The organism is Desulfobotulus sp. (assembly GCF_034006065.1).
GTDB lineage: Bacteria > Desulfobacterota > Desulfobacteria > Desulfobacterales > ASO4-4 > Desulfobotulus.
Genome location: NZ_JAVETM010000025.1, coordinates 1 through 54,217 on the forward strand (window position 1 = coordinate 1; position 54,217 = coordinate 54,217).

At 53.7% G+C, this 54,217-nt stretch carries 60 protein-coding genes and 6 tRNA genes; 58 read left to right on the forward strand and 8 right to left on the reverse strand.

The window, feature by feature from the left end; all coding sequences use genetic code 11:
* Window positions 1–110: 110 nt before the first annotated feature.
* The 7 genes from RBR60_RS10185 to RBR60_RS10215 form a co-directional block, all read right to left on the reverse strand.
* The gene (locus RBR60_RS10185; RefSeq protein ID WP_320356374.1) at window positions 111–947 is read right to left on the reverse strand and encodes a protein-glutamate O-methyltransferase CheR; all 837 of its coding nucleotides are present in this window, start codon (window positions 945–947) and stop codon (window positions 111–113) included.
* Window positions 948–961: 14 nt separating this feature from the next.
* Window positions 962–2,077: a chemotaxis response regulator protein-glutamate methylesterase gene (locus RBR60_RS10190; RefSeq protein ID WP_320356376.1), complete on the reverse strand. Its 1,116-nt coding sequence runs from the start codon at window positions 2,075–2,077 to the stop codon at window positions 962–964.
* Between the two features lie 148 nt (window positions 2,078–2,225).
* Window positions 2,226–2,681, reverse strand: coding sequence for a chemotaxis protein CheW (locus RBR60_RS10195; protein ID WP_320356378.1), 456 nt, complete (start codon window positions 2,679–2,681; stop codon window positions 2,226–2,228).
* A gap of 80 nt (window positions 2,682–2,761) precedes the next feature.
* A complete protein-coding gene (locus tag RBR60_RS10200) occupies window positions 2,762–6,022 on the reverse strand; it encodes a chemotaxis protein CheW (protein WP_320356380.1) in 3,261 nt (1,086 codons plus the stop codon).
* A gap of 130 nt (window positions 6,023–6,152) precedes the next feature.
* Window positions 6,153–7,433, reverse strand: a complete 1,281-nt coding sequence (locus RBR60_RS10205) for a U32 family peptidase (protein ID WP_320356383.1) — start codon at window positions 7,431–7,433, stop codon at window positions 6,153–6,155.
* A gap of 136 nt (window positions 7,434–7,569) precedes the next feature.
* A tRNA-Arg gene (locus RBR60_RS10210) sits at window positions 7,570–7,644 on the reverse strand.
* A gap of 249 nt (window positions 7,645–7,893) precedes the next feature.
* Window positions 7,894–9,654, reverse strand: a complete 1,761-nt coding sequence (locus RBR60_RS10215; RefSeq protein ID WP_320356386.1) for a LysM peptidoglycan-binding domain-containing protein — start codon at window positions 9,652–9,654, stop codon at window positions 7,894–7,896.
* 555 nt (window positions 9,655–10,209) lie between these two features.
* On the opposite strand from RBR60_RS10215, the gene RBR60_RS10220 reads away from it, so the two are divergent.
* The 56 genes from RBR60_RS10220 (at window position 10,210) to RBR60_RS10495 (ending at window position 48,587) form a co-directional block, all read left to right on the forward strand.
* A tRNA-Thr gene (locus RBR60_RS10220) sits at window positions 10,210–10,286 on the forward strand.
* Window positions 10,287–10,295: 9 nt separating this feature from the next.
* Window positions 10,296–10,380 (forward strand) — tRNA-Tyr (locus RBR60_RS10225).
* Window positions 10,381–10,486: 106 nt separating this feature from the next.
* Window positions 10,487–10,562: transfer RNA gene (locus RBR60_RS10230), tRNA-Gly, on the forward strand.
* Window positions 10,563–10,610: 48 nt separating this feature from the next.
* Window positions 10,611–10,687: transfer RNA gene (locus RBR60_RS10235), tRNA-Thr, on the forward strand.
* Between the two features lie 112 nt (window positions 10,688–10,799).
* Window positions 10,800–11,993 (forward strand): elongation factor Tu, encoded by a 1,194-nt coding sequence (tuf, locus tag RBR60_RS10240; protein ID WP_320356388.1) that lies wholly within the window; start codon window positions 10,800–10,802, stop codon window positions 11,991–11,993.
* A 15-nt stretch (window positions 11,994–12,008) separates the two neighbouring features.
* On the forward strand, window positions 12,009–12,158 hold the full coding sequence (rpmG, locus tag RBR60_RS10245; RefSeq protein ID WP_320356390.1) for a 50S ribosomal protein L33: 150 nt from the start codon (window positions 12,009–12,011) through the stop codon (window positions 12,156–12,158).
* Between the two features lie 68 nt (window positions 12,159–12,226).
* Window positions 12,227–12,302 (forward strand) — tRNA-Trp (locus tag RBR60_RS10250).
* A gap of 59 nt (window positions 12,303–12,361) precedes the next feature.
* Window positions 12,362–12,751, forward strand: coding sequence for a preprotein translocase subunit SecE (gene secE / locus RBR60_RS10255; RefSeq protein ID WP_320356392.1), 390 nt, complete (start codon window positions 12,362–12,364; stop codon window positions 12,749–12,751).
* Window positions 12,752–12,767: 16 nt separating this feature from the next.
* Window positions 12,768–13,298, forward strand: coding sequence for a transcription termination/antitermination protein NusG (gene nusG, locus RBR60_RS10260; RefSeq protein WP_320356394.1), 531 nt, complete (start codon window positions 12,768–12,770; stop codon window positions 13,296–13,298).
* Between the two features lie 22 nt (window positions 13,299–13,320).
* Complete coding sequence (gene rplK, locus RBR60_RS10265; RefSeq protein WP_320356396.1) at window positions 13,321–13,746, forward strand: 50S ribosomal protein L11; 426 nt, start codon at window positions 13,321–13,323, stop codon at window positions 13,744–13,746.
* A gap of 17 nt (window positions 13,747–13,763) precedes the next feature.
* Complete coding sequence (rplA, locus tag RBR60_RS10270) at window positions 13,764–14,459, forward strand: 50S ribosomal protein L1 (RefSeq protein ID WP_320356398.1); 696 nt, start codon at window positions 13,764–13,766, stop codon at window positions 14,457–14,459.
* Window positions 14,460–14,697: 238 nt separating this feature from the next.
* Window positions 14,698–15,192 (forward strand): 50S ribosomal protein L10, encoded by a 495-nt coding sequence (rplJ, locus tag RBR60_RS10275; protein WP_413815460.1) that lies wholly within the window; start codon window positions 14,698–14,700, stop codon window positions 15,190–15,192.
* A 77-nt stretch (window positions 15,193–15,269) separates the two neighbouring features.
* On the forward strand, window positions 15,270–15,650 hold the full coding sequence (gene rplL, locus RBR60_RS10280; RefSeq protein WP_320356401.1) for a 50S ribosomal protein L7/L12: 381 nt from the start codon (window positions 15,270–15,272) through the stop codon (window positions 15,648–15,650).
* Window positions 15,651–15,773: 123 nt separating this feature from the next.
* Entirely contained in the window at window positions 15,774–19,874 is a 4,101-nt protein-coding gene (gene rpoB, locus RBR60_RS10285; protein WP_320356403.1) for a DNA-directed RNA polymerase subunit beta, read from the forward strand.
* A 13-nt stretch (window positions 19,875–19,887) separates the two neighbouring features.
* Window positions 19,888–24,291, forward strand: a complete 4,404-nt coding sequence (gene rpoC, locus RBR60_RS10290; RefSeq protein ID WP_320356405.1) for a DNA-directed RNA polymerase subunit beta' — start codon at window positions 19,888–19,890, stop codon at window positions 24,289–24,291.
* A gap of 86 nt (window positions 24,292–24,377) precedes the next feature.
* Window positions 24,378–24,749 carry a 30S ribosomal protein S12 gene (rpsL, locus tag RBR60_RS10295; RefSeq protein ID WP_320356407.1) on the forward strand — a complete coding sequence of 124 codons (372 nt, stop codon included), beginning with the start codon at window positions 24,378–24,380 and terminating at the stop codon, window positions 24,747–24,749.
* A gap of 23 nt (window positions 24,750–24,772) precedes the next feature.
* Complete coding sequence (gene rpsG / locus RBR60_RS10300) at window positions 24,773–25,243, forward strand: 30S ribosomal protein S7 (protein ID WP_320356409.1); 471 nt, start codon at window positions 24,773–24,775, stop codon at window positions 25,241–25,243.
* 193 nt (window positions 25,244–25,436) lie between these two features.
* A complete protein-coding gene (gene rpsJ, locus RBR60_RS10305; protein WP_265423306.1) occupies window positions 25,437–25,745 on the forward strand; it encodes a 30S ribosomal protein S10 in 309 nt (102 codons plus the stop codon).
* Window positions 25,746–25,760: 15 nt separating this feature from the next.
* Window positions 25,761–26,393, forward strand: a complete 633-nt coding sequence (gene rplC, locus RBR60_RS10310; RefSeq protein ID WP_320356413.1) for a 50S ribosomal protein L3 — start codon at window positions 25,761–25,763, stop codon at window positions 26,391–26,393.
* A gap of 52 nt (window positions 26,394–26,445) precedes the next feature.
* A complete protein-coding gene (gene rplD / locus RBR60_RS10315) occupies window positions 26,446–27,069 on the forward strand; it encodes a 50S ribosomal protein L4 (RefSeq protein ID WP_320356415.1) in 624 nt (207 codons plus the stop codon).
* On the forward strand, window positions 27,066–27,353 hold the full coding sequence (gene rplW, locus RBR60_RS10320) for a 50S ribosomal protein L23 (RefSeq protein ID WP_320356417.1): 288 nt from the start codon (window positions 27,066–27,068) through the stop codon (window positions 27,351–27,353). The genes rplD and rplW overlap by 4 nt, the downstream gene beginning before the upstream one ends.
* A gap of 14 nt (window positions 27,354–27,367) precedes the next feature.
* Complete coding sequence (gene rplB / locus RBR60_RS10325; RefSeq protein WP_320356419.1) at window positions 27,368–28,192, forward strand: 50S ribosomal protein L2; 825 nt, start codon at window positions 27,368–27,370, stop codon at window positions 28,190–28,192.
* A gap of 46 nt (window positions 28,193–28,238) precedes the next feature.
* Window positions 28,239–28,520, forward strand: coding sequence for a 30S ribosomal protein S19 (gene rpsS / locus RBR60_RS10330; RefSeq protein WP_320356421.1), 282 nt, complete (start codon window positions 28,239–28,241; stop codon window positions 28,518–28,520).
* A gap of 12 nt (window positions 28,521–28,532) precedes the next feature.
* The gene (gene rplV, locus RBR60_RS10335) at window positions 28,533–28,868 is read left to right on the forward strand and encodes a 50S ribosomal protein L22 (RefSeq protein WP_320356423.1); all 336 of its coding nucleotides are present in this window, start codon (window positions 28,533–28,535) and stop codon (window positions 28,866–28,868) included.
* A gap of 15 nt (window positions 28,869–28,883) precedes the next feature.
* A complete protein-coding gene (gene rpsC, locus RBR60_RS10340) occupies window positions 28,884–29,540 on the forward strand; it encodes a 30S ribosomal protein S3 (RefSeq protein ID WP_320356425.1) in 657 nt (218 codons plus the stop codon).
* Between the two features lie 22 nt (window positions 29,541–29,562).
* Window positions 29,563–29,979 carry a 50S ribosomal protein L16 gene (gene rplP / locus RBR60_RS10345; protein WP_320356427.1) on the forward strand — a complete coding sequence of 139 codons (417 nt, stop codon included), beginning with the start codon at window positions 29,563–29,565 and terminating at the stop codon, window positions 29,977–29,979.
* Complete coding sequence (gene rpmC, locus RBR60_RS10350) at window positions 29,976–30,179, forward strand: 50S ribosomal protein L29 (protein WP_320356429.1); 204 nt, start codon at window positions 29,976–29,978, stop codon at window positions 30,177–30,179. Before rplP ends, rpmC begins: the two co-directional genes overlap by 4 nt.
* Window positions 30,179–30,436, forward strand: a complete 258-nt coding sequence (rpsQ, locus tag RBR60_RS10355; protein ID WP_320356432.1) for a 30S ribosomal protein S17 — start codon at window positions 30,179–30,181, stop codon at window positions 30,434–30,436. The genes rpmC and rpsQ overlap by 1 nt, the downstream gene beginning before the upstream one ends.
* Window positions 30,437–30,453: 17 nt before the next feature.
* Entirely contained in the window at window positions 30,454–30,822 is a 369-nt protein-coding gene (rplN, locus tag RBR60_RS10360; RefSeq protein WP_320356434.1) for a 50S ribosomal protein L14, read from the forward strand.
* A 31-nt stretch (window positions 30,823–30,853) separates the two neighbouring features.
* The gene (gene rplX, locus RBR60_RS10365; protein WP_320356436.1) at window positions 30,854–31,180 is read left to right on the forward strand and encodes a 50S ribosomal protein L24; all 327 of its coding nucleotides are present in this window, start codon (window positions 30,854–30,856) and stop codon (window positions 31,178–31,180) included.
* 38 nt (window positions 31,181–31,218) lie between these two features.
* A complete protein-coding gene (gene rplE / locus RBR60_RS10370) occupies window positions 31,219–31,758 on the forward strand; it encodes a 50S ribosomal protein L5 (protein WP_320356438.1) in 540 nt (179 codons plus the stop codon).
* 37 nt (window positions 31,759–31,795) lie between these two features.
* The gene (locus RBR60_RS10375; RefSeq protein ID WP_320356440.1) at window positions 31,796–31,981 is read left to right on the forward strand and encodes a type Z 30S ribosomal protein S14; all 186 of its coding nucleotides are present in this window, start codon (window positions 31,796–31,798) and stop codon (window positions 31,979–31,981) included.
* 50 nt (window positions 31,982–32,031) lie between these two features.
* On the forward strand, window positions 32,032–32,433 hold the full coding sequence (rpsH, locus tag RBR60_RS10380; protein WP_320356442.1) for a 30S ribosomal protein S8: 402 nt from the start codon (window positions 32,032–32,034) through the stop codon (window positions 32,431–32,433).
* A 16-nt stretch (window positions 32,434–32,449) separates the two neighbouring features.
* Window positions 32,450–32,986 carry a 50S ribosomal protein L6 gene (gene rplF / locus RBR60_RS10385; protein ID WP_320356444.1) on the forward strand — a complete coding sequence of 179 codons (537 nt, stop codon included), beginning with the start codon at window positions 32,450–32,452 and terminating at the stop codon, window positions 32,984–32,986.
* Between the two features lie 67 nt (window positions 32,987–33,053).
* Entirely contained in the window at window positions 33,054–33,419 is a 366-nt protein-coding gene (gene rplR, locus RBR60_RS10390; RefSeq protein WP_320356446.1) for a 50S ribosomal protein L18, read from the forward strand.
* Window positions 33,420–33,436: 17 nt separating this feature from the next.
* Complete coding sequence (gene rpsE, locus RBR60_RS10395) at window positions 33,437–33,934, forward strand: 30S ribosomal protein S5 (protein WP_320356448.1); 498 nt, start codon at window positions 33,437–33,439, stop codon at window positions 33,932–33,934.
* Window positions 33,935–33,948: 14 nt separating this feature from the next.
* The gene (gene rpmD, locus RBR60_RS10400) at window positions 33,949–34,131 is read left to right on the forward strand and encodes a 50S ribosomal protein L30 (protein WP_320356449.1); all 183 of its coding nucleotides are present in this window, start codon (window positions 33,949–33,951) and stop codon (window positions 34,129–34,131) included.
* Window positions 34,132–34,135: 4 nt separating this feature from the next.
* Window positions 34,136–34,573 carry a 50S ribosomal protein L15 gene (gene rplO, locus RBR60_RS10405; protein ID WP_320356451.1) on the forward strand — a complete coding sequence of 146 codons (438 nt, stop codon included), beginning with the start codon at window positions 34,136–34,138 and terminating at the stop codon, window positions 34,571–34,573.
* A gap of 7 nt (window positions 34,574–34,580) precedes the next feature.
* The gene (secY, locus tag RBR60_RS10410) at window positions 34,581–35,900 is read left to right on the forward strand and encodes a preprotein translocase subunit SecY (RefSeq protein WP_320356453.1); all 1,320 of its coding nucleotides are present in this window, start codon (window positions 34,581–34,583) and stop codon (window positions 35,898–35,900) included.
* Between the two features lie 128 nt (window positions 35,901–36,028).
* Entirely contained in the window at window positions 36,029–36,247 is a 219-nt protein-coding gene (gene infA, locus RBR60_RS10415) for a translation initiation factor IF-1 (RefSeq protein ID WP_139448003.1), read from the forward strand.
* 29 nt (window positions 36,248–36,276) lie between these two features.
* A complete protein-coding gene (rpmJ, locus tag RBR60_RS10420; protein WP_144684866.1) occupies window positions 36,277–36,390 on the forward strand; it encodes a 50S ribosomal protein L36 in 114 nt (37 codons plus the stop codon).
* A gap of 11 nt (window positions 36,391–36,401) precedes the next feature.
* Window positions 36,402–36,770 (forward strand): 30S ribosomal protein S13, encoded by a 369-nt coding sequence (rpsM, locus tag RBR60_RS10425; protein ID WP_320356462.1) that lies wholly within the window; start codon window positions 36,402–36,404, stop codon window positions 36,768–36,770.
* Window positions 36,771–36,789: 19 nt separating this feature from the next.
* Window positions 36,790–37,182 carry a 30S ribosomal protein S11 gene (rpsK, locus tag RBR60_RS10430; RefSeq protein ID WP_320356464.1) on the forward strand — a complete coding sequence of 131 codons (393 nt, stop codon included), beginning with the start codon at window positions 36,790–36,792 and terminating at the stop codon, window positions 37,180–37,182.
* 79 nt (window positions 37,183–37,261) lie between these two features.
* Window positions 37,262–37,888, forward strand: a complete 627-nt coding sequence (gene rpsD, locus RBR60_RS10435; RefSeq protein WP_320356466.1) for a 30S ribosomal protein S4 — start codon at window positions 37,262–37,264, stop codon at window positions 37,886–37,888.
* Between the two features lie 94 nt (window positions 37,889–37,982).
* Entirely contained in the window at window positions 37,983–39,008 is a 1,026-nt protein-coding gene (locus RBR60_RS10440) for a DNA-directed RNA polymerase subunit alpha (protein ID WP_320356468.1), read from the forward strand.
* A gap of 11 nt (window positions 39,009–39,019) precedes the next feature.
* Entirely contained in the window at window positions 39,020–39,409 is a 390-nt protein-coding gene (gene rplQ, locus RBR60_RS10445; RefSeq protein ID WP_320356470.1) for a 50S ribosomal protein L17, read from the forward strand.
* A gap of 344 nt (window positions 39,410–39,753) precedes the next feature.
* Entirely contained in the window at window positions 39,754–40,569 is an 816-nt protein-coding gene (locus RBR60_RS10450; RefSeq protein ID WP_320356472.1) for a phosphate ABC transporter substrate-binding protein, read from the forward strand.
* Window positions 40,570–40,660: 91 nt separating this feature from the next.
* A complete protein-coding gene (pstC, locus tag RBR60_RS10455; RefSeq protein ID WP_320356474.1) occupies window positions 40,661–41,554 on the forward strand; it encodes a phosphate ABC transporter permease subunit PstC in 894 nt (297 codons plus the stop codon).
* 35 nt (window positions 41,555–41,589) lie between these two features.
* Window positions 41,590–42,486, forward strand: coding sequence for a phosphate ABC transporter permease PstA (pstA, locus tag RBR60_RS10460; RefSeq protein WP_320356475.1), 897 nt, complete (start codon window positions 41,590–41,592; stop codon window positions 42,484–42,486).
* 36 nt (window positions 42,487–42,522) lie between these two features.
* Complete coding sequence (gene pstB / locus RBR60_RS10465; RefSeq protein ID WP_413815461.1) at window positions 42,523–43,284, forward strand: phosphate ABC transporter ATP-binding protein PstB; 762 nt, start codon at window positions 42,523–42,525, stop codon at window positions 43,282–43,284.
* A 19-nt stretch (window positions 43,285–43,303) separates the two neighbouring features.
* Window positions 43,304–43,966 (forward strand): phosphate signaling complex protein PhoU, encoded by a 663-nt coding sequence (phoU, locus tag RBR60_RS10470; RefSeq protein ID WP_320356480.1) that lies wholly within the window; start codon window positions 43,304–43,306, stop codon window positions 43,964–43,966.
* Window positions 43,967–43,979: 13 nt separating this feature from the next.
* Window positions 43,980–44,684, forward strand: a complete 705-nt coding sequence (locus RBR60_RS10475; RefSeq protein ID WP_320356482.1) for a response regulator transcription factor — start codon at window positions 43,980–43,982, stop codon at window positions 44,682–44,684.
* Complete coding sequence (locus RBR60_RS10480; RefSeq protein WP_320356484.1) at window positions 44,681–46,453, forward strand: ATP-binding protein; 1,773 nt, start codon at window positions 44,681–44,683, stop codon at window positions 46,451–46,453. The genes RBR60_RS10475 and RBR60_RS10480 overlap by 4 nt, the downstream gene beginning before the upstream one ends.
* A gap of 130 nt (window positions 46,454–46,583) precedes the next feature.
* Entirely contained in the window at window positions 46,584–47,195 is a 612-nt protein-coding gene (locus tag RBR60_RS10485) for a hypothetical protein (RefSeq protein WP_320356486.1), read from the forward strand.
* 45 nt (window positions 47,196–47,240) lie between these two features.
* The gene (gene bioB, locus RBR60_RS10490) at window positions 47,241–48,233 is read left to right on the forward strand and encodes a biotin synthase BioB (protein WP_320356488.1); all 993 of its coding nucleotides are present in this window, start codon (window positions 47,241–47,243) and stop codon (window positions 48,231–48,233) included.
* Window positions 48,234–48,374: 141 nt separating this feature from the next.
* Window positions 48,375–48,587 carry a DUF2892 domain-containing protein gene (locus RBR60_RS10495; RefSeq protein WP_320356490.1) on the forward strand — a complete coding sequence of 71 codons (213 nt, stop codon included), beginning with the start codon at window positions 48,375–48,377 and terminating at the stop codon, window positions 48,585–48,587.
* Between the two features lie 411 nt (window positions 48,588–48,998).
* On the opposite strand, the gene RBR60_RS10500 is transcribed toward RBR60_RS10495, so the two are convergent.
* Window positions 48,999–51,224, reverse strand: a complete 2,226-nt coding sequence (locus tag RBR60_RS10500; protein ID WP_320356492.1) for an RNA degradosome polyphosphate kinase — start codon at window positions 51,222–51,224, stop codon at window positions 48,999–49,001.
* Between the two features lie 287 nt (window positions 51,225–51,511).
* On the opposite strand from RBR60_RS10500, the gene RBR60_RS10505 reads away from it, so the two are divergent.
* Complete coding sequence (locus tag RBR60_RS10505) at window positions 51,512–52,429, forward strand: exopolyphosphatase (protein WP_320356494.1); 918 nt, start codon at window positions 51,512–51,514, stop codon at window positions 52,427–52,429.
* Between the two features lie 295 nt (window positions 52,430–52,724).
* Window positions 52,725–54,217: CHAD domain-containing protein (locus RBR60_RS10510; protein ID WP_320356496.1), on the forward strand; the 1,493-nt coding region annotated here is incomplete at its 3' end.

Sequence of the window (54,217 nt, forward strand, 5' to 3'; positions counted from 1 at the left end):
CTTGAAATTACAATTAATAATAATTTCAAGGGACAAAGTATTTTCACTGAGTTGTCAAGGTATAAATCATATTTTTTTGATAGCAATCAAAACTTTTTTCATGCAAAAACCTAACCGGACATTACTGAATTGAGGTATTTTTTGGGTTCAAAAAGGGCGGTTTCATTGCTCAAGGATTCTGTGGATCCGATGAGCAGATATCCGTCGGGCTCCAGAGAACTGGCAATTTTCTGATAAAGCATTTTACGGTCCTGGGGTGTGAAATAAATGGCCACGTTGCGGCAGAAGATGATGTCGAATTTTCCAAGCCCTGTGAAGGGCTTCATCAGATTCATTTTCCGGAAGCTCGCCATGGCGCGGATCTCGTCTTTGATGCGCCAGTGTTCTCCATCCCGATTGAAGAAACGCTGGAGGCGCTGGGGGGTCAGGCCCCGGGCGGCTTCAAACTTATTGTATCTGCCATAGCTGGCCTGGGCCACGGCGGCATCGGAAATATCCGTTCCCAGAAGTTTGATATCATAGGTTTTGAGGTCAAGGCCCAACTCTTTCATGGTCATGGCAATGGAATAGATTTCCTGACCTGTGGAACTGGCCGCACTCCAGATACGGATGGGCAGTCTGCCGTTCCATTTTCTACCAGCCTGGGATCTTTTGTCGATGAGATCGGGCAGGATTTTATGCTGAAGGAGCTCAAAGGGATGCTTATCACGGAAAAAATAGGTTTCATTGGTGGAAATGGCGTCAATGACGCGTTTTTCCAGATCCTTTCGGATATCTTTCTGGATTTTCTGGTAAAAATCCGTATAGGATTTGCACCCCAGCTCTTCCAGCAAGGGGTGCAGGCGGGTTTCCACAAGATACTCTTTCCCCTTATCCAGGGCAATGCCCGAGATTTCGAGAATGTACTTGGAAAACAGGGCAAATTCCGTTGGGGTAATTTTCGTCATAGGGCCACCGGAGGTTAGGGGCGGACGGTTTTGAGAATGGCCGCAGCAATATCGTTTAAAGGCGCCACAATATCCACGATACCGGATTCAATGGGTTCCTTTGGCATACCGAAGACCGTGCAGCTTGCCTCATCCTGGGCAATGATATGGGCGCCGGAGTTTTTCATTTCCTTTAAGCCCGCCGAACCGTCTGACCCCATACCTGTCATGATGACGCCGGTCGCCCGGCCCACATAATGACTGGCAACGGATCGGAAAAGATAATCTGCGGAGGGGCGGCAACTGTTTTCCGGTGGATCATCGGTGATTTTGAGGGTACGGTTTTTTCCATCCCCCGCAGCCACCACCTTCATCTGCTTGCCTCCAGGTGCAATGTAGGCAATGTTATTTTGTATAATTTCACCCTGTTCGGCTTCCTTTACCCCAAGGGCGCATTTGGCATTGAGGCTTTTGGCCAAAGAGGCGGTGAACACGGGCGGCATATGTTGGACAATGAGAATGGGAACACCGATGTCCGCAGGCAGCATGGGCATCATGCGCGCTAAGGCGTTGGGGCCTCCTGTGGAAATTCCGATGGCAACAATTTCGGACTTGGCTTTACGCGTGGAAAGTTTCTGCATACGCTGGGCAATGTCCACGGCAGATGCCGACCTGGAAGGCAGGACCTTCGAGGCCTGGGGGGGCGGGGATGCGGGCAGACCCCGCAACCTTTCCCGGATGTCTTTTCTGCGCTGAAAAGCCAGGACGATGGGGGTGAGAATACGCCGCACGGCCTCAAGATTCTCTCCCATGGAGCCGTTCTGGGGTTTGGGAACAAAATCAAAGGCCCCCAGTTCCAGAGCTTTGATGGTGATATCCCCTCCACGGGTGGTGAGGGTGCTCAGCATGACCACCCCGGTTTCCGGAGCAATGCCGCCGAGGCGCTCCAGTACTTCAAGCCCGTTCATTTCGGGCATTTCCACATCCAGGGTGATGAGATCGGGCTTCAGCGCCTCAATGCGGGAGAGGGCGACTTTGCCATTGTTGGCGCTGCCCACCACCTGGACACCGGGGATGGATGTCAGGATGTCGCTGACGATTTTTCTGTAGACAATGGTATCATCAACAACAAGAACACGAAGGTCGGTCACGGAAGCAAATTCCCTGATAAGAAGTCATGGTGAAAACAGGTGAGGAAGAGCGGCATTTCGGCCTGAAGCAGCCCCTTGGCGCGAGCGGGTATGCACAGCGGCTCCAGGAGCCTTTTTCCCGGAATCACTTGCGAAAAAAGCCCGGTCCTCAGTCTTCCAGTACAGCGTTGATGTCCAAAAGCCCGATGAGCTTTTTTTCCGTCTTGAAAACGCCATGGAAAAATTTTCCCTGCATGCCTCCGATGTTGGAGGGGGGCGGTTCAATGCGGGAAGCTTCCGCCACAAGCACGTCACTGATGCTGTCCACCAGAAGGCCCACCTGCTCATCCTGGAAGTCCACGATGATGGTGCGGTTGTCTTTACTGGGTTCGATGGAAGAAAGGCCGAGTTTTGTGCCAAGGTCAATGATGGTGACAATGCGGCCCCGGAGGTTGAGTACGCCCTGTACATACTCGGCTGCCTGGGGGACGGTGGTGACCTCGGTCTGTTTGTTGATTTCCTGGATATTCAGGATATCAATGCCGCAGAGGGCATCTCCGATATAAAAAGTTGCCAGTTCCAGCATACCCGTTTCAGGAACATTTTTTTCCGATCGTTTTTGCATGGGGCTTTTCCTCGCAATGGCATCGGGTGGGGAGCGGGATGAAGGCCTTGGGCAGGCCAGGCTTCACCCCGGGGAAGGGTTCACACATGCGAGATCATGGAATCCCGTATGGAAATCAGAAGTTTTTCGCGGTCCAGTTTGATCTGGTAGTCATCAATACCTGCCGCACGGCCCCGGATCATGTCTTCTTCTCCTGCAAGGGAAGTCAGGGCAATCACTCTGAGATGGGCAAAACGAGGATCTGACTTGACTTTCTGCGTGAATTCAAAGCCATCCATATTGGGCATTTCAAGGTCCGTGAGCACGAGCGAGATGGTATCCCCGTGTTTTTCAAGGAGGGCAAAGGCTTCCAGGCCATCTTCGGCTACCACCACATCATAGCCGTCTTCTTTGAGAAAACTTGTTACCTGGTTGCGGAAAAAAGCCGAATCTTCAGCAAAGAGAATTTTGGACCCTGCGGCGTTTTTCCCTTCGGGCGTCATGGCCGCGGGAGCAGCTGAGAGCCCCACAAACCAGTCAGGGTTCAGGGATTTGACCACATCAAAGATATCCACCATGAGGGTGGTGCGGTCTCCGATGATCATGGACCCCATGATACCGGGTTGTTTGAGGGTGGTGGCGTCCACGTTCAGAATGGCTTCCACGGCGTCCACGGGTGGACTCACCATGAGACCGATTTCCCGGCCTGTGAGTTTGAAGACGATCACCTCCACCTGTTCGCGTTCGGGGAGGGGCTGGATATTGGCAACCTCGCCAAGCTCATAGAGAGGCAGGGAACCGCCTCTGTACTGCACCACGCGCTTGCCGCCCACATGCTCAATGTCGGTGGCCTTGATGCGTTCAATGCGCTCCACCAGGTTGAGAGGAACGCCAAACTGTTCCGTGGGTGCGTTCCGGAAAAGGAGAAGAGACGCTTTGTCTTCTTTTTTCTGGCTTCTTTCGATCATTTCTTTTTCCGCATGGGCCAGGGTCTTGGAAGCGCCGCTGGAGGAGAGCAGGGCCATTTCGGCAAGGGAGGTGACATCGAGAATCAGGGCCACGCGTCCGTCTCCCATGATGGTGGCACCTGCATAGCCTTTGCAGTCCTTTAAATGCCGCCCCAGGGGTTTAACCACGATTTCTTCGGAATCTCTCAGCTGATCCACCACAAGGCCGTAGCGGAAGGAGCCTGTGGAGACCACGGCGATGTTGATGGCGCTGTCTGCGCGGAAGCGTCGGTCTTCTTGTTTTCTTTTGTGTGTTCTGGGGGCCCGGGTATTTTCTTTTTCATCCGCATCCAGCTGTGGGGATCTGCGGTCTGCAATGTTGACCCTGCGATCGATTTTTTCCTCGCCGGTTTCCGGATCTATGTAAGTTTTGGGAATGCCCAGCACTTCGGCCAGATCCAGAAGGGGAAGCAGAGTGCCCCGGAGCCTCACAACCGCGGCTTTGCCGACTTTTTCGATGCGTTCTTTCACCTGGGCCGCGGGAATGCGCAGAAGTTCATTGAGGTTGACCTGGGGGATGGCATAGCGCTCCTTGCCCACGGAGATAATCTGGCTTGGGATGATGGCCAGAGTGAGGGGCAGTTTGATGCGGATGATGGTGCCGACGCCCACCTTGGACTCAATGTCAACAATGCCGCCCAAACGATCCAGATTGGTTTTTACCACATCCATGCCGACACCGCGACCGGAGACATCTGTCACCTGTTGGGCCGTTGAAAAGCCGGGAAGGAAAATCAGGTTGATTCTTTCCCTTGCTCCCATGCTCTGGAGGTCCTGCTCGCTGATAAGCCCCTTGGACAGGGCGGAGCGGGCGATGGCGTCAGGGTCCAGGCCCTTGCCATCGTCTTCGATTTCAATATTCACCTGGCCGGCTTCATGAAAGGCCTTGAGCTTGATGGTTCCGACCTTGGGCTTGAGGAGACGCTGGCGGATTTCCGGAGTTTCAATACCATGATCCACGGAGTTGCGGACCAGGTGCGTGAGGGGATCGTTGATGGACTCAATGATGGTTTTATCGAGTTCAACATCCTTTCCTTCGATTTGCAGATTGACCTGTTTGCCCAGGGCCTGGGAAAGATCCCGGACAACACGGGTGAATTTATTGAATACATTGGCAATGGGTTGCATCCGGGTGCGCATGATGGCCTCCTGAAGTTCGGAGGTGATCATGTCAATGCGCTGGCCGGCGGCTTCCGTAGCCCTGGGGTTGTTGGCGGAAATTCCCTGAATGAGCTGGTTGCGGCTGAGGACCAGTTCGCCTGCAAGGGTCATGAGGGTGTCGAGGAGATTGACGTTGACCCGAAGCGAAGTCTGCCCCTTCTGCTTGCCGTCGTTTCTGGTGCCGGAGTCCATGCTTTCTTCCTCGTGGTCCTCGATGAGGTCCGCTGCAACGGGAGCCGGGGGTGGTATCACCGCCTGGGGACGTGCAGGAGGCTGGGGGGGTGAAGGCGTAGCCCTCATCAAGGGCGGTTCAGGCGGGTTCTGTGCAGGCTCAGGATTTTTTTTCCGGGGTGCTGCGGGAGGGGAGGCGGCCGCAGGGGGGCGTGTTTCAACCTGCACAGCTGGAGCGCTAGGTGCGGTTGCGCCGATGACTTCTGGCTGGATGTGATGCACATACTGGCCGTCAAGATCCACAAGGATGGAAGCCATGTCGGGTTCAATGATGGAAGCAAAAAGGACAAGGAAGGGTATTCGCCTTGGCAGCTCATCGTCCAGTGTGCCCACGGCGTCAAAATCGATTTTCGAGTCCAGAATGATCCCGCTGTTCAGAAGCGAGGTGATGACATCAAGGGGGGTTTTGTTTTTCTTCTGGATATCCTGGAGCATATCGAATTCCAGGAGATAGAGAAACTTGCCATGCTTGAAGGCCTGGTCGAGGTCAAAGCGGGAAGCTTCCATGCGGGATACACCGGCGGGATGCTGGATTCCCACCTTTTCCGCCACACTGTTCCTTTCGGCTTCGGGCAGGGAATCAGAGGTGATGGCCATGAGGGCCTGGATCAGGGGGTCTATGTTTATTTCATTGCTGGTTTCCACTTCATGGATCAGTTCCCTGAGGCGGTCAAAGGCCTGGAGAAGGGTGGAGATGATTTCCGGCGTGGGAACCAGCTCCCGGCTGCGGATAAGGCCCAGGATATTTTCAAGGTTATGGGAAAGGTCCTTGATGGTCGAAAGCCCCATGAAGCCTGCGCCGCCTTTGATGGAATGGGCAGCCCGGAAGACGTTGTTGACCAGATCTTCATCTATGTCAGCGCCCTGGGATTCAATGGTCAGAAGATCATTTTCGATATCAGAAAGATGCTCCAGGGATTCTTCCACATACATGCGCAAGGTTTCGTCATCTTCGAAAATCATGGTGCGCCTCCGAAGGATAGCAGATCAAGGGTTGTTGCCCCTTCTGCATTAAGGCCTGCGATGCAACAGGGGGAATGGGGATCGGCGACAGAATCCGCACCTGGATGTACGGATCGTACGGATACGGATATTAATTTGCTGGAACTATATCAGCAAGGGAAGTCTTTTGGCAAGTGTCCGGAGGAATTCGGAGAAGGCTTTGGGCGGGGTGGTCTTTTTCAAGATAAACCACAAGTCGGCTGTTGGGACGTGCGGGATTGATGGCAACTCCGTCTTCATGGATGGAAAGGATGCGATCCATCACCGGCGGAGCCCCGGGTCGCAGGACCTCGACGGTGTCACCGGTGAAAAAACGGTTACGGCAGATAAGGCTGTGAGCGCCCTTATCGCCTGGGGTGAGGATGTTGCCCACAAAAAGGGCTTTGGGGCCTTTGCCAGCCATATTCTCAGGGTCGGGTTCCATGCCCTGGGGATCCCCAAGGTAAAAACCTGTGCCGTACCCTCTGTGGTGCAGGCTGTCCAGGCGGGGATACCAGGAAGGATCTTCTTGGTATTTCTGAGGATCTTTAAAATAAAGATCCAGGGCCTCCCTGTAGACGCCAACGGTAACGGCAAGGTAGTGGATGCTCTTCATGCGGCCTTCGATTTTAAGGGAGCTGATCCCTGCGGCAGCGAGTTCCGGAATATGGCGGATCATGCAAAGATCCCTGGAATTGAAGATGTAGCTCCCACGGGCGTCTTCAGAGAGGGGCATATAGTGGCCTGGCCTCTGGGCTTCAAGCACGGTGTAGCGCCATCTGCAGGGATGGGCGCAAAGGCCCCGGTTGCTGTCCCGGTTGGCCATATAGCTGCTGAGAAGGCAGCGGCCTGAATAGGCGATGCATAGGGCCCCGTGGACAAAGCACTCCACCTCAACGCCACCTTCCTGACAGAGACTTGTGATTTCTTCCAGGGAAAGTTCCCGGGCGGCATTGACCCGTGTGATGCCCATCCCGGACCAGAAGCGGGCTGCGGCGGGGTGGGTGGTATTGGCCTGGGTGCTGAGGTGCAGGGGGATATGGGGGGCCCATTCCCGGGCCAGGGCGATGACGCCGGGGTCGCTGACAATGAGGGCATCGGGCCTGCATGCGGCCAGTTCCCTGAGGTAGGCTGTCAATTTGGGTATTTCAGGATGCCTTGGGTAAATATTGCAGGCCACATACACCCGGGCTTTCAGGCTGTGGGCAAGCTCAATGGCCTTTTCAATGTCTTTGAGGGAAAAGTTGTCGGAAAAGTTTCTGAGAGAAAAATCCTCGCCACCGAGATAGACGGCGTCTGCGCCATAGAGGAGGGCGATTTCCAGTTTTTCCATGTTGCCTGCAGGGGCAAGCAGTTCAATGGGTGTATGAAAGCGGTTTTCTGAACCCGGCATGCCCTTGGAGACCCTTCTGTTGTACTCTGGATAAGCTTATCGTTTGCTGACTTGTCCTGGTTTCGGGAGAAAACAGTCGCCACCCATGGATGTGAGGAATGGGGGGTGGGGGCGAGCGGATAAGGGTTGGGATGGATGGTGCCCCCGGCAGGAATCGAACCTGCGCTCAAGGATTAGGAATCCTTTGCTCTATCCACTGAGCTACGGGGGCTCTTAATATGTCAGGGAAGCGAAAACGGGGTGTTGTGTCTGTGGAATCCGGAAAGCAGGTCTTTTCGCCTTATATGGATCCTGAATTCTCTGGAGCTGACGCCCCGGCTCTGATCCCCCATGCCTTTGCCGGGGCCTTAAGAAGACTCCCGGCAAAGGAGTGAAATGCCTATAGCGGATTCCTGGGATTCAGGCAAGTCCAAAACGGAAATATTCAGCAAGCGTTCTGGATGCCAGGGGCAAGGCGGATTTATTCAACAAAAAGCTGTTGCCCGGGATAGATGGTGCTCTGGGGGTTGAGATTGTTGATCTGCAGAAAACGCTGCAAGGGCATATTGTGTCTCAGGGCGATGGTGAAGGGAGTGTCGCCCGCCTTGACCCGGTAGACCTCCCGTTGGGGATTCAGGGTTTTTACTTGCTGTGCGTCTCCTGGAATCCGGAGCTGCTGACCGGCTTGCAGGCGAGAGCCTGAAAGCTGGTTGGCGGCAATGATGTTGCCGGTGGTGGTGTTGAAGCGCTTGGCAATGGTCCAGAGATTGTCTCCGCTCTGAACGGTGTAGGTGAGGGTTTTTTTCGGTTCCCCGGCAGAGGCGGTGCTCCTTGGTGCAGATGCGGAGAGGGGCTGGGAGGCGCTGGCGGGAACCTTGATCACCTCACCGGACCGGATGAGGTTGGCTCTCTGGATGCCATTTTCCTGCATCAGCTGGCGGACGGAGACCTTGTAGCGGGCGGCAATGCCGGAAAGGGCTTCTCCGGGTTTTACCCGGTGGTAGAGATAGGCTTTCTGGGGGGGGCGGGACTCATCAATGGATTCAATGGAAGCCAGGAACTGGTCTGTGTATCCCTGGGGAATCTTCAGGGTATAGGGCTCGTTGGGGAGCAGATCGTAGCGGAGTTCGGGGTTCAGTGTCTGAAGGTCTTTCAGGGGAATACCTGTGGTGGTTGCGATGGCCTGGAGGGTGACCTGTCTTTCGGCGGATACGGTCTCGTATGCAGGAGGAGGATCCAGATCTGAGGGGTCAAAGCCGTATTTTTCCATGTTCTGGATGATGTGGATGGTGGCAAGGAAACGGGGGACATACTGGGCGGTTTCCCTGGGCAGTTTGGTGTAAAGATCCCAGAAATTATCCAGGTAATTCACATTTTGGCTGCGGATGGTTCTCAGAACTCGTCCTTCGCCGCAGTTATAAGCTGCGAGCACCGTGGGCCAGTCGCCAAAGAGATTGTGAAGTTCTGTGAGATAGGCAACCGCAGCATCCGTTGCTTTTTCAGGATCCATGCGCTCGTCTACGAGCAGATCCCTCTTGAGCCCGAAACGTACACCGGTGGAAGGGATGAATTGCCAAAGACCCAGAGCGCGTGCGCTGGAAAGGGCTTTGACCTGATAGCCGGATTCAATGAGGGGAAGCCAGGCCAGCTCTTCAGGAAGACCTGCGGCCTTGAGCTTTTCGAGGATCATGTCCATATAAATGCCGGAACGGCGGTAGGCGCGTGCAAAAAAGGCGCGTTCCGGGCCGGTGAAACGGTCGATTTCCCGTTGTACATAAACGTTGTCAGGTATCTGGATGGCGCTCTGCTTGCCCTCGACGCCCATGGTTCTTGAAGAGTATACTTCAAGGATGCGGCGTGCGATGGTGAGCCGTATGTCGTCCCGTTGCTGGAGATCTGTGGGATTTTGGGTGTCGGCCCGCATGATGAGATCATAGGCCTGGTCCAGGGCTTCCAGGGCGGCGTCATATTCTCCTGTTTTCCAGAATTCATCGGCAGCCTCATAGAAATCCAACGCCTGATCAAAGGACGAAGGGGTGGCTTTTTCCTGTGCGGGTAAGGCGGAGGGGATCTTTTTGGCGGTGAGGGTGGCGGAGGTGGGGTGGGCTGGGGTTTTCCGGGAAGGAACGGAGGTCGTCGGAGAGGCGGAAGGGTTGGGATCCACAGGCGCATTCCGGAGGGATGCGCAGCCGGGATACAGAAACAGGCTGGAGCAGAAGATGCAAAAAATCAAACGTTTCATGCCTGGTTGACCTCATATGTAAGGTTGCGGTGTCTTGGCAGATGGGCGCTGGAAGAAGATCTGCCTTGCGGTATCGTCATTGCCACAAAGGGCATGGGGTCCGGGCAGGGCCGTCGGAGCCTGAAGCTTTGCCGGGCTGCGTTGGGCGCTGCTCTTGTGCGATGGTGGTCATCCCCTCTGACCTGGAAGCTTTGGGGCCGGAGGGGGGCCTGGGTTGCTGTGCTGTCTTCAGGCCTTGAAGATTCGGATGCGCAAAGGAGAGGCCAGGGTCGGACAGCAGGGGTGGTTCCGATTGTGGCGACGGAAAAAAACTACAGGAAGGACCTTGACATTGTCAATGCCCCATTTTTTTCATCGGGGATGTTTCGGCCCATGACGGGAGGCCCGGAAAGGGGGGGAGCTTGTTGGGATGATCACAAAAAAAACCATGGAGGGTGCGCGGTATGCTTCATTAATATAAGCTTTGCCCTTTCCGCTTTTTTAAGCGGGGTATCTAAAAAAAAGCTTGTCAAAGGTGTTCGGGATCGTTTAAGAGAAGGAGTTGTCTTTAACGAGGCCAACGTAGCTCAGCTGGCCAGAGCGGCTGACTTGTAATCAGCGGGTCGGGGGTTCGAATCCCTTCGTTGGCTCCAGACAAAGACGGTGGGGTTCCCGAGCGGTCAAAGGGAGCAGACTGTAAATCTGCCGGCCAAGCCTTCGGAGGTTCAAATCCTCCCCCCACCACCACCTCGGTCTTGTAGAAGGCTTCTTTGCAAAAAAGTGCTTGCAAGGGGGCCGCAATTGTACTACATGGCTGCCTGCAAAACGAAAGAATGATCCTGATGGGTCTTCTGCGGGAGTAGCTCAGTTGGTAGAGCATCAGCCTTCCAAGCTGAACGTCGCGAGTTCGAGCCTCGTCTCCCGCTCCAATAACCAGCCACCCTTTGGGTGGTGAGTTTTGAAGGCAATAAACGTGTGCCCATGTAGCTCAGCCGGTAGAGCGCATCCTTGGTAAGGATGAGGTTCACCAGTTCGATTCTGGTCATGGGCTCCATTTATTGCTTATTTTCTATTTGAGGTTTTCGAGTGGGTCCGACGTCGTGTGTAGAGGCGGACGCAATCCTTCGGAGAAAACGATCAAGCAGGTTTTTTTAGGAGGCGAATCAATGGCTAAGGCAAAATTTCAGCGCACGAAGCCGCATGTGAACGTCGGGACCATTGGGCATATTGACCACGGCAAGACCACCCTGACGGCAGCGATCACCAAGACCTGTTCCATGAAAGGTCTGGGTGAGAAAGTAGACTATGATAATATCGACAAGGCTCCCGAAGAACGTGAGCGCGGTATTACCATTTCTACCTCCCATGTGGAATATGAATCTAAAATCCGTCACTATGCCCATGTGGACTGCCCCGGTCATGCGGACTATATTAAAAACATGATCACCGGAGCCGCCCAGATGGACGGAGCCATTCTTGTGGTTTCCGCCAATGACGGTCCCATGCCCCAGACCCGTGAACACATTCTTCTTGCGCGTCAGGTAGGCGTTCCCCGGATTGTTGTTTTCCTGAACAAGTGCGACATGGTGGATGACGAGGAACTGATTGAGCTGGTGGAAATGGAGCTTCAGGAGCTTCTCGATAAATACGATTTCCCCGGCAGTGAGACCCCCATCATCCGTGGTTCCGCCCTCAAGGCTCTGGAATCCCATGATGCGGACTCCGAAGAATGCAAGTGCATCTGGAATCTTCTGGATGCCATTGACAGCTACATTCCCGAGCCCGAGCGCGATGTGGACAAGACTTTCCTGATGCCTGTGGAAGACGTTTTCTCCATTTCCGGCCGCGGTACAGTTGTTACCGGTCGTATTGAGCGTGGTATCATCAAGCCTGGGGATAACGTTGAAATTGTTGGTATCCGTGACACCATTAAAACGGTATGTACGGGTGTTGAAATGTTCCGCAAGCTTTTGGATGAAGGGCGCGCCGGAGATAACGTCGGTCTCCTTCTCCGCGGAACGAAGCGGGACGAGGTGGAGCGCGGTCAGGTTGTATCCAAGCCGGGCAGCATCACGCCGCATACCAAGTTCAAAGCTGAAGTTTATATCCTTTCCAAGGAAGAAGGTGGTCGTCATACACCCTTCTTCAGCGGTTATCGTCCCCAGTTCTTCTTCCGCACCACGGACGTTACGGGTATTCTGAGTCTGCCCGAAGGCGTTGAGATGATTATGCCGGGAGATAACGTTGCCATTACGGCAGAGCTGATTGCGCCCATTGCAATGGAAAAAGAACTGCGCTTTGCGATCCGCGAAGGCGGTCGCACCGTAGGTGCGGGTGTTGTTTCCGAAATCATTGCCTAATCCAAGGAGAGTCCGGTGAGAGTCATTGTAACGCTGAACTGCACAGAGTGTAAGCAGCGCAACTATACTACGACCAAGAATAAGCGGACCACTCCGGACAAACTGGAGTTCAGCAAGTATTGCAGATTCTGCAAGCGGCACACCAAGCACAGAGAAAATAAGTAGGAATGTTCTTTCTTTAAGTTTAGGAGGACCTGTCGACTGTCTTTCGGGTCGTCGGCAGGTCTTTTTGCAGGCCAGTAGCTCCAATGGTAGAGCGGCGGACTCCAAATCCGTAGGCTGGGGGTTCGAGTCCCTCCTGGCCTGCCACTTTAAGAACATACTGTGATGCTGGGTGCTGTCATCGCTGAAATACGGGGCAAGGTGTTATGGGACGCTTATTAAAAAAAAAGACTGAGAATCAGCTTCAGAAGAAAAAGCTGAAAATAAAGGCCACCCAGGACGAAAATGCTGAGACCCCATCTGCAGAGGTAAAATCCCGCAAGTCTGGAGAGATCAGTATAGCCCAGACAGAAAAGGCGTCCAAAGATCCTTCCGCAAGCCGCTCGGTTGCAAGGCCTGTCAAAAAAACGGCTGTAGCCAAGGGGCTTGAATTTTTTCAAGAGGCCCGTGCGGAACTCCTGAAGGTTGTATGGCCTTCCAGAACCCAGGCCATGGCATCTACGGGTGTGGTGATTGTACTTGTGATTATCTTATCCTTTTTTCTCGGGATCGCAGATGCTGTCCTCACCAGGCTGGTTCAGCTGGCGTTGAATTGAATGAATGGGGGGACGTATGATAAAAAGATGGTATGTGGTTCATGTGTATTCGGGCTTTGAGGGTAAGGTGAAGCGCTCTCTTGAAGAACGGATTGCAAGCTCCCCCCTGCAAGAGTATTTTGGTGAAATTATTGTTCCTACGGAAACTGTGGTGGAGTTGGTAAAGGGAGAACGCAAAGAGTCTTCCCGGAAGTTTTACCCCGGTTATATCCTGGTGCAAATGGCCCTGACCGATCAGACCTGGCATCTTGTCAAAGACACGGGCAAGGTGACAGGCTTTCTTGGCGGAAGGGACAAGCCATCGCCCATCACGGATGCGGAGGTGGATCAGATTCTCCGCAGGATGGAAGCGGGTAAGCAGAAACCGCAGCCGAAATATCATTTTGAACCCGGCGATGAAATTCGGGTGATTGACGGACCCTTCACAGGCTTTAACGGCACCGTGGAAGAAGTCAATCCGGAAAAAGGGAAGATCAAGGTCTTTGTAAGTATTTTTGGCCGATCTACTCCCGTTGAGCTGGAGTTCGTACAGGTTACCAAGCTTTAAGGGTTAAGGAGTACTGACCAAGATGGCAAAAAAAGTGATGGCGCAAGTCAAGCTCCAGGTCTCTGCGGGGAAAGCGAACCCCTCTCCCCCCATCGGTCCGGCTCTGGGGCAGCATGGCGTAAATATAATGGACTTTTGCAAGGCTTTTAATGCACGCACCCAGAATGACGCGGGCATGATCATTCCTGTTGTGATCACGATATATCAGGATCGTACGTTTACCTTCATTACCAAGACGCCTCCTGCGTCCGTACTCCTGAAAAAGGCCGCAAAGCTTGAATCGGGTTCCAGCAACCCGAAACTGAACAAGGTGGCCAAGATAAGCCGGGATCAGGTGGAAGAAATCGCCAAGCTCAAGATGCCGGATTTGAATGCCTATGACCTGGAGACAGCCGTGAAGATCATTTCCGGTACTGCCAGAAGCATCGGTATTGAGATCGTTCAGTAAAAAAGGAGTCGGGAAAAATGCCGAAGCGCGGTAAAAAATATGTGGAAGCAGGTAAAGGCCATGATTTCACGTCAAAGCTCGCTTTGCGGGAAGGCATTGAGCTTGCCCTTGAAGCCACTTATGTAAAGTTTGATGAAACCGTGGACGTGGCTCTTCGCCTTGGGGTGGATCCCAGACATGCGGATCAGATGGTGCGGGGCACCTGTATTCTTCCCAACGGCCTTGGAAAGGAAGTGCGCGTTCTGGTTTTTGCCAAGGGTGAGAAGGCCAAAGAGGCAGAAGAAGCCGGTGCGGATTTTGTGGGCTTAGACGATCTTGTGGAAAAAATCCAGGGTGGATGGCTTGAGTTTGATAAGGCCGTGGCAACACCGGATACCATGGGAGTTGTCGGTAAGATCGGCAAGCTCCTGGGGCCCCGTGGCCTGATGCCCAACGCCAAAACGGGAACGGTTACCTTCGATGTTGCCCGTGCGGTGAATGAGCTGAAAGCCGGTAAAATCGATTTCAGGGTTGAAAAAGCCGGTATCGTTCATGCTCCCATGGGTAAGAAATCCTTTGGTCCTGAAAAGCTGGAAGAAAACATCCGTGCTTTTCTGGATAGCATTCAGAAGCTTAAGCCTTCTGCTGCCAAGGGCGCCTATATCCGTGGCATGGCCATTTCAACAACCATGGGACGTGGGGTGAAAGTCGATACCCTTTCCCTGGTAAAATAAACAACTGTCTGCATCCAGATGGGGACGAGAAGGGAGGATTGACATCCTCCCTGCTTTTTCACATAAAATTGGGTTCTGTGAAATCCGATTGCTGTCCAAGACAGTAGGTACACATGGAGTGTATAACGGCATGGCCGACCTACCGAGACAGATTTTGTTTGGGTTTGGCCGGCACCTCCATGCAAATTACAAAGAAAGGGGGTGTTAGGGAATGAAGCTGTCCGAAAAAGAGGCAATTGTGCAAGAACTGCACGAAGGTCTCTCCAAAGCGCAGATCGCCATTGTAGCGGATTACAAGGGTTTGACCGTGGAATCCTTTTCCCGTTTGCGGCGAGAACTCCGGGAAGCCGGTGCGGAAATCCAGGTTGTAAAAAATACCCTTCTGAGGCGGGCTTCGGAAGGTACTTCTGTTGATGCCATTCGTGACCATTTCAAGGGGCCCAGCGCCATTTGTTTCAGCACAACGGATCCTGTCCTTCCTGCAAAGGTTCTGACCAAATTCGCAGAAGCCAACGAGAAATTGCAGATCCGGGTCGGTGTTCTGGAAGGAAAGCCTTTGACCACTGCGGATCTGAAGGCGCTTTCTGAGCTGCCCAGCCGTGAAGAGCTGCTGGCTAAGTTGCTTGCGACGATGATCGCTGTACCCACGGGCTTCGTGCGTGTCATCAGTGGTGTTCCCCGGGGTCTGGTGAATGTCCTGACGGCGATCAAAGACCAGAAGGAAGCGGCCTGATTCTTCTTCGATCCAGGCTGGTCATCTATTATAATTGATATTTCATATAAAACGCTTGTTTTTTGGAGGCTTGATCCATGGCTGAAATTACCAAACAGGATGTAGTTGATTTTATTGCCAACATGACCGTGCTGGAACTTTCCGAGCTGGTCAAGGAACTTGAAGAGAAATTCGGCGTGTCCGCGGCAGCGCCCGTGGCCATGGCCGCCATGCCTGTGGGTGCGGCTGCTGCGCCTGTGGAAGAAAAAACGGAGTTTGATGTGATCCTTGTTGCAGCTGGCGACAAGAAGATCAACGTCATCAAAGAAGTTCGCGCCATCACAGGTCTGGGTCTCAAGGAAGCCAAGGATCTTGTGGAAGGCACGCCTGCACCTGTCAAGGAAGGCATTGCCAAGGAAGAAGCTGAAAAATTCAAAAAGCAGCTTGAAGAAGCTGGTGCCAAGGTCGAACTCAAGTAGTCGATTCCTGTCTTGTCCTGTCGTTTTCACCATCCGTTCACATAAACGCTTTTGCGGAACGAAGTCCGTGGGCCCCGGCTCTCGGACTTGTTCCGCTGTTGCGTAAGCAATCGGGGAGATGCCATGTCCGGAAGCCCTCTGGCCAACAAGCGTGTGAGAAAGCGTTTCGGCGGAAAGCACACCATTATTGATATCCCGGATCTCATTGGGATGCAGCGGGAGTCCTATGAAAGATTCCTTCAGATGGATGTGTCGCCGGAACAACGTCGGGACATCGGTCTGCAGGCGGTCTTTAAATCTGTTTTCCCTATCAAGGATTTCACGGGAAGTGCTTCCCTTGAATTTGTTTCCTATGATTTCGGTGAGGTTAAGCATTCCGTAAGCGAATGTATTCACCGGGGTATGACCTATGAAATCTCGGTTCGTATCCGGGTTCGCCTTGTCGTTTACGACACGGATAAGGACGCTGGGACTACAACCATAAGGGATATCAAGGAACAGGAGATTTATTTCGGGACCGTTCCCCTGATGACCGCCAGGGGCACCTTCATTGTCAATGGCACTGAGCGGGTGGTGGTGAGTCAGCTGCACCGTTCCAGCGGGGTCTTTTTTGATCATGATAAGGGAAAGACCCATTCCAGCGGTAAAATCATTTATACGGCGCGGGTTATTCCCGTGCGCGGATCCTGGATCGATATGGAAATCGATCCCAAGGACATCGTATATATCCGCATCGATCGCCGTCGCAAATTTCCTGTAACCATTCTGTTCAAGGCCTTTGGGTATACGAACGAAGATCTTCTGGCTTACTTCTACCTGAAAGAACGCATAGAAGTCCGCGGCGAAGAATATTTTAAAAGTTTCAATGAGCAGAGCCTGAAGGGTCAGAGGGCCAGTGAGGATGTTCTGGATCCTGAGACCGGTGAAGTGATTGTCAAAAAAGGCCGCTTTTTTACCAAAAGGGCCATCCGTCAGCTCAGAGGCCTGGGGGTCACGGAGCTGAAGGTCAATGCGGAAGAGCTTGTGGATCGCGGCGTTGCCGCAGACATTGTGGACCCTGAGACCGGAGACGTGCTTGCCAAAGCGGGTTCTCTTCTGGATGAAGAGATCCTCGGCCGCATGCATGCGCTCGGCATCCGGGAATTCGAGCTCCTTTTCCTTGACGCCAATTACAGTGCCGACTGTATCCGGAAAACCCTTGTGGCGGATAAAACCACGTCCAGGGAAGAGGCTTTGGTGGAAATTTATCGCAGGCTGCGGCCCGGTAACCCCGCAACACCGGAAGTGGCTCTGGAGTTCATTGACCATCTCTTCTTTAAGTCTGCCTACTATGATTTTTCCGGCGTGGGTCGTCTCAAAATGAACCACCGCCTGGGGATCAATACCCACATTGATGTACGGACTCTGCGCAAGGAAGATATTCTTCTTACAGCCAAGACCCTTGTGGAACTCAGGGACACCCAGGGTGTGGTGGATGACATTGACCACCTGGGCAACCGGCGGGTAAGGGCTGTGGGCGAGCTTCTGGAAAACCAGTACCGCATCGGTCTTGTGCGGATGGAACGCGCCATTAAAGAGCGTATGAGCATGCAGGAAGTGGATACGCTCATGCCCCATGATCTGGTGAATCCCAAGCCCGTTTCTGCTGTGGTGAAGGAATTTTTCGGAACCAGCCAGCTTTCCCAGTTCATGGATCAGACCAACCCCTTGTCCGAGACCACCCATAAGCGCCGCCTTTCGGCCCTTGGACCCGGTGGTCTGACCCGCGAACGCGCGGGCTTTGAGGTGAGGGACGTCCATCCTTCCCACTACGGCCGTATCTGTCCCATTGAAACGCCGGAGGGCCCGAACATCGGCCTGATCGTCTCTCTTTGCACCTATGCCCGTGTGAATGATTTTGGCTTCATTGAGACGCCTTACCGCATGGTGAATGAAGGTATGGTCTCTTCTGATGTACGCATGCTTTCGGCTTTTGAGGAAAAAGAACACCCCATCGCCCAGGCCAATGCCTTGATCGGTGAGGACAATCGTTACGTGAACCCCGTTGTGACAGCCCGCGTTGCCGGTGAATTCAAGATGGTACCTTCGGCTGAGGTGGAGATGATGGATATTTCCCCCAACCAGCTTGTGAGTGTGTCTGCTTCCTTGATTCCTTTCCTTGAAAATGACGATGCCAACCGTGCGCTTATGGGTTCCAACATGCAGCGTCAGGCCGTACCCCTGACCCGCACGGAGGCACCTTTGGTGGGAACGGGTATCGAAGGGGTGGTGGCCCGGGATTCCGGTGTGGCCATTGTCTGCCAGCGGGATGGTGTGGTGGTGGACGTGGATGCCTCCCGCATCGTGATTGAGCATAAACTGGAAGAGCACGAGTCTCTGGACAAGCAGGTGACCATTTATAATCTTTCCAAGTTCACCCGTTCGAATCAGAATACCTGCTTCAACCACAGACCCATTGTCCAGATGGGGCAGTTTGTGGTGAAGGGCCAGGTTCTGGCCGATGGACCTTCCACGGAACAGGGCGAGCTGGCTCTGGGTAAGAATGTGACCGTGGCCTTCATGCCCTGGGGGGGGTATAACTTTGAGGACTCCATCCTGCTCAGTGAGCGTTTGGTGCAAGACGGTGTTTTCACTTCCATTCACATCGAAGAATTTGAAGTGGTGGCGCGGGATACCAAGCTGGGCAAGGAGGAGATCACAAGGGATATTCCCAACGTGGGTGAAGAAGCCCTGAAGGATCTGGATGAATCCGGCATTATCCGGCTGGGCGCTGAAGTGGCGCCTGGGGATATCCTTGTGGGTAAGATCACGCCCAAGGGTGAGACCCAGCTTTCCCCTGAAGAAAAACTGCTCCGCGCCATATTTGGTGAAAAGGCCGGGGATGTGAAGGATACTTCCCTGCGTGTACCGCCGGGGGTTGAGGGAGTTGTCATTGACGCCAAGGTCTTCTCCCGCAGAGGCGTTGACAAGGACGAACGGACCCGCAGTATCGAAGATGCGGAAATCCGCCAGTATGAAAAGGACAGGGATGACCGCATCTCCATCATTGAAAAGGCGGCCCTGGAGCGTATCCGATCCCTGCTGCTGGGCCAGGTGGTCCAGAGTGATCTGCGCAAGGCGAAGAAAACCCTTCTGACTGCAGGCACGGTGCTGGATATGGCCTGTCTCGAAGATCTTTCCGTGGCTCAGCTTGAAGGCCTTGTGGTGGAAGACGCGGCTGTCACTGAGCGTGTACACGGCGTCATAGATCTTTGGAGAAATGAAATTGATAATTCCCGCCAGGTGTTTGAAGAACAGGTCAACCGCTATGAAAAGGGAGACGATCTTCCGCCGGGTGTGATCAAAATGATCAAGATTTATGTGGCCATGAAGCGTATCCTTTCCGTAGGGGATAAGATGGCCGGTCGTCATGGAAACAAGGGGGTTGTTTCCCGGATTCTTCCGGTGGAGGACCTCCCTTATTTTGAAGACGGCACGTACGTGGATATGGTGCTTAACCCTCTGGGGGTGCCCTCCCGTATGAACGTGGGGCAGATTCTGGAAATTCATCTGGGTCGGGCAGCGCGCTGCCTGGGCTATCAGGTGGATGAGATGCTTCGGAAAAAGGACGCGGAGATGCTTCGGGAGAAGATGACGCGGATTTTCAAAGGGCAGCCGGAAATGGAAGGCCGTCTGGAAGGTTCGGATGACAGTGCTGTTCTGGCCCTGGCCAGCCGCTATAGGCGGGGGGTTCACATGGCAACGCCCGTTTTTGATGGGGCCCAGGAGACAGAGATCAAGGCGCTGCTGGAGGAGGCCGGGGTGAATGTTTCCGGCCAGGCCACTCTCTATGATGGACGTACCGGAGAAGCCTTTGACGGTCCCATCACCGTGGGTACCATGTACATGCTCAAACTGCATCACCTGGTGGATGATAAGCTGCACGCGCGTTCCATCGGGCCCTACTCCCTTGTGACCCAGCAGCCCCTGGGCGGTAAGGCTCAGTTTGGTGGTCAGCGTCTTGGCGAGATGGAAGTCTGGGCCATGGAAGCTTACGGCGCAGCCCATGCCTTGCAGGAGTTCATCACGGTCAAGTCCGATGACATGGCGGGCCGTACACGCATGTATGAGAAAATTGTCAAGGGACAGAACGTCCTGGAGCCTGGGCTGCCGGAGTCTTTCCGGGTACTGATCAAAGAGCTGCAGGCCCTTGGGCTTGATGTCAACCTGATTGAAGGCGAATAAGGAGGAGGGCCTCTTGGAAACTCTGTACGATTTTTTTGCCAAGCCGACGGATCCGAGAAAATACTCGGGTGTTCAGATTTCCCTCGCTTCTCCCCAAACCATCCGGGACTGGTCTTTTGGTGAAATTACCAAGCCCGAGACCATTAATTACCGGACCTTCAAACCGGAGCGGGATGGTCTGTTCTGTGCCAAGATCTTTGGCCCCACCAAGGATTATGAGTGCAATTGCGGCAAATACAAGCGCATGAAGCACAGGGGCGTGGTATGTGAAAAATGTGGTGTGGAAGTGATCCAGTCCAAGGTTCGCAGGGACCGCATGGCCCATATTGAGCTGGCCTGCCCTGTGGCTCATATCTGGTTTCTGAAGAGCCTGCCGAGCAAGATCGGGAACCTTCTCGACATTACCCTCAAGAATCTGGAAAAGGTTCTTTATTTTGATTCCTATGTGGTGATTGATCCCAAGGATACGGGACTTGCACGGCTTCAGCTCCTTTCCGATGAAAAATACTACGAAGCACAGGATCTCTACGGTTCGAATGCCTTTGAAGCAGGCATCGGCGCGGAGGCGATTCAACGTCTGCTGGAGACCCTGGATCTAGAAGCCGTCTTTCATCAGCTTCGTGAGGAGATTGCCGCAACCACCTCGGTTGCCAAACGGCAGAAGCTTTCCAAACGCCTGCGCATTGTGGATGCCTTCCGGAACTCTGGTGTCAGTCCGGTATGGATGATCCTTGAAACCGTTCCGGTGCTGCCTCCGGATCTGAGACCCCTTGTCCCCCTGGAGGGCGGGCGTTTTGCCACCTCGGATCTGAATGATCTTTACCGCAGGGTGATCAACCGTAACAACCGCTTGAAGCGGTTGATGGATCTGAAGGCTCCGGACATCATTGTGCGGAACGAAAAGCGTATGCTCCAGGAGGCGGTGGATGTGCTTTTCGATAACGGTCGCCATGGCCGGGTGGTCACGGGTACCAATAAAAGGCCCTTGAAATCCCTTTCCGATACCCTGAAGGGTAAGCAGGGGCGTTTTCGCCAGAACCTTCTGGGCAAGCGGGTGGACTACTCGGGCCGTACGGTTATCGTGGTGGGTCCCAATCTGCGACTGCACCAATGCGGTCTGCCCAAAAAAATGGCTTTAGAACTGTTCAAGCCCTTCATCTATCATCATCTGGAGCAAAAGGGCCTGGTGTCCACGGTGAAAAGCGCCAAGAAGATGGTGGAGCGGGAAACGCCGGAAGTCTGGGATACCCTGGATGAGGTGGTTAAGGAATACCCGGTGATGCTGAACCGTGCGCCGACCCTCCATCGATTGGGTATGCAGGCCTTTGAGCCCGTACTCATTGAAGGCAAAGCCATCCGGCTGCATCCTTTGGTTTGTACGGCGTTCAACGCCGACTTTGACGGCGACCAGATGGCCGTGCATCTGCCGCTTTCCGTGGAAGCCCACATCGAAGCGCGCGTGCTCATGCTGGCCAGTAACAATATCCTGAGTCCGGCCAACGGAGCCCCCATTATCATTCCCACCCAGGACATTGTTCTTGGCCTTTACTACATGACCCAGAAGATTGCAGGGGTGAAGGGCGAAGGTACGCATTTCTCCAATGTCACCGAGGTGCGTCAGGCCTATGATGCGGGCGCTGTGGCCATGCATGCGGGCATTGTGGTGCGCCTGAAGGATGGCAAGCGGGTGGAGACCACGGTGGGCAGGGTGCTGCTCTGGGAAATTATCCCGGACGCCATGGTTTCAAGCTTCAATCATATCATGGTCACCAGTCCGGAAGATCGGGATGCTGTGAGTGCAGCCCTTGCGGAAGGCGTCCGTTTTACAGAGGCGGCGCAGCGTTACTCCAAAAGCAGTGATGTACACCACAATGCCTACATCGGCTTTTTGGATCCGGATGAGTTCACAAGGCTCTTTGGCATGAGAGGAGAAAGTGTTCATGCGCTTTTTGCCATGGAACCCGGCAGTTGCAGCGATCCCATGGAGGAGGGGGGACGTTATCATTTCTTTGAAGTGGTGGAGCGTCAGATGGAAATTCCCTTTTCTGTGGTGAATAAGGTCATGGACAAAGGCAGCATCCGTGGCCTGGTGGACTACGCCTATCGGAACCTTGGCCCCAAGGGAACGGTTATTCTCGCGGATCGACTGAAGGATCTGGGCTACGGGATTTCTACCAAAGGCGGTCTCTCCATCGGTATTGATGACATGATTATCCCGGATAACAAGTGGGAGATCCTCAATGACGCTGAAGAAAAAGTCACAGAAATTAATCGGCAGTATACCGAAGGTCTGATCACCCAGGGTGAAAAATACAACAAAATCGTGGATATCTGGGCCAAGGCCACGGATGATATTGCCAATGCCATGATGGAGGGGATGAAACGGCCGAGAAGGCAGGAGAATGCGGAAAAGGGCATGGCGGACCGCATGAACGCCATTTTCATGATGGCGGATTCCGGTGCCAGAGGCTCGAAGGACCAGATGCGGCAGCTGGCGGGGATGCGTGGTCTTATGGCCAAACCTTCCGGGGAGATCATTGAAACCCCCATTACCGCGAACTTCCGGGAAGGTCTCACCGTACTCCAGTATTTCATTTCCACCCATGGTGCCCGCAAAGGTCTTGCGGATACGGCCCTGAAAACTGCCAACTCCGGTTACCTCACCCGTCGGCTTGCGGACGTGGCCCAGGACTGCGCCATCACGGAAATTGATTGCGGTTCGGTCCATGGGATCGAGGTGCAGGCTCTCACCGAAGGAGGGGAGGTCATTCAGCGTTTGGGGGAACGTGTTCTGGGGCGTGTGACCCTGGAAGATGTGCTGGATCCCTTCACAGACGAAACCATCGTCCCCGCCAACGTGGAGATTGATGAAAAGGTTCTTGAATCCATAGAAAATGCAGGCATCAATGCTATCAAAATCCGTTCCGTACTGACCTGCCGTTCTGACAGAGGCGTCTGCGCACGGTGTTATGGGCGGGATCTCGCCTATGGACTTCCCGTGGAAGTGGGCCAGGCGGTGGGTATCATTGCTGCCCAGAGTATCGGAGAGCCGGGAACCCAGCTCACCATGCGTACCTTCCACATCGGGGGTACGGCGTCCCGCCGGGTGGAGCAGGCGGACCTTAAGGCGCGTATGGAGGGGACCGTTCGTTTTGACGGCATTCATGTGGTGGCCAATGCGGAAGGTAACCGGGTGGTTATGAACCGTCGAGGCGGTGAGTTCGCCATTGTGGGTGACACGGGACGTGAGCTGGAGCGGCACCGGGTCATTTACGGTGCCACGGTGAAGGTGGAGGACGGCGAAAGGGTAAAACCCGGTGATCTGCTGGCGGCCTGGGACCCTTTCACCACGCCCATCATCACGGAAGTGGCCGGTGTGGTCAAATATGCCGACATCTATTCCGGCAAGACCATGCAGGAACAGGTGGACCCGGTAACGGGCAAGGCCAGCCGAACCATCATGGAGTCCAAGCTGGCGGATATCCGTCCCCGAATCTCCATCCGGGATGAAACGGGAAAGACCGCCGTGCTTCCCACAGGGTCCGGTATGGCGCGGTACTTTTTGCCCGTTGGTGCGGTTTTGATGGTGGAGGAGGGGGATGAGGTCCGGGCCGGGGATATCTTGGCCAAATTGCCCCGTGCCACCACCAAAACCAAGGACATCACCGGCGGTCTTCCCAGAGTAGCGGAGCTTTTTGAAGTCAGAAAACCCAAGGAAACCGCCGTTCTCAGTGAGATTGACGGGTATGTGACCATCTCCAAGGGGACCAAGGGGAAGCAGAAGGTTACCATCAAGCCCGTGGATGTGGGGGAAAAGCGGGAATACCTGATCCCGAGAGGCAAGCATCTTAACGTGTACGATGGCGACTATGTGCGCGCGGGTGAACAGCTCTGCGGCGGTTCAGTGAATCCCCAGGATATTCTGAACATCAAGGGTGAAATTGCTCTGGCGGCCTATCTGGTGGACGAGGTTCAGGAGGTATACCGTCTTCAGGGGGTACGTATCCATGACAAACACATTGAGGTGATTGTGCGTCAGATGATGCGCATGGTGAAGATCATGGAGGTGGGAGACACGGATTTTATTCTGGAAGAGAATGTGGACCGTCAGGTTTTTGAGAAGGTGAACCGGGATGTGGCGGCCAAGGGCGGGCAACCGGCCCAGGGTGAGCCCCTGATTCTGGGGATCACCAAGGCGTCACTCTCCACGGAAAGTTTCATTTCCGCAGCTTCCTTCCAGGAAACTACCAAGGTACTCACCGAAGCAGCCATTCGGGCGAAGTCGGATGGGTTGCGGGGATTGAAGGAAAACGTCATTATGGGACGCCTGATTCCTGCAGGTACGGGGATTGATGCCTACAGGAATCTGGAGATTTCCATGGTGGAAGACATCGTGGCCACCATGGAAGAAGAATAGAAGGTTGACAAGTTTGATATGTCTGTATAAAAATAAACATTTTGTCGTAATGGTGTTTGGTCCATTGGAAAGGAGAGAAGAAAAATATGCCAACCATTAACCAGCTCGTTCGGAAGGGACGCCAGCGTATGGTCGCAAAGGTCAGTACGCCGGCGCTGAAGGGCGGGCCGCAGAAGCGGGGGGTTTGTACCCGCGTCTACACCACAACACCGAAGAAGCCGAACTCGGCGCTTCGAAAAGTGGCGAGGGTCCGGTTGACCACAGGAGTCGAGGTGACAGCTTATATTCCGGGTGTGGGTCACAATCTTCAGGAACACTCCGTTGTGCTTGTGGCAGGCGGCCGTGTAAAAGACCTTCCGGGTGTGCGCTATTCCATCGTTCGTGGGGCACTGGACACCCTGGGTGTTGCGGATCGGAAGAAGAGCCGGTCCCTGTACGGTGCAAAGAAACCCAAGTAACGAAAAAAGAGAGAGTATAGGGAATGCCCAGAAGAAGAGAAGTTCCGGAGCGGAAAATCATTCCGGACGCAAAGTATGGCAGCGTCCTCATGAATCAGTTCATCAACAAGCTGATGCGGGATGGTAAGAAAAGCACGGCTGAGTCCATCCTGTATGATGCGTTTGACATTGTGGCCGAAAAAACCGGAGAGGCCCCTCTTGAGATCTTTGAAAAGGCTCTTGAGAATGTCAAACCCATGCTGGAAGTTAAATCCCGTCGCGTCGGGGGAGCTTCCTATCAGGTGCCGACGGATATCCGGCCGAAGCGACGTACGGCTCTGGCCATCCGCTGGCTGATTACCTATTCCCGCGCGCGGAGTGAAAAGTCCATGGCAGCACGCCTTGCGGCTGAATTCCTTGATGCGGCGAACAAACGCGGGGCTGCGGTGAAAAAGCGTGAAGATACGCACCGCATGGCCGAAGCGAACAAGGCCTTTGCCCATTACCGGTGGTAGCCGGACTCTTGAGCGGAAAAGCCGGGATCTCCTGAGGGGATGACATGACAGACCGGCGCGAAGGATAAGAGATCGATCCGCGGGCAGCGGCCGAGAAGAGACCCAGATCTGTATACGGGAAATGAGTGTATGGGGTTCTCGCAATAAAGGCCGGCATCAGGCAAACAGAGAAACCAATGGAAAATTAGATACTATGATGAACGCAAAAATCAGAATCAGGCTGCGGGCCTACGACCACAAGCTGCTGGATCAGTCTGCGCTGGATATCGTGGACACCGCCAAGAAGACCGGCGCCAAGATCGTCGGCCCGATTCCGCTTCCGACGAGCATAAATAAGTTCTGTGTTCTCCGGTCTCCCCATGTCAACAAGAAGTCCAGGGAGCAGTTCGAAGTCCGGACGCACAAGCGCATGCTTGACATTCTGGAGCCGACACAGCAGACGGTCGATGCTTTGATGAAGTTGGACCTGTCTCCCGGCGTGGACGTGGAGATCAAACTGTAAGAGGAAGCTTGGATCATGTGCAAAGGACTGATCGCAAAAAAGCTGGGGATGACCCGAGTGTTCAACCCGGATGGGAACCTCGTTCCCGTTACCGTCGTCCAGGCCGGTCCCTGTGTGGTTACCCAGATCAAGACAGTGGAAACGGACGGGTATAATGCGCTGCAGGTCGCTTTTGGGGCCAAAAAAGAGCAGCGTGTCAACAAGCCCATGAAAGGGCACTTTGCCAAGGCGGGAGAGCAGTGTTTTTCCGTTGTGAAGGAGTTTTCCGTAGAGGATCCTTCACAGTTTGCCCTTGGCCAGGAGATTACCGTAGATCTGTTTAAGGTCGGCGACCTTGTGGATGTGGTAGGTACTTCCAAAGGCAAGGGTTTTGCCGGCACCATCAAACGTCATCGTTTCAGCCGTGGCCCTGCTGGGCATGGTTCCCACAATGTCCGCGAACCAGGTTCCATCGGATGTTCGGCATGGCCTTCCCGGGTAACCAAAGGGAAGCGGATGCCGGGACATATGGGCGTGGATCAGAAAACGGTTAAAAACCTTCAGATAGTCGATATCCGCCCCGAGGAAAATCTCCTCCTGATCAAGGGCGCAGTCCCCGGTCATAAAGCGGGAATCCTCGAGATCAAGAAGCGGAAATTTCAAAAATAGCTTCCATCCGGCGCGTCGGGACTGCGGCGTTTGGATATGATGAGGAAACAGCATGGCTGTCGTTGATGTTCGAAATATAAAAGGCGAGAAGGTTTCGGAAATGGAACTTTCGGATGACGTCTTTAATGTGGAAGTGAAGTCCGCGGTGCTGCATGATGTAGTGAAGATGCAGCTTGCCAAGAGGCGGGCAGGGACTGCGTGTGTCAAGAACCGGTCCGATGTCAAGGGATCTACCCGGAAGCTGTTCAGGCAGAAGGGGACCGGCCGTGCGCGGCGTGGGGATATCAAGTCTCCGCTTCTTCGTGGCGGTGGGGTTGTTTTTGGTCCCCATCCCAGATCCTATGCATATGACCTTCCCAAGAAGGTACGGCAACTGGCGTTGAAGATGGCCTTGAGCAGCAAGCTGAAGAATAACACTCTCACGATTCTGGATGACATCACGCTGGACGGAATCAAAACGAAGAATTTCGTTGCCGTGATGGAAGCTCTGGAAGCCCGTAAGGCGCTTATCGTGATCAGTGAGGAAAATCGGAATCTTGTGCTGTCCGCCCGGAATGTTCCCGGTGTGAAGGTGCTTAAGGCCGAAGGACTCAATGTCTACGATATTCTTCGCTATGATGATCTCTTGCTTGTACCGTCTTCGGTGCGGAGTATCGAAGGGAGGTTTGCATCATGAATTTCCATGACATTCTCATTCGTCCCCTGAACACGGAAAAATCCAACATCCTTCTCGAAGATGCCGGCAAGGTCAGCTTCGAGGTGGCTCCCAAGGCAAACCGTATTGAAATTAAAAAAGCCATCGAGACGGTTTTTAACGTAAAGGTTCTGTCCGTGAACACCCTGAATGTGAAGGGTAAGGTCAAGCAACGGGGCAGAATCGTAGGCAAACGGAAAGATTGGAAAAAAGCGATTGCCACGTTAATGCCTGGGGAGAAAATCGAATTTTTTGACGGCGTATAAGCAGAGGGCATCCAATGGCAATTAAGAAAGTAAAGCCTACATCGGCGGGTCGCAGAGGCCAGGAATACTCTGCGTTTGACGAGATTACAAAAACCACGCCTGAAAAAAGTCTGCTGTGTACCCTCAAGAAGACAGGCGGCCGGAACGTCCATGGACGGGTAACCTGCCGACATAAGGGGGGGGGGCACAGACGGCATTATCGTATTGTGGACTTCAAGCGGGACAAGGAGAATATTCCGGCCAAGGTTGCGGCCATTGAGTATGACCCTAATCGTTCCGCGCGTATTGCACTGTTGAATTATGCGGATGGGGAAAAGCGCTACATCCTGGCGCCCCTGCATCTGAAAGTGGGGGATACGGTGCAGGCCGGTGAGACTGCGGATATCCGTCCGGGGAATACCCTGCCTCTGGCCAATATCCCCTTGGGTACCCAGATCCATAATATTGAGCTGAAGATCGGAAAAGGCGGCCAGATTGTCCGCTCTGCCGGAACCTCTGCTCAGCTTATGGCCAAAGAAGATGGGTACGCCCTGGTCAAGCTGCCTTCGGGTGAAGTACGCATGGTTCTGCTCCGATGCAAGGCTACCATTGGTGAGCTTGGCAACAAGGAGCATGCCAACCTTGCTTTGGGTAAGGCAGGCCGGACCCGTTGGCTGGGGGTAAGACCCAGTGTGCGTGGTGTCGCCATGAACCCTGTGGACCATCCCATGGGTGGTGGTGAAGGTCGCTCTTCCGGTGGACGTCATCCCTGTACTCCCTGGGGTAAGCCCACCAAAGGCTACAGAACCCGGAAAAACAAGGCCACCGACAAGTACATTGTACGACGGCGCTCCAAATAACCGTCCAACACCGGAATAAAAGCCGGTGCATAGGGAGATTTTTTTCATGCCTCGGTCGCTGAAAAAAGGTCCATTTGTGGACCAGAGTCTTTTTAAGAAAGTCGTGATTGCGCAGGAAGCGAGAAGTAATAAGGTGATCAAGACCTGGTCGCGGCGTTCCACCATCCTGCCGGAAATGGTCGGCTTGACTATGGCTGTCCACAACGGCAAGAAGTTCATTCCGGTTTTTATTTCGGAGAATATGGTGGGCCATAAACTGGGTGAATTTTCACCCACGCGGACCTACTATGGTCATGCTGCAGATAAGAAATCCAAACTGAAGAAGTAAAGGATGGCGGAGATGGAGGTTAAAGCAGTTACCCGATATGCGCGCATCTCTCCCCAGAAAGTACGCATGATCATCGATGCCGTAAAAGGGAAGCCGGTGGATGCGGGGATGAATGTGCTGCGCTTTATGCCGCAGAAGGCTGCCGGAATTTTGGGAAAAACGCTGAAGTCTGCCGTAGCGAATGCGGACCAGCAGGAAATCGACGTTGACTCCCTTTATGTGAAAAATGTCTATGTAGACCAGGGACCATCCCTTAAAAGATTCCGTCCCCGTGCCCGTGGAAGAGGTTCCCGGATTCTGAAACGGACCAGCCACATCACGGTCATTGTCGCCGAAAAGACGGCCTAGGAAGGAGGAAGCAGGTTGGGTCAGAAAGTAAATCCGACTGGACTGCGATTGGGAGTTATCAGAACCTGGGAATCCCGCTGGTATGCCAAGAAAAACTATGCGGACTTCATTTATGAAGATTTTAAGATTCGTCAGTTTCTGAAAAAACGCCTGGGACATGCGGGCGTATCGAAAATTGAGATTGAGCGCTCCAATAAGCGCGTACGCCTGCGCATTTTTACAGCCCGTCCCGGGATTGTCATCGGGAAAAAAGGGGCTGAAATTGCTCAGCTGAAAAAAGACCTGGGTAAGGTTGTGTCCCAGGAAGTGATGATTGATATTCAGGAAGTGCGCAAGCCCGAGCTGGATGCACAGTTGGTGGCAGAAAGTGTGGCACAGCAGCTGGAACGCCGCGTTGCTTTCCGTCGCGCCATGAAAAGAGGCGTTTCTTCGGCCATGCGCTTCGGTGCAGAAGGTGTGAAGATTATCTGTGCCGGTCGTCTGGGCGGTGCGGAGATGGCCCGTACCGAATGGTACAAAGAAGGCCGGATTCCCCTGCACACGCTCCGGGCGGACATTGATTACGGTTTCGCCGAAGCCAGCACCACCTATGGACAGATTGGTGTGAAGGTTTTCATCTTCAAAGGCGAAGTGCTGAACAAGGACAAAGTTCAGGCGGCTGCCGCCCGGTAGGTCGCTTCAGGAGTTTTGAGACATGCTGAGTCCCAAGAGATTCAAGTTCCGGAAACAGCAGCGCGGCAGAATGAAGGGTACGGCCCAGCGGGGGGCGACCCTGACCTTTGGTGAGTTTGGTTTGCAGGCTCTGGAATGCGGATACATCAACTCCCGCCAGATTGAATCCGCACGTATCGCCATGACCCGTCACGTACGCCGTGGTGGGAAAATGTGGATTCGTATTTTTCCGGATAAGCCCATCACCAAAAAACCCGCTGAAGTGCGTATGGGTAAAGGTAAGGGACCCCACGACAGCTGGGTCGCTGTGATCAAGCCCGGACGGATTCTTTATGAAATGGAAGGGGTATCCCGGGAGAAGGCCATGGAGGCCTTGCGCCTGGCTTCTTACAAACTTCCGGTAAAAACCCGGTTCGTAGAAAGAGGCGATTGGCAATGAAAGTAAGTGAATTGAGATCGCTTGGCATGAAAGAGCTTGAAGCCAAAGTGAAGGATTTCAAGCAGGAACATTTGAACCTGCGTTTCCGACATGCAACGGCGCAGCTCGATAACACGGCTTCCCTGAAAAATGTAAAAAAGGGAATCGCGCGTGTCATGACAGTGATCCAGGAACGGAAATCCAAGGGGCAGGATCAGTAATGAACGAACGCGGAATGAAAAGGCAGCAGCTTGGAACCGTGGTATCGGACAAAATGGATAAAACCGTTGTTGTTCTGGTGGAGCGTGTAATCAAGCATAAGCTGTATAAAAAGTATGTGAAGATGCACAAGAAATATAAGGCCCATGACGAGGAAAACGCCTGCAAGATCGGGGACCGTGTGCTGATCACGGAAAGCCGGCCCCTGAGCAAGACCAAGCACTGGCGTGTCAGCAAAATTGTTGAAAAAACGGCTTGATATAAGGAAAGATCGCCATGATTCAGGCTGAAAGCAGACTTACGGTGGCAGACAATTCCGGGGCCAAGGAAGTTTATTGCATCAAGGTTCTCGGAGGGTCCAAACGACGCTATGCCGGCGTCGGTGACGTAATTGTGGTGTCTGTCAAGGAAGCGATCCCCAATTCCAAGGTGAAAAAAGGGGATGTCCAGAAGGCAGTGATTGTGAGAACCTCCAAGGAAATTGCGCGTCCGGATGGTTCTAAAATCCGCTTTGACGACAATTCCGCTGTCTTGATCAACAACAACAGAGAACCCATCGGCACCCGTATCTTCGGACCTGTTGCGCGTGAGCTGCGCGCAAAGCGTTTTATGAAGATTGTCTCCCTGGCGCCCGAGGTCCTCTAACCGGCAGGCCGCAAGGAGAAGCGAGTTCGTGATGACGGTAAAAACAAATATTAAAAAAGACGACAAGGTCAAGGTTATTGCCGGTAAAGATGATGGTAAGATCGGCAAGGTCCTCAAGGTGATCCGCAAGGAAAACCGGGTGATCGTTGAGAACATCAATAAGGTGAAACGCCATGTAAAACCGGACATGAAAAACCGGCAGGGCGGGATCATCGAAAAGGAAGCGCCGATTCACCTGTCCAATGTCATGCTGATGTGCAACCACTGCATGAAGCCTTCCCGTGTCCGGATGCAGGAACTGGAAAATGGTAAGAAGGTTCGTGTATGCAGAAAGTGCAATGAAAACATTGATGCATGAGACGGGGCGGATGATTCAGGATCGTGCCGGAGGATGGAATGGCGTACTTAAGGGATAAATATCAGCAAGAGGTTGTGCCTCAACTGAAGGAAGCTTTCCAGTACAAGAACCCCATGCAGGTTCCTCGTATTGAGAAGGTTGTATTGAATATGGGGCTGGGTGAAGCGATCAATAACAGCAAGATTCTGGACTCTGCCGCTGTGGAGCTGGGGCGTATTGCTGGTCAGAAACCTGTGATCACCCGGGCAAAAAAGTCCATTGCCGCTTTCAAGCTCCGCGCAGGCGTGCCCATCGGCTGCACCGTGACCCTCCGCCAGGATCGGATGTATGACTTCCTGGCCCGGTTGCTCAATGTGGCCCTGCCCCGCGTGCGGGACTTCAAAGGCGTTTCAGGTAAAGCCTTTGACGGCAACGGCAATTATACCCTTGGCATCCGGGAACAGATCATTTTCCCTGAGATCGATTATGATAAGATCGACAAGGTCAAGGGGCTGAATGTGTGCATTGTGACGTCCGCCAAGAGCGATGCGGAAGCCAAGGAACTGCTCCGGCTCATGGGGATGCCCTTCCGGAACTGATCAAGAGCTTTCCGGCGGGTCAAATTAGGAGGAAAAAGTGGCCAAAAAATCTTTGATGGCGAAGGCAAAACGTAAGCCCAAGTTCCAGGTGCGTGCATATAACCGCTGCCCTGTTTGTGGTCGCCCCAGAGCCTTTTTACGAAAGTTCGGTTTGTGCCGTATCTGTTTTCGGAAGATGGCATCCGAAGGTTTGTTGCCCGGGGTAACCAAATCGAGCTGGTAGAAAACAGCTGGTAATGGAACGGAATCAAGGGACGATAACGGAGAATACAAATGGCAGCAATCATAGATCCCATCGCGGATATGCTGACCCGCATCCGAAATGGCGGGAAGGCGAAGTTCGCCAGTGTGGACATGCCCAGTTCCAAAATCAAGCTGGAGCTCGCAAGGGTTCTGAAGGAACAGGGTTATATCAAGAATTATAAAAGTGTAGATGATGGCAAGCAGGGCGTTCTTCGGGTGTATCTGAAATACACAGATGGCCAGAAGCATGTGATTTACGGCATTGACCGCGTGAGCAAGCCCAGTTGTCGGACTTATGCCAAGGCCGGTGAGATCAAGCCCGTTCTCAATGGACTTGGTATAGCGATTCTTTCCACCTCAAGGGGAATTCTCACCGACAAGCAGGCCAGAACCGAGAATGTGGGCGGCGAAGTGCTCTGCAACGTCTGGTAGGAACCGAGGAGAGATCATGTCACGTATTGGAAAGAAACCGATCCAGCTTCCGGCCAAGGCCAAGGTAAGTTACGCAAACCGTGTACTCACCGTTGAAGGCAGCCTGGGTAAATTACAGCGTGAAATTCATCCTGACGTAGATCTGGAGATCCAGGACCAGGTCATCCACGTCAAAGCCCTGTCAGACGAACGCAAGGGGATTGCCTTTCAGGGCATGACCCGTGCTCTGGTGGCCAACATGGTCACGGGCGTGAGTCAGGGGTTCAAGAAAGTCCTTCAGATCAATGGCATTGGTTATCGTGCCGAACTTAAGGACAATGTTCTTTCCCTCCATGTGGGCTATTCCAATCCTGTGGGGTATCCTGTACCGGAAGGTATTTCCCTTTCCGTGGAAAAGAACAATGATATTACGGTATCCGGTATTGATAAGCAGAAGGTCGGACAGGTAGCTGCGGAAATCCGGGCTGTGCGTCCGCCGGAACCTTATAAAGGCAAGGGCATCAAGTATGCGGATGAGCATATCATGCGCAAGGCTGGCAAGTCCGCCAAGTAAAAGACGGATCGGGCCCAGGCCCAAGGGGCCATAGTGGGACGTTTCGAAACCAAAGAGGATTTAGGGAATGAGCAGCAATTCCAGAAAAACGACGCGGTTGAAAAGAAAAATCCGCATTCGTAAAAAGGTTCAGGGAACCGCCGATCGTCCGAGATTGTGTGTATTCAGGAGCTCCAGGCATATCTACGCCCAGGTCATTGATGATAGAGAAGGGCGTACCCTGTTTGCTGCTTCCAGCGTGGAAAAGGATCTTTTCGGATCTGAAGAGGCGGGAGCAAAGCAGGATCAGGCCAAGGTAATTGGGAAAAAGGTCGCGGAGCGTGCCATGGCCGGTGGTGTCACCAAGGTGGTATTTGACCGCAATGGTTTTATTTATCATGGCCGGGTAAAAGCGGTGGCCGATGGCGCCAGAGAAGCGGGCCTGGAATTTTAAGGTAAGGAGGCTGTGCCTTGTTTAAAAAAGACACGGGTGAAAAACAGTATATCGACAAGGTTGTTTATATCAACCGCGTCGCCAAGGTGGTCAAGGGCGGCCGTCGGTTCAGTTTCAGCGCCATTGTGGTTGTCGGTGATGGTGAAGGTAAGGTTGGCTGGGGGTTGGGAAAGGCTGGTGAAGTTCCCGAAGCCATCCGCAAAGGTGTGGAACAGGCCAAGAAAAATATGGTGAAAGTTCCCCTTACCTCCGAAGGTACCTTGCCCTTTGAGGTGCTGGGCAGATTCGGCGCAGGTCGTGTACTGCTCAAGCCTGCATCCAAGGGTACGGGGCTCATTGCCGGTGGTGCCGTGCGCGCCGTGCTTGAAGCTGTGGGCGTAAAGGACATTTTGACCAAGTGCCTTGGCTCCAACAACCCCCACAATATGGTGAAAGCCACCATTGAGGGGCTCAGCAGACTGGAAAATCCGGCTCAGGTCGCCAGACGGCGAGGGCTGCGGATTGAAGATCTGTAAGGGGGAATGTCGCAATGGGAACCAAGCTTAGTGTTCAGTTGGTAAAAAGTATGGTCGGAAAACCGGAAAAGCAGCGTAAGGTGCTGCGAGCCATGGGACTGACCAAGATGCATAAAACGGTGACCTTTGAGTCCAATCCGGCAACGCTGGGGATGATCAATAAGGTTTCCCATATGGTGAAGGTGGAGGAGGTGTAGGGCGATGAAACTTCATGAACTTTCTCCCGCAGAAGGCGCAACAAGTAAGCGCAAACGCAAGGGCCGCGGCGTGGCGTCCGGAAACGGAAAAACCGCAGGTCGTGGTTACAAGGGTCTGAAATCCAGATCCGGTGGCAGTGTGCGTCCCGGTTTTGAGGGGGGACAGATGCCCTTGCACCGCCGTCTTCCCAAGCGCGGATTCACCAGTATTTTTAAGACGGATTTTGCCATTGTAAATCTTGGGGATCTTGCGAGGTTTGAGGCAAACTCCCTTGTGGACGAAGCAACTCTGCTTGAGGCAGGTGTGGTTAAGCAGGTGAGGGATGGGGTAAAACTCCTTGCCAGAGGAGAGCTTAACGTACCTCTGACCGTGCAGGTATCCCGGATCAGCCAGGCAGCCAAGGCAAAGGTTGAGGCCGCCGGTGGCAAAGTCGAAGGATAAATGACCTATGATGGGTAATGGCTTTCAGAATATTTTCAGGGTTCCTGAATTGAAAAGACGGGTACTGTTCACCCTCATGATGCTGGTAGTCTATCGCATCGGGGTGCACGTGCCGACGCCCGGCATAGATCGGGAGGCTCTGGGGGCTTTATTTGCCCGAACCCAGGGAACTCTTTTTGCCATGTTCGATATGTTCTCCGGGGGGGCTCTGGAACAACTGTCGGTCTTTGCCCTCGGGATCATGCCCTACATCAGTGCATCCATTATCCTGCAGCTTCTCACTGTGGCGGTTCCCCATCTTGAACGTCTCAAAAAAGAGGGGGAACAGGGTCGTCGGAAGATCACCCAATATACCCGGTATGGGACCATTGTTCTCAGTGTGATTCAGGGGCTTGGTATCAGCATCGGTCTTGAGAATATGGTGGCGCCGGGTGGCGGTCCCGTTGTTCTGGAACCGGGATGGGCCTTTCGCCTGATGACGGTTATTACCCTGACTTCGGGCACGGCCTTCATCATGTGGCTGGGTGAGCAGATCACGGAAAGGGGGATCGGAAACGGAATCTCCCTGGTGATCTTTGCCGGTATTGTTGCAGGACTTCCTTCAGCAGTGGGCAACACCTTTCGTTTGATGAAGACGGGTGAGATGGGCGTTTTTCTGGTCCTTTTCCTCCTTGTGATGATGGTCGCTGTGGTGGGCTTCATCATTTTTGTGGAGCAGGGGCAACGGCGGATACCCGTACACTATGCCAAGCGGGTTGTCGGGAATAAGATGTATGGTGGTCAGACCTCCCACCTTCCTCTGAAGGTGAATACTTCAGGGGTCATCCCACCTATTTTTGCTTCATCCATCATTATGTTTCCGGCAACCATTGCAAGCTTCATTGATCTTCCCATGATGCGGGGAGTGATGGATGCCCTGCATCCCGGTGGGGTTCTGTATGAAGTGATCTTTGTTCTTTTCATCTTTTTCTTCTGTTTTTTTTATACAGCCATTGTGTTCAATCCCGTGGATGTGGCGGAGAACATGAGGAAAAACGGGGGCTATATCCCGGGCATTCGTCCTGGCAAGCGCACCTCGGACTATATTGATCGGGTTCTCACCCGGCTTACGCTGAGTGGTGCCACCTATATATCGGCGGTATGTGTTCTGCCTTCCATCCTGATTACCCAGTTTCATGTGCCCTTTTATTTCGGTGGTACGGCCTTGCTGATTGTTGTGGCGGTTTCCCTGGACACGGTTGCCCAGATGGAGTCTCACATGATCACTCGAAATTATGAGGGGTTTTTGAACCGGAAAGCAGGTCGGATCCGGGGGCGCCGCGGATAACCAGAATCGTCCCGATCCCCAGGAGCTGGGGATCGGGAAATAAGTATGGACTCGGGAAGCGTGCGGTGCTATATTTTCGGGTCTTTGCGTGATGCGGGTATTCCCTTGCTGGGTGCCCAGGAGGATGAATGGCCAAGGAAGATGCAATCAAGGTGCAGGGCGAAGTGGTGGAAACCTTGCCGAATGCGATGTTTCGCGTGCGCCTGGAAAATGGGCATGAGATTTTGGCACACATCTCCGGAAAGATGCGTATGCATTTTATCAAGATTTTACCCGGAGATAAGGTGACGGTTGAGTTGTCCCCATATGATTTGACGCGGGGGCGGATCACCTACCGCTCCAAGTAGGACGCGGTTTAAGAAATGAGGAGCATTCCATGAAAGTCAGGGCTTCGGTGAAGAAGATTTGCACCAAGTGCAAAGTCGTGAAGCGCAAGGGTGTAGTGCGTGTGATTTGTGAAAACAAGCGGCATAAACAGCGGCAGGGGTAAAGGGGGATACTTTGGCTCGAATTGCAGGTGTGGATCTTCCCAGAAAGAAGCGTGTCGACATCGCTTTGACCTATATTTATGGTATCGGCAGAACCAGTGCATCTAAAATCGTAGGCAGCCTGGGTCTTGATGGGGCAACCAAAGTCGATGCTCTGACGGATGATGAAATTAACGGCATCCGCAAAGTGATTGACGGGGAGTTCAAGGTGGAAGGGGAACTTCGCTCGGAAGTTTCCATGAACGTCAAGCGGCTGATGGATTTGGGATGCTACAGGGGCCTGCGTCATCGCAGGGGAATGCCTGTCAATGGACAGCGGACCCGGACCAACGCCCGGACGCGGAAAGGCCCCAGAAGAGCGGCCATCAAGAAGAAAAAGTAAGCAGGAGACAGGATAAATTATGGCCAAAGCACGTTCTGCTAAAAAAACCAAAAAGGTCAAAAAGAATATATCAACGGGTGTTGTGCATATCCAGTCAACGTTCAACAACACCATTGTTACCATTTCCGACCCCGCAGGAGGTGTCGTTTCCTGGTCGTCTTCGGGAGCCATGGGTTTCAAGGGTTCCAGGAAGAGTACGCCCTTTGCCGCCCAGATGGCTGCAGAGGACGCAGCCAAGAAGGCCCAGGAGCATGGCATGCGGAATGTTGAAATCTATGTCAAGGGACCAGGTGCAGGCCGTGAATCTGCCCTCCGGGCAATTCAGGGAACAGGTTTTACGGTGACCATGATCAAAGATGTCACCCCTGTCCCCCACAACGGCTGCCGCCCTCCCAAACGCCGCCGGGTATAGAACGAAGATCTGACCCGACCCTGAGGCGGGCATCGGTAATCCATAGTAGCGTAGTACTGAGTGTTTGAAGGAGGATACCTTGTCCAGATATCGCGGTTCCGTCTGCCGGATGTGCAGACGTGAAAACATGAAATTGTTCCTTAAGGGTGATCGCTGCTTTTCGGACAAATGCAGCTTTGACCGCAGACCCTATGCGCCTGGTCAGCATGGCCAGCGTCGGGGAAAAGTTTCCGACTATGGCATACAGCTCCGGGAGAAGCAGAAGGTAAAGCGCCTTTATGGTCTTTCGGAAAAGCAGTTCCGCCTCACCTTTGGCAAGGCGGAGCAGAAAAAAGGGATCACGGGCACCAATCTTCTCGCTCACCTGGAATCCCGTTTGGATAACGTGGTGTACCGTATGGGGTTTGTGAACTCCAGGATCCAGGGACGTCATTTTGTTCGGCATAACCATTTTCTGGTGAATGGAATCCGTGTGAACATTCCTTCCTATGTTGTAAAGGCGGGGGATGTAATCGAAATCCGTGAAAAAAGCCGTAAGGTTCAGGCCGTAAATGAGGCCATGGATGCGGTGGTACGCCGGGGTGTTCCCCAGTGGCTGGAGCTGGATAAGGATGGATTTAAGGGCACGGTGAAGTCTTTGCCGATGCGTGAGGATATCACCCTGCCGATTCAGGAGCAGCTCATTGTTGAATTGTACTCCAAGTAGGCCCCGTCATCCTCGGTCTTATGACCGGGCGGGTACGGCTGCCGTTTCCCGAACCGGATCGGGTATCCTCTGAACCGATTGGAGATAAGGCCATATGTCATCGAACGAACTTATGTATGTCAACTGGAGGGACATGATCAGGCCCGACAAGATCCAGGTGGAAACTACGGAAGAATACGGCAAGTTCGTATTCGAACCCCTGGAACGCGGTTTCGGGACGACCATCGGTAATGCCCTGCGGCGGACCATCCTTTCCTCCCTCCATGGTGCAGCAATCGTTTCCGTTAAGTTCGAAGATGTGATGCATGAGTTCACAACCATCCCCCACGTTCTTGAGGATGTGAGTGAAATCATCTTTAACCTCAAGGAAGTCCGCCTGAAGACGGATGACCTGGAACCCCAGACCTTGCGTATTGATGTTTCCGAGGGACGGGAGGTTACCGCAGCCGATATTGTTTCGGACAATGGACGGGTGTCTGTTCTGAACCCCCAGCAGCACATTGCCACCCTGAATGCAGGGGGGCGTTTTCGGATGGAAATGACGGTGAAAATCGGGAAGGGTTATGCCCTTGCCGCCGCTAACAAGGATCCCGATGCCCCTGTGGGAACCTTGGCCATTGATTCTGTTTTTTCCCCCATACAGCGGGTGCGTTATACCGTTGGTAATGCCCGCGTGGGACAGCGTACGGATTATGATAAACTGACCCTGGAAGTCTGGACAGATCGCAGTGTGACGCCGGAGGATGCCGTAGCCTTTGCGGCAAAGATCCTCAAAGAGCAGTTATCGGTTTTTATCAATTTTGATGAAGAAGTGGTGCCTGAGGCGACCACTGCGGAAGAAGAAAGTGCCAGCCGCGAATTTAACGAGCATCTGTACCGGAATGTGGATGAGCTTGAACTGTCTGTCCGGAGTGCCAATTGCCTGAAAAATGCCAAAATACTCAAAATATGGCAGTTGGTGCAAAAAAGTGAGAATGAGATGCTCAAGACCAAAAATTTCGGCCGTAAGTCTTTGAATGAAATCAAGGAAGTTCTCACAGATATGGGATTGTCCCTCGGCATGAAGCTGGAGGGGTTCATACCCTTCGAAGATGAGTCGGCTGAGGAAGACGACGAGTAGGAGAGCGGAGCATGCGACACAGAAAAGCAGGCGTAAAACTCAATCGCACATCCAGCCATCGGGATGCCATGTTCCGTAACATGGTTACCTCCATGATCAAGCACGGTCAGATCCGTACAACGGATGTCAAGGCCAAGGAGTTGCGCCGCTGGGTAGATAAGATGATAACCCTGGCCAAGCGGGGCGATCTGCATGCCCGACGCCAGGCCCTTGCCGTGATTCGGGAAAAAGATGTGGTGCATCGACTTTTTGCCGAAGCCAAGGAACGTTTTGGCCACCGTGCCGGAGGCTATACCCGCATCGTGAAGTTGGGCCACCGGCCCGGAGATGCAGCACCCATGGCCATGATTGAGTTTGTGGATCCGGCCCTGGCTGGCAGTGCAGATACTGCGGAAGCCTGATGATGCTTGAAAAAAGGCCGGTTATCCGGCCTTTTTTATTCAGGCGCTTTTTGCAATGAGAGATAAAGGTGCCTTTCTTCCAGAAAGCGCACTTTTTTTATTTTTCAGGCTGTGATTTCGAGGATGCTCTTCACTGCTGACAGAGAGTACGGAGTACCTTGACTGATTTTTATCCCTTCCCTTCTTCCTTTCCTATCTCCAGCCATATGCAATACTCATATTCCCCTAATCTGTTCTGAACAATTCTCTTCTATTTTCTTTGCGTGATGTTTCCCATGTCCCCGTATGTGCGTCTGGGGATCTGCCAGCAAAACCTAAGGAATGTTCATGAAGGAGATGGAAGAATGTTAAAAAAAGCCGGATTTTTTCTTGCCGCCCTTGCCCTGTTTTGCGTGGGGAGTGGCGTAGGCGCCTCCGAAAGGCTGGGTATCAACGGATCCACAACGGTGCTTCCCGTAGCCCAGAAACTTGCGGAAGCTTACATGAAGATGCGACCGGATGTGACGGTTTCCCTGGCCGGAGGAGGATCGGGCAATGGCATCAAAGCCATCATTGATGGGACAACAGACATCGGAAACTCTTCTCGTTTCATTAAGGACAGTGAAGTGAAGCTCGCTGTGGAAAAGGGCACCTACCCCGTTCCTTTCCGCATTGCCTTAGACTGCATTGTACCTGTGGTTAACCCATCAAATCCGGTGCAGGATCTCTCCATTGAGCAGATTCGGGATATGTACACCGGCAAAATCCGGAACTGGAAAGAAGTGGGTGGGCCGGATCTGCGGGTGATTGTGATCTCAAGGGATTCTTCCTCCGGCACTTTTGAATCCTGGGGAGAGCTTGTCATGAACAAGGAAAGGGTAGTTCCCAGTGCCTTGACCGTTCCTTCCAATGGCGGACTCGTGCAGGCCATCAGCACCACGCCGGGTGCCATCGGGTATATTGCCCTGGGCTATGTGAATAAAGACGTGAAAATTGTTTCTGTGGGTGGAGTCATGGGGAGTGAGGAGAATACCCTGAACGGGCGTTACCCCATTTCAAGACCGCTTTTCATGTTTACCCGCGGCTGGCCGACGGGAGTAACCTTGGATTTCATCAACTTCGCCTTTTCCAAGAAAGGGCAGGCCCTGGTGAAAGAAGCGGGCAGCATCCCTGTGTACTGATTCGATAAAGGGGATTTTTTAAGTGAAAGATGCGGTGTGCGTCCAATGTGTCGCACACTGCTTGTTTAAAATTCAGCATAAGGAAATGTGCATGGCGGTCTCACGCAATCAGGCAGAAAAGCTGATACGTTTGCTTTTTCTGGGTATAGCCATGGTTTCCATCGGAATTCTCGGCCTGATCATGTTTTTTTTGTTTCAGGAGGGTTTACCCATCTTCAAAACCGTTAGTGTGCAGGATTTTGTGTTGGGAAAATATTGGTATCCCACGGATGATCCTGCGGACTTCGGCATTCTTCCTCTCATAGTCGCCTCTTTGTATGTGACGCTTTTTTCGGCAATGATCTCCATCCCGCTGGGGGTAATGACAGCCATTTATCTGTCCGAGATCGCTTCAAGGCGGGTGGCGGAGGTGGTCAAGCCCATTGTGGAGCTTTTGGCGGCCCTTCCCAGCGTGGTGATCGGTTTTTTCGGTATGGTGCTGGTGGGGCCTTTTCTGCAGAAGGTTTTTGGGATTCCCATTGGCTTGAACCTTTTCAATGCCGGACTGATGCTGGCTTTCATGTCCATTCCCACCATCTGCTCCATTGCAGAAGATGCCCTCTATTCCGTACCGACCTCTCTTCGAGAAGCCTCTTTGGCATTGGGGGCAACGGAGCTTGAAACCATCATGAAGGTGGTTGTGCCTGCCGGTATTTCGGGCATCAGCACGGCCATCATTCTGGGAATGAGCCGTGCCATCGGAGAGACCATGGTGGTGCTGATGGTGGCTGGCGGGGCGGCCATGCTGCCGGAATCGGTTTTTGATCCTGTGCGGCCCATGCCCGCCAGCATTGCCGCTGAAATGGCCGAGGCTCCCTTCCGCGGAGAGCACTACCATGCCCTGTTTGCCATTGGCATTACGCTTTTTCTCTTTACCCTGGTCTTTAACCTTGTGGCGGATTACATTTCCAATCGGTATCAGCAGAAAGGGGAGGCGTCCCTGTGAATGGATCTTCTTCATCCGCGTCCGGAAAGACGGCCTTGCAAACAGGCGAGTCCCCTGGGCTTTTTGCAGAGGGGGCCGGGCTTACGGGGCGCAGGCGGGTACAGACCCTGTGGTTTGGTTTTTTTCGCCTGGCAGCCCTGATCAATGGCCTTGCTTTGTGTACCATCCTCTATTTCATGCTTTCCAGGGGTTGGCGGGCCATCACCTGGGATTTTCTTACCCTGCCTCCCAGGGAAGCCATGACCGCAGGGGGTATTTTTCCTTGCATCATCGGTACTCTGGGGCTTGCTCTGGGATCTCTTCTGGTGGCTTTGCCCATAGGCGTGGCTTCGGCGATTTATCTCAATGAGTACGCCAGTTCCGGTAGGGTCATGCGCGTCATCCGCCTTGGGATCAGCAACCTTGCAGGTGTTCCTTCCGTGGTTTTTGGCCTTTTCGGACTGGCTTTTTTCTGCATTCTGCTGGGAATGGGTGTGAGCCTTGCGGCAGGTGCCTTGACCCTTGGCGTCATGACTCTGCCTGTGATTATTGGTGCCACGGAAGAAGCACTGAAGGCCGTGCCCAATACCTATCGTGAGGCTTCCCTGGGGCTGGGAGCCACACAGTGGCAGACCATCTGGCGTGTGGTGCTGCCTTCGGCGCTGCCGGGAATTCTCACGGGCGCCATTCTGGGCTTAAGCCGTGCGGCGGGCGAAACGGCTCCCATCATGTTCACGGCGGCGGTTTTTTTCACCCCGAAGATTCCCGCTTCCATCATGGATGAGGTCATGGCCCTGCCCTATCATATTTATGTTCTGGCCACAGCAGGAACGAATATTGAGCAGACAAGGCCTTTGCAGTACGGTACGGCCCTGGTGCTCATCGCTCTGGTTCTGGGCATGAATCTTGTCGCGATTATTTATCGTTCACGCCTGCGGCGTAGGATGCGGTGAGGGGATTTTATGAAGGTATCGGATGAAAGAAGGTCCATGGAGACCCAATGGAAGATGCAGGCGCGGGGGCTGAATTTTTATTACGGATCCTTCCAGGCTCTTTACGGTATTGATCTTGGGTTTGGGGAGCGGGAGGTCACGGCCCTCATCGGTCCGTCGGGGTGTGGAAAGAGCACCTTTCTGCGTTGTCTGAATCGCATGAACGATCTCATACCCGTCAGCCGTGTGGAGGGTGAAGTGCTTCTGGGCAACCAGAACATCTACGCACCATCCGTAGACGTGGTGCGTTTAAGGCGCAGGATCGGCATGGTATTTCAAAAGCCCAATCCCTTTCCCAAGACCATCTTCGAGAATGTGGCCTATGGGCTGCGGGTGAACGGCATCCGCGATAAGAACATGATCGCAGATCAGGTTGAAAAGAGTCTGCGCCAGGCGGCTCTCTGGGAAGAAGTGAAGGATCGGCTGCATGAGTCCGCCCTTGGCATGAGCGGAGGGCAGCAGCAGCGCCTCTGCATCGCCCGTGCCCTGGCCGTGGAGCCGGAGGTGCTGCTCATGGACGAGCCTGCCTCTGCCCTGGACCCCCTGGCGACCCAGAAGATCGAAGAGTTGATTCATGAGTTAAAAAGGACATACTCCATCATCATTGTGACCCACAACATGCAGCAGGCTGCGAGGGTTTCGGATGTGACGGCCTTTTTTTACATGGGCCGTATCATTGAAACCGGTGAGACCGATGCCATTTTTACGAATCCGAAAAACAAACAAACGGAAGATTACATCACCGGCAGATTCGGGTGATGGGAAAAGAGACGCAACGATGACTTTATTTCTTCACCATGAACTGGAACGTCTGAAGAAAACCCTCCTTTCCCTGGGCACCATGGTGGAGGACCGTGTATATATGGCCAGCGCGGCCATCAGGTCCATGGATCCGGAGTTGGCCCGGAAGGTGGTGGAATCGGATCACGAGATTGATGACATGGAAGTGGAAGTGGAAGAGGATTGTCTCAAGATCATCGCCCTGTACCAGCCCGTAGCCGTGGATCTGCGCTTTTTGGTCTGTGTCATTAAGATCAACAATGACCTGGAGCGCATCGCAGACCTTGCCGTGAATATCGGTCGCAGGGTAATGACCATGGCAGAAGCGGGATCCTGTATTCCGTTTTATGATTATACGGAAATGGCGCAGAAGTCCGGCATGATGCTGAAAAAGAGTCTGGACGCCTTTGTAAACATGGATGCGGTGGTGGCCAACGCCGTGCGCGCCATGGATGATGAGGTGGATGACATGAAAAATGAGGTTTACGACCGGGTGAAACGCGCCTTGCGGGAGCGGCCCGAGGATGTGGGATACCTGATTAACATGTTTCTCATCTCAAGGCATCTGGAGCGCATAGCGGACCACGCGACCAATATCGCCGAAGAGGTGATCTATGTGATTGAAGGGCAGATTGTCCGTCATAGCGTGGCCAGGCCATGAAGGGAGTCTTTGCATGGGGAAGGAAACCATCCTTGTGGTGGATGATGAGGAAGATATTCTGGAGCTGATCCGTTACAACCTGACTCGGGAAGGATACGGTGTACTGCTGGCGGCAACGGGGGAGGAGGCCTTGCGTTTTGTCAAGAATGGATCCCCAGATCTCATGGTGCTGGATCTCATGCTTCCCGGAGTGGACGGGCTTGAGGTAACGCGGCGTATCCGCAGGCAGGCCAGGGGCGCGACCCTTCCCATTGTCATGCTAACGGCCAAGGGGGAGGAAGCGGATGTGGTGACCGGCCTTGAGTTGGGTGCGGATGATTATGTGACGAAGCCCTTCAGCCCCCGTATCCTGGTTGCCCGCATCCGCTCCGTGCTGCGGCGTCATGAGCGTATGAAAGCGGAAGGTATGCAGGATCGGGAGGGGATCCTTGAAATCGGAAGTCTTCTCATCCATCCGGGCAGGCATGAGGTTCTGGCCGATGGAGAGCCTTTGCCTCTGACCTGGTCGGAATTTCAGATTCTTCATTTCCTGGCCCGGCGTCCGGGCTGGGTGTTCACCCGTTCCCAGATTGTGGATGCCATCCATGGAGACGATTATCCGGTGACGGATCGCAGTGTTGATGTGCAGATTGTGGGGCTGCGGAAAAAACTGGGTGAGCATGGAAAACGCATCGAAACGGTACGGGGTGTGGGCTACCGTTTCAGGGAGTCATTATGATCAGAAAAAGACCTCTTCTGTGGCAGTTGTACCCTTCCTATCTTCTGGTGATTCTTGTGGGCCTTGTGGCGGTGAGCGTTTATGCGGCGGGTGCCATGAAGGTCTTTTTTCTGGAAAATACCGAAAAAGAGTTGGCGGCTAAGGCTCTGATTCTGAAATCCAAGGTCATTCCCCTCCTGATTTCCGGAGATTATGTGCCTGTGGATGCCATCTGCAAGGAAACGGGAATGGCCGTTGACACGCGCTTTACCGTTGTGCTGCCTTCCGGAGATGTGGTGGGCGACACCCGGGAAGATCCCCGGCAGATGGAAAATCACAGAGACAGGATGGAGATTGTTCAGGCAGCAACGGGGCGGGTGGGAGTGGTTTCCCGATATTCGGAAACCCTGAACCATGCCATGATGTATGTGGCCATTCCCCTGGAAAGCTCGGGAAATCTTGTGGGGGTGCTGCGGGCTGCTGTGCCGCTCACATCCATTGATGCGGCCATTACCCAGTTCCGTGTGCGCATTTTTATGTGCGGAGTTCTGGTGCTTGTGCTGGCGGCCGTACTCTCCTGGTTCATTTCCCGCAAAATTTCCCGGCCTCTTGTCCTTTTGCGGGAAGGTGCCCATCGTTTTGCCCAAGGAAATCTTTCTCACAGGCTTTTTGTTCCGGATGTGGAGGAGTTGGCGGCCCTTGCCGATGCCATGAATCGCATGGCCGAGGAGCTGGACGACAGGATCCGTATGGTGGTTCGGCAGCGCAATGAACTGGAGGCCGTGCTTTCCAGTATGGAAGAAGGGGTGATTGCCGTGGATCGTGAAGGGCGGATTCTGCGGATGAATCATGCGGTGGCGCGCATGTTTCATGTGGAAGCCGCCCGTTATGTTCACAGGGATGTGCAGGAAGTGGTCCGTAACCTGGATGTGCTGCGCTTTGTGCAGAAGGCCCTGGCCGCGGACAAAACCCTTGAGGCGGATATGGATCTGCACCAGTATGGCAAAAAAGTGGTGCATGCCCACAGCTCTCCTCTTCGTGATGGGAGTGAGGTTCGGATCGGAACTCTGTTTGTGATTCAGGATGTGACCCAGCTGCGGCGTCTTGAGCATATGCGCAAGGATTTTGTGGCCAACGTTTCCCATGAACTGAAAACTCCCCTGACGGCCATCAAGGGGTTTGTTGAAAATCTCAGGGAGGATGCGCAGACAGACCCGGAAGAGGTACAGCGTTTTCTGGCCATCATTGACCGCAATGTAAAGCGGTTGATCGTGCTGGTGGATGACCTGCTGAAGCTGTCCAGCATAGAGCAGGAGGCGGATAATGAGGATCTGCTTCTGGAAGAAAGGCCTGTCCGGGAGGTTCTGGCCTCGGCCATCCAGCTTTGCGCATCCAGAATTGATGAGAAGAAGATTGAAGTGATACTGGAGTGCTCCGAAGATCTGAAGGCTCCCATGGACGCCACTCTCATGGAGCATGCGGCGGTGAATCTTCTGGACAATGCCCTCAAATATTCTCCTGAGGGAAGCCGTATTCATATTGCGGCTGCGCGGGAAACCCATTTTGTACGCATCGCTTTTGCTGACAGCGGCATGGGCATTGCTGAGGAACATCTGCCCAGGCTCTTTGAACGTTTTTATCGGGTGGACAAAGCCAGAAGCCGCAAGCTGGGGGGAACAGGCCTCGGCCTTGCCATTGTCAAGCACATCATGAATGCCCATGGCGGCAAGGTAGCGGTGCACAGTCGGCTGGGCGAAGGCAGCGTATTCACTCTCTATCTTCCCCTGTGAAAGGGGAATTTCACCTGCGGGACCTCCCCTTGTATTCTTTGAAAATTGGGATATGATAGGCACTTGTGAGCAGTCTCCGGAAAGAGGGCTGCCTGGGGCGAACAGGAAGAAAAGGGGCGGGTCGGATCCCATGGATCTTGAAGAACTGAAGGCCAAGTTTCAGAGCAAGGCAGTTGCGGATCTCAAAGACATCAACCTGGTGCTGAAGGCAACCCCCTTTCTTGTGCGGGAAGTGATACGCCTGGAAGAAGCCCTGGCGGAATCGGAAAGAAGGATTCAGCATCTGGCGGGGATGCTGAGGCGCAACCCACCTACGCACCGATCCGGTAAAAAAGATCAGGCCGCATGGAAAATCTGGATTGATGAACGTCAGAACCGCTTGTACATCCAGCTGTTCGGAAAGATAGAAAAGCAGTCCGGCAAACTGATATCCAATGCCATTCTTTCTGTTATGGAGAACCTGCACAGTGGTTTTTCCGTTGTGGTGGATCTGCGGAAAATGGTATCGGATGTGGATGCCAGAACGCGTTTTTATTTCCGTAAAACCGCCTATGCCTTTTCCCAGGTACAGGCGGAACCCATTGTGCGCGTCATGGAAGATTCCCAGTCCATGGCTTTTTTATTCGAGGACGCCGAAGATCGCTGCCCTTCCATGCAGGGCGCGGAAGACGTGCACAGGGTGCGAACCCTGGAAGAGGCGGACACCCTCCTGGATAACCTCGGCCGTTATCTGCGGTCCTGAAAAAACAGCCCCGTAAACCCATATAGCCAAAAACCGGAGGTCGCTTTGGACCCCTTGCAGGAAGCGTTGCGTGTTCTTGCCGGAAAAAGAATTTCCGATGCTTTTTTTCTTGATATTCTGGGCGCAGACAAACCCCAGGTGTTTGGTATTCTTTCTGGAGCAGATCGTATCCGCAGATTTTTTTTTAAAGATACGGTGAGGCTTTGCGCCATATGTAACGGGAAATCGGGACGTTGCTCCGAAGATTGCCGATTTTGCTCGCAGTCTGCCCATGGGAGTGCGGATGTGGCAATCTACCCGCTTTTGTCCGCAGAAAAGCTTGCGCAAAGCCTCCGCCTTGCTGCCGAATATCCCCTGGATCGCTACAGCATTGTGACCAGTGGCCGGGGCCTGGCAGGTGAAGATCTGGAAGCCCTGTTGGAAGCCTATACCCGGTTTCCCGGAACCCAGATGGCCCATTGTGCTTCCCTTGGCATTCTGGAAGAAAGGGATCTGAGGCGACTGAAGGCTGTGGGTGTGAGCCGTTATCATCACAATCTTGAAACCGCAGCCTCCCTTTTTCCTACCATCTGTACGACCCACAGTTACGCGGACCGCCTGAAGACTCTGGAAGCGGCCAGACGCGCAGGCCTTGAGATCTGTTCCGGCGGTATCTTTGGTCTTGGTGAAACGGATGCGCAGATTCTGGAGTTTGCCCGCACCCTGGAAGCCCTGGAAGTGGATGCCATCCCCATGAATTTTCTGGTGCCCATTGCAGGCACCCCCATGGCGTCCTGTTCCTTCTTGTCGCCCCTACGTTGCCTGAAGATTCTGGCGGCTTTTCGTTTCCTCATGCCCAGAACCCCTCTTATTGTCTGTGGGGGTAGGGAGCAAAATTTTGCCTCTCTTCAGGCGCTGATTTTTTCTGCAGGCGCTACGGGATTGATGAGCGGTGATTTTCTGACCACACCGGGTCGGGCCATGGAAAAAGACCTCGCCATGCTGAAAGATGGGGGATGGCGGGTGATTCGGGGTAGGGGATATGAGGAGGAGGTCTGATACGGACCTTGCCCGGAAGGAAGGCCTGGTTGACAGCTCTGCCTGGTCTTGCCAAGGTAATGGGGATGCAAAGACCTTGTCAGGACCGCAAGGATGTATATGCGTTCACAAAGGACCTTTTTCAGAACAGGGAGACGGCTGATGACGATTGAACGTGTGGTGATGGCCTTTGCCGGAAGCATGATTCTGCTTTCCCTTTTGCTTTCTTTGCTCCACAGCGCCTACTGGCTGTGGTTCACCGCCTTTGTGGGAGCCAATCTCTTACAGGCGGCCTTTACGGGTTTTTGTCCCCTGGCCATTGTGCTGCGCTTTTTGGGGCTGAAGCCTGGCGCCGCCTTTGAGAGAAAGGGATGAATTCCGCATTACCGGAGCCAGATCCCCCAGGTGAGGCTCCGGTCCCGGAGCCTTTGTTGGCTGGTTCCTGTGCTGTCAAGGGTCCGGGCTCTGTGTTTTTTGTCCCCCCTCCTGATTTTTCAGAGGCGTTTCCAAGCCTTTCTGGCTTTATAAAAAAGTAACGCCATGCTCATCGCTGCTGAACCGCAGTCTGGATAAATAAGCCTGAATATCTGCGGATCATGATTTTATCCATAAGCCCCTATCCATGCAGTACGTTCTCTCACGGCTTTTTATAATCCCCGTATTTTTCCCTGCACCCGGTCTGATCTCAGCCTTTACCATGATTTTTGTTTTACGGGTAAGGGGCAAGGCATTGAGACCTGTTTGAGATTCAGGGATTCTGGATCTCAGGAATCCGATGGCCTTTGGTCATCCTGAGCGATTGTTTTTTTTGCCGCGCCCTTTTTTCCCCTTGCCCTTGAGGGCGGAACCGCGACCGGAAAGACTGGGATTGGTCATGAAAAACTCATGGGTATTGAAGCACTCTCTTTCCGCAGCCATGCGGACATAGCCGCCGTCGGGCTGCATGATCCAGCTCTGGGCGTTGTCCTTGAGGTTGGCTTCCATGATCTGGTTGAGAATCTGCTGGTGTACCGTTGGGTTGAGGATGGGGACCAGCACCTCAATCCTGCGACTGAGGTTTCTTGGCATCCAGTCCGCTGAAGAAATATAGACCCTGGCCTGGGGAGAGGGCAGGGCCTGACCGTTACCGAAAGCGACAATGCGGGAGTGCTCCAGAAAGCGGCCCACAATGGATTTCACCCGGATGTTTTCCGAAAGTCCAGGAATGCCAGGCCTGAGGCAGCAGATTCCCCGAATGACCAGATCCACGGGAACCCCGGCGCAGGAGGCCCGGTACAGGGCATCGATGATGTCCGGAGACACAAGGGCGTTGAGTTTGGCCCAGATGCCGCAGGGACGGCCCGCCCGGGCATGGGCGATCTCCTCCTCAATGCAGGCAAGAAGATGGGTGCTCATGTTGAGGGGTGCGACGTAGAGCCTTTCCAGGCGGGCGGGACGGGCGTAGCCTGTCATGTAGTTGAAGATTTTTCCCACATCCTGACAGATGGCCCGGTCACAGGTAAAATAGGAAAGATCCGTATAAATCTTGGCCGTCACCGGATGGTAGTTGCCTGTTCCGAGGTGGGCGTAGGACTTAAGCCCCTCTTTTTCCCTGCGGATGACAAGGGAAAGCTTGGCATGGGTTTTCATTTCCATGAATCCCAGCCCCACCTGGGCGCCACTGCGCTCCAGGATTCTTGCGATCTCGATATTGGCTTCCTCATCAAAGCGGGCTTTGAGTTCGATCATGGCGGTGACGCTTTTCCCGGATTCCGCAGCCCGCACCAGGGCCTGAACAATGGGAGAGTTTCTGCTTGTGCGGTACAGGGTCTGCTTGATGGCCACCACCTGGGGGTCTTCCGCAGCCTGACGGAGAAACTGGGCCACCACATCGAAGCTCTCATAGGGATGGTGCACAAGGATGTCCTTGGCCTGGATGGCGGCAAAGCAGTCTCCGCCGAAATCCCGTATTCTCTCCGGAAAACGGGCCTGATATTTGGGAAAGAGGAGATCCGGCCTGTCGTCTGTGACAAGATGCCTGAGATCACAAAGCCCGATGGCCCGACCTGTGCGGAACATATATTCGGGCATTACGTCGAGCTGAGTTCGGAGAAACTCCCGGAGATCGTCTGGCATCTCATTGTCCACGGCAAGGCGCACCACCCGCCCTCTGCGGCGGCGCTTGAGGGCTGTCTCAAAGGTACGCACCAGATCTTCAGCCTCTTCCTCAATTTCCATTTCAGAATCCCGCACCACCCGGAAAATCCCGCAGGCCAGAAGCTCTGAGGAGGGAAAGATCTGGTGGAAGAACATGCGCACCACATCCTCAAGAAGGATATAGCGCACCCTGTCCTCACCGGGAAGGCGGATCATCCGGTTCAGGTGCTGGGGCAGGATGACAATGGCCACCAGCGCTTCTTCCATTTCCGGGTTTTTCATCTCGAAGATGAGACCAAAGCCGAGATTGGGGATGAAGGGAAAGGGATGGGAAGGGTCCACGGCCACAGGGCTTAAAACGGGAAAAATCTCCTGGATGAATTTTTCTCCAAGAAAATTCCTGTCCTTTTCCGAAATCGATTCCGGCCCCACCACGGATATTCCCACTTTTTTCAGTTCTTTGAGAAGATCAAACAGGCATTTTCTCTGTTTTTCGAGAAGATCCAGCACAAGCGTGTTGATTTTTTCCAGCTGCTGGGCCGGTGTGAGCAGATCCGGGCTGTTGCTCTGCACCCCGGACATGACCTGTGCTTTAAGGCCCGCAACACGCACCATGTAGAATTCGTCCAGGTTGGAGGCGGAAATGGAAAGAAAGCGTACCCGTTCCAGAAGGGGATGAGCCGGGTTGTAGGCCTCTTCCATGACCCGGAAGTTGAACTGCAGCCAGGAAAGCTCCCGGTTGATGAAGCGCATGGGGGATTGGGCATGGATGTCCCGGAAAGGATTGTCCCGAAAAGGGGCACGGGGCTGCGGGGTTTCCCCGGCGCTGAGCACGGTCTCGGAGGTGCAGGACAGGGTCTCGGAATCTGGGATCATGGTGCTTTCCTTTCCTTCAGGGACGAAGAAGCGCTGAGGGGCTTCCCGAATGTCTGCTTATAGAAAGGTTCTGTTAGAATTTGATGAGTAAAAATCCATATTCTCAGTGAGAAAAAGGTTTTAGCAGCCTGTCTCCGGAGGGTGGAGGCCTCAGGCTTGACATTTTCCAAAGGGCTCGGCTACTTGACAGATATGGGAAGAACGGGTCGATGGCATTCAGGCCCCATAGGAATGCGGGTTTTCGGCCCATGGACCCATGGCCTTCAGAAAAAATGAGGATATGCCCTATGATGACGGGAAAACGCTTTGCCGCCATGGATATCGGTTCCAATGCCGTCCGGCTTCTGCTCACGGAGGTGTTTGAGGGCGCAGACGGCCCCTGTTTCCGGAAAATTGCCCTTGTGCGCATGCCCATCCGTCTGGGCAGGGATGCCTTCATCCTCGGAAAGATCTCAAAGGAAAACGGAAACCGGCTTCTCGATACCATCAAAGGCTTCCGTTCCCTGATCCGGGCCTATGAGCCTCTCCGGTTCCGGGCCTGCGCCACCTCCGCCATGCGGGAGGCCGCCAATGGCGAAAAGATCCGCAAGAAAATTTTTGAGAATACGGGCGTTTCCCTTGAGATCATCGAGGGCAGGGAGGAAGCTCGCATCATTTTTGCCAACAATCCCTGGAACGGAGGTGCTCTTCCGGGAAAGGAGGAATCCTGGATCTTTGTGGATGTGGGTGGCGGCAGTACGGAGATCACTTTGTTTTCACGGGGAGAAAGCCTTTCCCGCTCCTTTGCCATCGGCACCGTGAGGCTCCTTGAAAACCTTGTTCCCGAAGAAAGCTGGGAAGAAATGAAGGCCTGGCTGCGGGAGCATACCCGTGATCTGCCCGGCATTCAGGCCGTGGGCAGCGGCGGCAACATCAACAGCGTGATGAAGCTTGCCAAGGGAACGGAGGGCCGGGTATTGACGATGGAAAAAATGAAGGCCGTCCGGGAACAGCTCCGCAAATTCCCCTATGAGGAACGTGTTACAAAACTGGGGCTGAAGCCCGACCGGGCGGATGTCATCCTGCCTGCCCTGAAGATTTACCTTTCTGTGATGAAATGGAGCGGGGCTGAGAAGATGAGCGTACCCCAGATCGGCCTTGCCGACGGTATTGTCCGTCTTTTGTATCAGGAAGAGGTGATCGCCCGGAGTTCCAGGGTAGTTTGAAGCCATAGCTTTTTTTTATATACTCCAGATGCCCATCTGTGAAACATCTGAAAATTGGACTGTTGTTCTGAATTTTTTTAATGAAATCCTCACCCCAACCCTCACCCAGTGGGAGAGGGAGCCTTGAGGATGTCTTTTTTCTCCCCTCTCCTGCGGGAGAGGGGGGGGAGGGCAGAAAGCAATAAACCACCACGATGTTCATCACTTTGTTTCAAAAGTGACCGTGCGGAGTATAAATGCCGGAATAGAAAACCCAAAGTTTTTCTTCCCCTATCCCTTCTTAAAGAGGTATCCCATGCAGATTTCCTACGCTTGGCCCCATATGCTGGAAAGGGAGCCTTCCTTTTCCGGTCTTCCAACCCTGTTCAAAAGCTTTCGGGAAAGTAGCGGCAGTGCCACGGTTTTCCTGCTCGATTCCTTTGACTGGCGGCTTTTCCGCCGGGGCCGTCTGCTCTTTTGCACCCCAGGGGGCCGGTATTCCCTCTTTGACATGAAAAACGGCAAGGAGGAGGCAAGCCTTGTGGTGGAAGGCGAGGGGCCTCGCCGTTTCTGTTCCGATTTTCCCGAATCCCCCCTTGCCATGCTGCTGCGGCCTGTTCTGGGCATCCGGGCCCTTCTGCCCCACGGCCCCTTTGTCAGGGAATGGGTACTCCATGAATTCTATAAAGACGAGAAAACTCTTCTGGCCCTGGGACTCTGGGAAAAATTTCGTCCCTGTGGTGAGGGGGAGAATGTCCCCGCCTTTGGCCAGTACCATGTGAGAAGCCTCAAGGAGACGAGCAAGGCCGCAAAAAAACTAGGTGCCTTCCTGGAAGAGCTGGGTTTTGAGACCACGCAAGAGGATCTTTATGGTCTCATGCTGGAGGCAGGGGGTCAGAATCACAAAGCCCGCGAAGGGATCATTCTTGAACCCCGGACTTTGTCCCGTGAAGCGCTTCTTCTTTTTCTCAAGGAGCTGTTCCGGGTAATGGCGGAAAACATTCCCGGCATCCGGGGAGACATGGATACGGAATTTCTCCACGATTTCCGGGTTGCCTCCCGAAGAATGCGCTCCCTCCTCTCCCAGATGCGGACAGCCCTGGATGCTGAAACCGGAACCGCCCTCCGCGAGGGCCTGAAGGCCATGGGCCAGATCACAGGAGAGCTCCGGGATCTTGATGTTTTTCTCCTCACGGAATCCCGTTTCCGGGCGCTTCTGCCAGCAGCCCTTGCTCCGGGTCTGGATTCCTTTTTTGAGGAGCTTCGGGAAAAGCGGGCACAGGTCCGGGAGCGTATGCTGAAGGGAATGGACGGCATTACCTTTTCCGGCACCCTTAAGGATCTTGAAACCCTGACGGGGGAAGAAGCCTGCCCAGAGCCTGGGCCTGAGGGAGAGAGACCCGTTCTGGAGCTTGTAACGGAAGCCCTTCTGGTCCAGCACCGCCGGGTTCTGCGCCGGGGCCGGAAAATCCGACCCGAGAGTCCCGATGCTCTCTTTCATGCCTTACGCATTGATTGCAAGAAGCTCCGTTATCTTCTGGAATTCTCTGCCTCCCTTTTTTCCGGAAAAGAGCTGAACCCCCTTCTGGATCATCTGAAAGACCTTCAGGAAAATCTGGGCGGCTTCAACGACCTTTCCACCCAGAAGGCCTTTTTCCTTTCACGGCTCAAGACCCTGGAAGGCCGGGAAAAGGCCTCTCTTCCGGAAGCCGCAGCTCTGGGGGGTCTTCTCACAGCCCTTGAGCAGAAGCAGGTGGAAAGTCGCAAAGATTTTTCCGCCCTCTTCAAGGCTTTTGCTGCGGACAGCAG

Excerpts from the sequence above, each read along its gene's own strand:
- RBR60_RS10185 (WP_320356374.1), bottom strand. The coding sequence starts at position 947 with ATGACGAAAATTACCCCAACGGAATTTGCCCTGTTTTCCAAGTACATT.
- RBR60_RS10195 (WP_320356378.1), bottom strand. The coding sequence starts at position 2,681 with ATGCAAAAACGATCGGAAAAAAATGTTCCTGAAACGGGTATGCTGGAA.
- RBR60_RS10200 (WP_320356380.1), bottom strand. The coding sequence starts at position 6,022 with ATGATTTTCGAAGATGACGAAACCTTGCGCATGTATGTGGAAGAATCC.
- RBR60_RS10205 (WP_320356383.1), bottom strand. The coding sequence starts at position 7,433 with ATGCCGGGTTCAGAAAACCGCTTTCATACACCCATTGAACTGCTTGCC.
- RBR60_RS10215 (WP_320356386.1), bottom strand. The coding sequence starts at position 9,654 with ATGAAACGTTTGATTTTTTGCATCTTCTGCTCCAGCCTGTTTCTGTAT.
- tuf (WP_320356388.1), top strand. The coding sequence starts at position 10,800 with ATGGCTAAGGCAAAATTTCAGCGCACGAAGCCGCATGTGAACGTCGGG.
- secE (WP_320356392.1), top strand. The coding sequence starts at position 12,362 with ATGGGACGCTTATTAAAAAAAAAGACTGAGAATCAGCTTCAGAAGAAA.
- nusG (WP_320356394.1), top strand. The coding sequence starts at position 12,768 with ATGATAAAAAGATGGTATGTGGTTCATGTGTATTCGGGCTTTGAGGGT.
- rplK (WP_320356396.1), top strand. The coding sequence starts at position 13,321 with ATGGCAAAAAAAGTGATGGCGCAAGTCAAGCTCCAGGTCTCTGCGGGG.
- rplA (WP_320356398.1), top strand. The coding sequence starts at position 13,764 with ATGCCGAAGCGCGGTAAAAAATATGTGGAAGCAGGTAAAGGCCATGAT.
- rplL (WP_320356401.1), top strand. The coding sequence starts at position 15,270 with ATGGCTGAAATTACCAAACAGGATGTAGTTGATTTTATTGCCAACATG.
- rpoB (WP_320356403.1), top strand. The coding sequence starts at position 15,774 with ATGTCCGGAAGCCCTCTGGCCAACAAGCGTGTGAGAAAGCGTTTCGGC.
- rpsL (WP_320356407.1), top strand. The coding sequence starts at position 24,378 with ATGCCAACCATTAACCAGCTCGTTCGGAAGGGACGCCAGCGTATGGTC.
- rpsG (WP_320356409.1), top strand. The coding sequence starts at position 24,773 with ATGCCCAGAAGAAGAGAAGTTCCGGAGCGGAAAATCATTCCGGACGCA.
- rpsJ (WP_265423306.1), top strand. The coding sequence starts at position 25,437 with ATGATGAACGCAAAAATCAGAATCAGGCTGCGGGCCTACGACCACAAG.
- rplC (WP_320356413.1), top strand. The coding sequence starts at position 25,761 with ATGTGCAAAGGACTGATCGCAAAAAAGCTGGGGATGACCCGAGTGTTC.
- rplD (WP_320356415.1), top strand. The coding sequence starts at position 26,446 with ATGGCTGTCGTTGATGTTCGAAATATAAAAGGCGAGAAGGTTTCGGAA.
- rplW (WP_320356417.1), top strand. The coding sequence starts at position 27,066 with ATGAATTTCCATGACATTCTCATTCGTCCCCTGAACACGGAAAAATCC.
- rplB (WP_320356419.1), top strand. The coding sequence starts at position 27,368 with ATGGCAATTAAGAAAGTAAAGCCTACATCGGCGGGTCGCAGAGGCCAG.
- rpsS (WP_320356421.1), top strand. The coding sequence starts at position 28,239 with ATGCCTCGGTCGCTGAAAAAAGGTCCATTTGTGGACCAGAGTCTTTTT.
- rplV (WP_320356423.1), top strand. The coding sequence starts at position 28,533 with ATGGAGGTTAAAGCAGTTACCCGATATGCGCGCATCTCTCCCCAGAAA.
- rplP (WP_320356427.1), top strand. The coding sequence starts at position 29,563 with ATGCTGAGTCCCAAGAGATTCAAGTTCCGGAAACAGCAGCGCGGCAGA.
- rpmC (WP_320356429.1), top strand. The coding sequence starts at position 29,976 with ATGAAAGTAAGTGAATTGAGATCGCTTGGCATGAAAGAGCTTGAAGCC.
- rpsQ (WP_320356432.1), top strand. The coding sequence starts at position 30,179 with ATGAACGAACGCGGAATGAAAAGGCAGCAGCTTGGAACCGTGGTATCG.
- rplN (WP_320356434.1), top strand. The coding sequence starts at position 30,454 with ATGATTCAGGCTGAAAGCAGACTTACGGTGGCAGACAATTCCGGGGCC.
- rplX (WP_320356436.1), top strand. The coding sequence starts at position 30,854 with ATGACGGTAAAAACAAATATTAAAAAAGACGACAAGGTCAAGGTTATT.
- rplE (WP_320356438.1), top strand. The coding sequence starts at position 31,219 with ATGGCGTACTTAAGGGATAAATATCAGCAAGAGGTTGTGCCTCAACTG.
- rpsH (WP_320356442.1), top strand. The coding sequence starts at position 32,032 with ATGGCAGCAATCATAGATCCCATCGCGGATATGCTGACCCGCATCCGA.
- rplF (WP_320356444.1), top strand. The coding sequence starts at position 32,450 with ATGTCACGTATTGGAAAGAAACCGATCCAGCTTCCGGCCAAGGCCAAG.
- rplR (WP_320356446.1), top strand. The coding sequence starts at position 33,054 with ATGAGCAGCAATTCCAGAAAAACGACGCGGTTGAAAAGAAAAATCCGC.
- rpmD (WP_320356449.1), top strand. The coding sequence starts at position 33,949 with ATGGGAACCAAGCTTAGTGTTCAGTTGGTAAAAAGTATGGTCGGAAAA.
- rplO (WP_320356451.1), top strand. The coding sequence starts at position 34,136 with ATGAAACTTCATGAACTTTCTCCCGCAGAAGGCGCAACAAGTAAGCGC.
- secY (WP_320356453.1), top strand. The coding sequence starts at position 34,581 with ATGATGGGTAATGGCTTTCAGAATATTTTCAGGGTTCCTGAATTGAAA.
- infA (WP_139448003.1), top strand. The coding sequence starts at position 36,029 with ATGGCCAAGGAAGATGCAATCAAGGTGCAGGGCGAAGTGGTGGAAACC.
- rpmJ (WP_144684866.1), top strand. The coding sequence starts at position 36,277 with ATGAAAGTCAGGGCTTCGGTGAAGAAGATTTGCACCAAGTGCAAAGTC.
- rpsK (WP_320356464.1), top strand. The coding sequence starts at position 36,790 with ATGGCCAAAGCACGTTCTGCTAAAAAAACCAAAAAGGTCAAAAAGAAT.
- RBR60_RS10440 (WP_320356468.1), top strand. The coding sequence starts at position 37,983 with ATGTCATCGAACGAACTTATGTATGTCAACTGGAGGGACATGATCAGG.
- rplQ (WP_320356470.1), top strand. The coding sequence starts at position 39,020 with ATGCGACACAGAAAAGCAGGCGTAAAACTCAATCGCACATCCAGCCAT.
- RBR60_RS10450 (WP_320356472.1), top strand. The coding sequence starts at position 39,754 with ATGTTAAAAAAAGCCGGATTTTTTCTTGCCGCCCTTGCCCTGTTTTGC.
- pstC (WP_320356474.1), top strand. The coding sequence starts at position 40,661 with ATGGCGGTCTCACGCAATCAGGCAGAAAAGCTGATACGTTTGCTTTTT.
- pstB (WP_413815461.1), top strand. The coding sequence starts at position 42,523 with ATGGAGACCCAATGGAAGATGCAGGCGCGGGGGCTGAATTTTTATTAC.
- phoU (WP_320356480.1), top strand. The coding sequence starts at position 43,304 with ATGACTTTATTTCTTCACCATGAACTGGAACGTCTGAAGAAAACCCTC.
- RBR60_RS10475 (WP_320356482.1), top strand. The coding sequence starts at position 43,980 with ATGGGGAAGGAAACCATCCTTGTGGTGGATGATGAGGAAGATATTCTG.
- RBR60_RS10480 (WP_320356484.1), top strand. The coding sequence starts at position 44,681 with ATGATCAGAAAAAGACCTCTTCTGTGGCAGTTGTACCCTTCCTATCTT.
- RBR60_RS10485 (WP_320356486.1), top strand. The coding sequence starts at position 46,584 with ATGGATCTTGAAGAACTGAAGGCCAAGTTTCAGAGCAAGGCAGTTGCG.
- RBR60_RS10495 (WP_320356490.1), top strand. The coding sequence starts at position 48,375 with ATGACGATTGAACGTGTGGTGATGGCCTTTGCCGGAAGCATGATTCTG.
- RBR60_RS10500 (WP_320356492.1), bottom strand. The coding sequence starts at position 51,224 with ATGATCCCAGATTCCGAGACCCTGTCCTGCACCTCCGAGACCGTGCTC.
- RBR60_RS10505 (WP_320356494.1), top strand. The coding sequence starts at position 51,512 with ATGATGACGGGAAAACGCTTTGCCGCCATGGATATCGGTTCCAATGCC.